At 51.4% G+C, this 57671-nt stretch carries 47 protein-coding genes and 1 tRNA gene; 24 read left to right on the top strand and 24 right to left on the bottom strand.

Annotated elements, in window-relative coordinates; translation table 11 throughout:
• Positions 1-90 precede the first annotated feature (90 nt).
• Together C8N40_RS18585 and C8N40_RS18580 are read left to right on the top strand one after the other, a co-directional pair.
• Positions 91-3210: a SusC/RagA family TonB-linked outer membrane protein gene (locus C8N40_RS18585; protein WP_108213315.1), complete on the top strand. Its 3120-nt coding sequence runs from the start codon at positions 91-93 to the stop codon at positions 3208-3210.
• A gap of 11 nt (positions 3211-3221) precedes the next feature.
• Complete coding sequence (locus C8N40_RS18580) at positions 3222-4640, top strand: SusD/RagB family nutrient-binding outer membrane lipoprotein (RefSeq protein ID WP_108213314.1); 1419 nt, start codon at positions 3222-3224, stop codon at positions 4638-4640.
• 333 nt (positions 4641-4973) lie between these two features.
• Here C8N40_RS18580 and ftsH read toward each other — a convergent pair whose 3' ends face one another.
• On the bottom strand, positions 4974-6968 hold the full coding sequence (gene ftsH / locus C8N40_RS18575; protein WP_108213313.1) for an ATP-dependent zinc metalloprotease FtsH: 1995 nt from the start codon (positions 6966-6968) through the stop codon (positions 4974-4976).
• A 266-nt stretch (positions 6969-7234) separates the two neighbouring features.
• Positions 7235-8014 (bottom strand): TIGR02757 family protein, encoded by a 780-nt coding sequence (locus C8N40_RS18570; RefSeq protein ID WP_170114148.1) that lies wholly within the window; start codon positions 8012-8014, stop codon positions 7235-7237.
• Positions 8015-8262: 248 nt separating this feature from the next.
• Here C8N40_RS18570 and C8N40_RS18565 point away from each other — a divergent pair, with 248 nt between their 5' ends.
• From C8N40_RS18565 to C8N40_RS18545, 5 genes are all read left to right on the top strand, one after another.
• Entirely contained in the window at positions 8263-9522 is a 1260-nt protein-coding gene (locus C8N40_RS18565; RefSeq protein ID WP_108213312.1) for a glycosyltransferase family 87 protein, read from the top strand.
• A gap of 133 nt (positions 9523-9655) precedes the next feature.
• Positions 9656-10219, top strand: a complete 564-nt coding sequence (efp, locus tag C8N40_RS18560) for an elongation factor P (protein ID WP_108213311.1) — start codon at positions 9656-9658, stop codon at positions 10217-10219.
• A gap of 5 nt (positions 10220-10224) precedes the next feature.
• Entirely contained in the window at positions 10225-10719 is a 495-nt protein-coding gene (gene accB, locus C8N40_RS18555) for an acetyl-CoA carboxylase biotin carboxyl carrier protein (RefSeq protein WP_108213310.1), read from the top strand.
• A gap of 129 nt (positions 10720-10848) precedes the next feature.
• On the top strand, positions 10849-12195 hold the full coding sequence (accC, locus tag C8N40_RS18550; protein ID WP_108213309.1) for an acetyl-CoA carboxylase biotin carboxylase subunit: 1347 nt from the start codon (positions 10849-10851) through the stop codon (positions 12193-12195).
• Between the two features lie 108 nt (positions 12196-12303).
• A complete protein-coding gene (locus C8N40_RS18545) occupies positions 12304-13239 on the top strand; it encodes a DUF6340 family protein (protein WP_108213308.1) in 936 nt (311 codons plus the stop codon).
• A gap of 74 nt (positions 13240-13313) precedes the next feature.
• On the opposite strand, the gene C8N40_RS18540 is transcribed toward C8N40_RS18545, so the two are convergent.
• From C8N40_RS18540 to C8N40_RS18520, 5 genes are all read right to left on the bottom strand, one after another.
• On the bottom strand, positions 13314-14669 hold the full coding sequence (locus tag C8N40_RS18540) for a M56 family metallopeptidase (protein ID WP_108213307.1): 1356 nt from the start codon (positions 14667-14669) through the stop codon (positions 13314-13316).
• 1 nt (position 14670) lies between these two features.
• Entirely contained in the window at positions 14671-15036 is a 366-nt protein-coding gene (locus C8N40_RS18535; protein WP_108213306.1) for a BlaI/MecI/CopY family transcriptional regulator, read from the bottom strand.
• Positions 15037-15169: 133 nt separating this feature from the next.
• On the bottom strand, positions 15170-15577 hold the full coding sequence (locus C8N40_RS18530) for a hypothetical protein (RefSeq protein ID WP_108213305.1): 408 nt from the start codon (positions 15575-15577) through the stop codon (positions 15170-15172).
• Between the two features lie 82 nt (positions 15578-15659).
• The gene (locus C8N40_RS18525) at positions 15660-16238 is read right to left on the bottom strand and encodes a DUF3109 family protein (RefSeq protein WP_108213304.1); all 579 of its coding nucleotides are present in this window, start codon (positions 16236-16238) and stop codon (positions 15660-15662) included.
• Positions 16239-16409: 171 nt separating this feature from the next.
• Positions 16410-18038 (bottom strand): ankyrin repeat domain-containing protein, encoded by a 1629-nt coding sequence (locus C8N40_RS18520; protein ID WP_108213303.1) that lies wholly within the window; start codon positions 18036-18038, stop codon positions 16410-16412.
• 291 nt (positions 18039-18329) lie between these two features.
• On the opposite strand from C8N40_RS18520, the gene C8N40_RS18515 reads away from it, so the two are divergent.
• From C8N40_RS18515 to murA, 3 genes are all read left to right on the top strand, one after another.
• The gene (locus C8N40_RS18515) at positions 18330-20579 is read left to right on the top strand and encodes an ATP-dependent helicase (RefSeq protein ID WP_108213302.1); all 2250 of its coding nucleotides are present in this window, start codon (positions 18330-18332) and stop codon (positions 20577-20579) included.
• 180 nt (positions 20580-20759) lie between these two features.
• Positions 20760-21413, top strand: a complete 654-nt coding sequence (locus C8N40_RS18510; protein WP_108213301.1) for a DUF4290 domain-containing protein — start codon at positions 20760-20762, stop codon at positions 21411-21413.
• Positions 21414-21416: 3 nt separating this feature from the next.
• Entirely contained in the window at positions 21417-22721 is a 1305-nt protein-coding gene (gene murA, locus C8N40_RS18505; protein WP_108213300.1) for a UDP-N-acetylglucosamine 1-carboxyvinyltransferase, read from the top strand.
• Positions 22722-22785: 64 nt separating this feature from the next.
• Here the strand turns inward: murA and C8N40_RS18500 are convergent, their stop codons facing one another.
• Entirely contained in the window at positions 22786-23406 is a 621-nt protein-coding gene (locus tag C8N40_RS18500; RefSeq protein WP_108213299.1) for a hypothetical protein, read from the bottom strand.
• An 18-nt stretch (positions 23407-23424) separates the two neighbouring features.
• The gene (gene arsC / locus C8N40_RS18495; protein WP_108213298.1) at positions 23425-23766 is read right to left on the bottom strand and encodes an arsenate reductase (glutaredoxin); all 342 of its coding nucleotides are present in this window, start codon (positions 23764-23766) and stop codon (positions 23425-23427) included.
• 120 nt (positions 23767-23886) lie between these two features.
• Here arsC and C8N40_RS18490 point away from each other — a divergent pair, with 120 nt between their 5' ends.
• Both C8N40_RS18490 and C8N40_RS18485 read left to right on the top strand, forming a co-directional pair.
• Complete coding sequence (locus tag C8N40_RS18490; RefSeq protein WP_108213297.1) at positions 23887-24657, top strand: LolA-like protein; 771 nt, start codon at positions 23887-23889, stop codon at positions 24655-24657.
• Positions 24658-25059: 402 nt separating this feature from the next.
• Entirely contained in the window at positions 25060-26604 is a 1545-nt protein-coding gene (locus tag C8N40_RS18485; protein ID WP_108213296.1) for a hypothetical protein, read from the top strand.
• A 650-nt stretch (positions 26605-27254) separates the two neighbouring features.
• Here the strand turns inward: C8N40_RS18485 and ung are convergent.
• Positions 27255-27917 (bottom strand): uracil-DNA glycosylase, encoded by a 663-nt coding sequence (gene ung / locus C8N40_RS18480; RefSeq protein ID WP_092098550.1) that lies wholly within the window; start codon positions 27915-27917, stop codon positions 27255-27257.
• Between the two features lie 91 nt (positions 27918-28008).
• Here ung and apaG point away from each other — a divergent pair, with 91 nt between their 5' ends.
• Both apaG and C8N40_RS18470 read left to right on the top strand, forming a co-directional pair.
• Positions 28009-28395: a Co2+/Mg2+ efflux protein ApaG gene (gene apaG, locus C8N40_RS18475; RefSeq protein ID WP_108213295.1), complete on the top strand. Its 387-nt coding sequence runs from the start codon at positions 28009-28011 to the stop codon at positions 28393-28395.
• A 74-nt stretch (positions 28396-28469) separates the two neighbouring features.
• Positions 28470-29255, top strand: coding sequence for an O-methyltransferase (locus tag C8N40_RS18470; protein ID WP_245905185.1), 786 nt, complete (start codon positions 28470-28472; stop codon positions 29253-29255).
• A gap of 87 nt (positions 29256-29342) precedes the next feature.
• Here the strand turns inward: C8N40_RS18470 and kdsA are convergent, their stop codons facing one another.
• The gene (gene kdsA / locus C8N40_RS18465) at positions 29343-30152 is read right to left on the bottom strand and encodes a 3-deoxy-8-phosphooctulonate synthase (protein WP_211318145.1); all 810 of its coding nucleotides are present in this window, start codon (positions 30150-30152) and stop codon (positions 29343-29345) included.
• A gap of 319 nt (positions 30153-30471) precedes the next feature.
• The gene (locus C8N40_RS18460) at positions 30472-31065 is read right to left on the bottom strand and encodes a class I SAM-dependent methyltransferase (protein WP_108213292.1); all 594 of its coding nucleotides are present in this window, start codon (positions 31063-31065) and stop codon (positions 30472-30474) included.
• A gap of 107 nt (positions 31066-31172) precedes the next feature.
• On the opposite strand from C8N40_RS18460, the gene C8N40_RS18455 reads away from it, so the two are divergent.
• On the top strand, positions 31173-32114 hold the full coding sequence (locus C8N40_RS18455) for a hypothetical protein (protein ID WP_108213291.1): 942 nt from the start codon (positions 31173-31175) through the stop codon (positions 32112-32114).
• Positions 32115-32355: 241 nt separating this feature from the next.
• Here C8N40_RS18455 and cphA read toward each other — a convergent pair whose 3' ends face one another.
• The 10 genes from cphA to tsaD all read right to left on the bottom strand — a co-directional run bounded on the left by cphA (position 32356) and on the right by tsaD (position 43939).
• Positions 32356-34983, bottom strand: coding sequence for a cyanophycin synthetase (gene cphA, locus C8N40_RS18450; RefSeq protein WP_108213290.1), 2628 nt, complete (start codon positions 34981-34983; stop codon positions 32356-32358).
• Positions 34984-35357: 374 nt separating this feature from the next.
• Positions 35358-35428 (bottom strand) — tRNA-Cys (locus C8N40_RS18445).
• A 278-nt stretch (positions 35429-35706) separates the two neighbouring features.
• The gene (locus C8N40_RS18440; protein WP_108213468.1) at positions 35707-36069 is read right to left on the bottom strand and encodes a DUF2200 domain-containing protein; all 363 of its coding nucleotides are present in this window, start codon (positions 36067-36069) and stop codon (positions 35707-35709) included.
• Positions 36070-36239: 170 nt separating this feature from the next.
• Entirely contained in the window at positions 36240-36788 is a 549-nt protein-coding gene (locus tag C8N40_RS18435) for a hypothetical protein (RefSeq protein ID WP_108213289.1), read from the bottom strand.
• 422 nt (positions 36789-37210) lie between these two features.
• Positions 37211-39097, bottom strand: a complete 1887-nt coding sequence (gene rpsA, locus C8N40_RS18430; RefSeq protein ID WP_108213288.1) for a 30S ribosomal protein S1 — start codon at positions 39095-39097, stop codon at positions 37211-37213.
• 1316 nt (positions 39098-40413) lie between these two features.
• Positions 40414-40917 carry an HNH endonuclease gene (locus tag C8N40_RS18425; RefSeq protein WP_108213287.1) on the bottom strand — a complete coding sequence of 168 codons (504 nt, stop codon included), beginning with the start codon at positions 40915-40917 and terminating at the stop codon, positions 40414-40416.
• A gap of 83 nt (positions 40918-41000) precedes the next feature.
• Positions 41001-41777, bottom strand: a complete 777-nt coding sequence (locus tag C8N40_RS18420; RefSeq protein ID WP_245905184.1) for a C40 family peptidase — start codon at positions 41775-41777, stop codon at positions 41001-41003.
• A 178-nt stretch (positions 41778-41955) separates the two neighbouring features.
• On the bottom strand, positions 41956-42423 hold the full coding sequence (smpB, locus tag C8N40_RS18415; RefSeq protein ID WP_108213285.1) for an SsrA-binding protein SmpB: 468 nt from the start codon (positions 42421-42423) through the stop codon (positions 41956-41958).
• Positions 42424-42810, bottom strand: coding sequence for a thioesterase family protein (locus tag C8N40_RS18410; RefSeq protein WP_108213284.1), 387 nt, complete (start codon positions 42808-42810; stop codon positions 42424-42426).
• A gap of 121 nt (positions 42811-42931) precedes the next feature.
• Complete coding sequence (tsaD, locus tag C8N40_RS18405; protein WP_211318144.1) at positions 42932-43939, bottom strand: tRNA (adenosine(37)-N6)-threonylcarbamoyltransferase complex transferase subunit TsaD; 1008 nt, start codon at positions 43937-43939, stop codon at positions 42932-42934.
• A 131-nt stretch (positions 43940-44070) separates the two neighbouring features.
• Here tsaD and C8N40_RS18400 point away from each other — a divergent pair, with 131 nt between their 5' ends.
• From C8N40_RS18400 to C8N40_RS18355, 9 genes are all read left to right on the top strand, one after another.
• Positions 44071-48486 (top strand): translocation/assembly module TamB domain-containing protein, encoded by a 4416-nt coding sequence (locus tag C8N40_RS18400; protein WP_146173596.1) that lies wholly within the window; start codon positions 44071-44073, stop codon positions 48484-48486.
• An 88-nt stretch (positions 48487-48574) separates the two neighbouring features.
• The gene (locus tag C8N40_RS18395; protein ID WP_108213466.1) at positions 48575-49471 is read left to right on the top strand and encodes a cell division protein FtsX; all 897 of its coding nucleotides are present in this window, start codon (positions 48575-48577) and stop codon (positions 49469-49471) included.
• 4 nt (positions 49472-49475) lie between these two features.
• The gene (locus C8N40_RS18390; RefSeq protein ID WP_092098585.1) at positions 49476-49694 is read left to right on the top strand and encodes a DUF3098 domain-containing protein; all 219 of its coding nucleotides are present in this window, start codon (positions 49476-49478) and stop codon (positions 49692-49694) included.
• Positions 49695-50528 (top strand): undecaprenyl-diphosphate phosphatase, encoded by an 834-nt coding sequence (locus tag C8N40_RS18385; protein WP_108213282.1) that lies wholly within the window; start codon positions 49695-49697, stop codon positions 50526-50528. It begins immediately after the preceding gene.
• Between the two features lie 3 nt (positions 50529-50531).
• Positions 50532-51230, top strand: coding sequence for a tRNA pseudouridine(55) synthase TruB (gene truB / locus C8N40_RS18380; protein ID WP_108213281.1), 699 nt, complete (start codon positions 50532-50534; stop codon positions 51228-51230).
• Positions 51214-52146 carry a bifunctional riboflavin kinase/FAD synthetase gene (locus C8N40_RS18375; RefSeq protein WP_108213280.1) on the top strand — a complete coding sequence of 311 codons (933 nt, stop codon included), beginning with the start codon at positions 51214-51216 and terminating at the stop codon, positions 52144-52146. The genes truB and C8N40_RS18375 overlap by 17 nt, the downstream gene beginning before the upstream one ends.
• A 277-nt stretch (positions 52147-52423) precedes the next feature.
• A complete protein-coding gene (locus C8N40_RS18365) occupies positions 52424-53122 on the top strand; it encodes a CoA transferase subunit A (protein WP_108213278.1) in 699 nt (232 codons plus the stop codon).
• A gap of 11 nt (positions 53123-53133) precedes the next feature.
• Positions 53134-53790 (top strand): CoA transferase subunit B, encoded by a 657-nt coding sequence (locus tag C8N40_RS18360; protein ID WP_108213277.1) that lies wholly within the window; start codon positions 53134-53136, stop codon positions 53788-53790.
• Between the two features lie 163 nt (positions 53791-53953).
• Entirely contained in the window at positions 53954-55510 is a 1557-nt protein-coding gene (locus C8N40_RS18355; protein WP_108213276.1) for a bifunctional GNAT family N-acetyltransferase/carbon-nitrogen hydrolase family protein, read from the top strand.
• Positions 55511-55580: 70 nt separating this feature from the next.
• On the opposite strand, the gene C8N40_RS18350 is transcribed toward C8N40_RS18355, so the two are convergent.
• Complete coding sequence (locus C8N40_RS18350) at positions 55581-56489, bottom strand: YveK family protein (protein WP_108213275.1); 909 nt, start codon at positions 56487-56489, stop codon at positions 55581-55583.
• 244 nt (positions 56490-56733) lie between these two features.
• Positions 56734-57465, bottom strand: a complete 732-nt coding sequence (locus tag C8N40_RS18345) for a glycosyltransferase family 2 protein (RefSeq protein WP_108213274.1) — start codon at positions 57463-57465, stop codon at positions 56734-56736.
• Positions 57466-57671 lie beyond the last annotated feature (206 nt).

Genomic DNA, 57671 nt, shown 5'->3' with positions numbered 1-57671 from the left:
ACCACCTACTCATGGCCAGGTGATTTTTCCTTCCATGGGACCTTCACAGCTTCTGTGTCTGCTTTATAAATCACACTAATAAATATTCCTATGAGAAACAGTTTTACCCTTCTTGTATTGCTGCTGATGTGTTGCTGGGTACCCGCCTTGGCCCAGGAAAACACCGTGAGCGGCAGGGTTACAGGAGCCGATGAGGGCATGCCCTTGCCCGGCGTTAGCGTAACCGTGAAAGGCACCACCATCGGCACTACCACCGACGCTGATGGCAGGTTCACGCTTAATGTGCCCAGTGATGAGTCCATCCTGGAGTTCCGTTTTCTTGGCTACAGGATTCAGGAAGTCCGTGTGGGGAACCAGCGCCAGGTTAACGTGGTCATGGCCACCGATACCCAGCAACTGGATGAGGTGGTGGTAACGGCGCTGGGCATTACGCGCGAGAAAAAAGCCCTGGGCTATGCCGCGCAAGAAGTGCGGACAGAGGAACTGGTACAAAACCGCCAGCCCAACGTGCTCAATGCCATGCAGGGCAAAGTAGCGGGGGTTACCATCTCCAGCACCGGGGGCGCGCCGGGCCAGGGTGCCAACATCCAGATACGTGGTATCAACTCCATCGACCCTAACCGGCCTAACCAGCCGCTCTTTGTAATTGATGGAATTCAGGTAAACAACTCCACCTCCACTTTTGGCGAGGGCGCCGAACTGCGCGGCATGAGTAACCGCCTCGCCGACCTCAACCCCGATGACATTGAAAGTATAAACATCCTGCGTGGCGGCGCGGCTACCGCGCTTTACGGGCTTCGGGGCGCCAACGGCGTAGTCGTTATCACCACCAAATCCGGGCAGAAGGGAGAAATGCGCGTGAACTTTACAAGCACCGCCGGCTGGGAGGAAGTAAACAAATTCCCGAAGATACAGGATACTTATACCCAGGGCTATACCGGCGAGTACGATCCTACCAGCTTCTGGCCCTCCTGGGGCCCCACCTGGCAAGAGGCGCGGCAAATTGACCCAACCCACCCGGAGGGAATCTACAACCACTTTGAGGATGCCTATGAAACGGGAAACCAGTTCCGTAACACGCTCACCTTCTCGGGAGGAACCGATGCCATCACCTTCTCGTCCTCCCTTTCCCGCCTGGACCATGAGGGGGTATTGCCCTTCACCGATTACCAGAACACCTCAGCCCGCCTGAACACAGAAGTCAAACTCAGTGAAAAGTTCAGCACCGGCGGTAACTTCAACTATATCCGCTCCGGAGGCAAGCGCTACAACGCCGACCGCTTCAACGAAATGCTGAGCTACTGGTCACCGCGCTGGGACGTGCGGGACTACGTGAAGCCCGATGGCACCATGCAATCCTACGGCAACGACAACCCGATCTACGCCGCCTCCACCAACCAGTTCGAAGACGACGTAAGCCGTTTTATAGGAGGGTTAAACTTTAGCTATAAGCCACTTAGCTGGCTCGACTTTAACTACCGCATCGGCCTGGATACCTATACCGATGACCGCACCCGCACCGCTCCGGGCCCCAGAAATGTTCCGGACGAGCGGCTGCTGGATGAAAATGGCCAGGGCTTCGTGCACGAGTACACCACCAAGTTCAGGTCCATTAACTCCACCTTCATTGCCTCCTTAAACAAATCGTTTGGCGACCAGTTTAATGCCACGGTACGCGTGGGCCACGAACTGTACGACGAGTACATCAAGAGCTTTGGCGTGCAGGGTGAGGAACTGTCCGTGTTCGACTTTTTCAAGCTCTCCAATGCCAGGTTCCTCTCCTCTTCAGAGAATGAGAGCGAGTACCGGCTGATGGGCATCTTCGGGGAGGCCTCCTTTGACTATGGTGACTTCCTGTTCCTGACGCTGACCGGCAGAAACGACATTACCTCCTCCTTGGCCAAGGCCAAGCGTTCTTTCTTTTACCCTTCGGCAAGTATAAGTTACATTGCCTCCGAGCACCTGGAGCTGCCCGAATTCATCAACCAGACCAAGGTAAGGCTCTCGTACGCCCAAATCGGCAAGGACGCCTCCCCTTACTCTATTTCCTCAGGCTATGCCCCCTACACCAGCCTGCCGACAGGCTATACCGGGGCGACGCGCGCTGCCTTGCTGGGCAACCGGGAGTTAAAGCCCGAATTCACCAATACTTATGAGGCGGGCCTGGAGATGTCGTTCCTGGATAACCGCATCGGCTTTGACTTTACCTATTACTACTCCCTGAGCAAGGACCAAATCCTCAACATAGATGTGGCCAGCACCACGGGCTATGTGCGGGCGGCCATCAACGCCGGAAAGATGCGCAACAAAGGCGTTGAGATTGTCCTGAACGCCACCCCGGTGCGCACCACTAACTTTAACTGGGACACCAAACTTATCTTCTCGGCCAACCGAAACAAGATCTTGAGCCTGCCGGAAGGGCTGGAGGAAGTAACCTATGCCTCACAGTTTGGCTATGTGGGATCCACCGTGACCATGAAACTGATTGAAGGGCAGCCGTACGGCAATATCTACGGCTCGCACTGGCAGCGCTACTACGGTCCGGGAGAGGAGGAAGACCCGCTCTTTATCGACGAGTCGCGCCCGATTGTGATTGGGGCGAACGGCTTCCCGGTACGGGCGCCACTGTCGAGCCAGAAACTGCTGGGCAACTCGCAACCCGACTGGATCGGCGGCTTCACGAACACCTTTACCTACAAGGGGCTCAGCCTGACTGCCTTGCTGGACGCCCGCGTGGGCCTGGAGAAGTATAACCAGATGGACAACTTCTTCGCCGCCTTTGGTATAGCCGAGTATACCGAAGACCGCAACCAAACACGTGTATTTGACGGGGTACTCTCTGACGGCACACCGAACACCAAGGAAGTATGGCTGGGCCAAGGCGTAGGCCCCGATGGCGTGGACTACGGCAACGGTTACTACAGAAACCATTACCGGGGCGTATCCGAAAACTTTGTGGAGGATGCCTCCTGGGTGCGCCTGCGCTCCCTGACGCTGCGCTACAGCCTGCCGCAGCAGTGGTTCGACAGCATCTTCATCCGCAACGCCGCCTTATCCTTTACCGGCAATAACCTCTGGCTGTCCACCGACTACAAAGGCTTTGACCCGGAAACGAGCTTCTCGCCTAGCGGCAGCAACGTGGATGGCTTCTCAGGCTTTACCTATCCTGCCGTGCGCAGCTACCTGTTCACCTTAAACATTGGCCTTTAACTAATACAGATATGAGAAAGATCTTCCGATATATACTTGCCTTCGCCATTATGGGGGCAGTAGCAGGCCTGCAGGGCTGCGAAGATTATTTTGACAAGGAGGATAACCCGAACCTGGTTCCCAATCCGCCTTTGCCCACCCTGCTGACCACCACCACGCACAAAACCGGCATCAACAGCTACCTGGTCAGCAACATCACCTCCTACTTTGTGCAGTACCTGGCCAGTCCCTCGGCGGGCGGTTCTTCAGACACTTACCAGATCACCGATTATACCGGCACCTGGGATGCGCTTTACTGGGCCATGGCTGATATTTACGATATGCGCCAGCTGGCCATCGAGCAGGGGGCTACAGAGTATGTAGGCGTGGCCAATGTCCTGATGGCCTACCACCTGTCCCTGGTCAACGATATGTGGGGGGATGCGCCCTACTCCGAAGCCTTTGCCAACATCACCTTGACGCCTGCTTTTGATGATGAGGCGAACCTGTACGATGTGACCACCCAGCTGCTGGACGAGGCGATTGTGGAACTGCAGAAACCCGAGTCCACCGTGCGGCTGATTGCTACCAGCGATGTAATACACGAGGGCAACGTGGCGAACTGGGTAAAAACTGCCTATGCCCTAAAGGCAAGGCAGCTGAACAAGCTCAGCGGCACCTCTTTCTATAACCCGCAGGCGGTGCTGGAGGCAGTGGACAATTCCTATACTTCTAACGCGGACAACGCTGAGATGGGAGTTTTCCAGACGCGTAACCCATGGGCAGCCGTGGCGCTGAGCAACGCGGGCAACCTATTGGGTGGCTGGCTTTCCGAGCAACTGATACAGCACCTGGACGGCACCTCGTACGGCGTGTTTGACCCGCGCCTGGAGCAAATCACGGACCCAACCGTAAATGGCGACTTTGTAGGCACCCCTAACGGAACCGGCAACGTTGGACCGGCCAATAACACCGTTAAGGATGAAAACTATATCTCCCGCAATTCCCCGCTTACCGGAGACGAATCACCGCTGATTATCGTGTCCTACCCAGAGGTGAAGCTGATTGAGGCAGAGGCCGCCTTCCGGGCTGGCCAGCTGGACAGGGCCTTCGAAGCATACCGCGAAGCTATCCGGGCAAGTATGGAGCTGCTGGAAGTAGCACAAGCGGACGCTGATGCATATTTGAGCAGTTCTGCCGTAGCCCAAAGCGCGTCCGAGCTAACGCTCGACAGGATTTTCCAGGAGAAGTATGTGGTAACCTACCTGAACCCGGAAGCCTGGAACGACGCCCGCCGCTACGATTACCAGTATGCCAACTTCACCCTGCCAGCGGGTGCTGCTTTGCCAACCTTTATCCGGCGGGTGGCTTACCCTTCCGGTGAGGCATCCAAGAACCCGAACACGCCAGACGTAACCGACCTTTCCTTACCGCTTTGGTGGGATCAGTAGGAAGGTGAAAGTATAAAGTATAAAAGGCAGGCCGCTGTAACAAATTCAGCGGCCTGCCTTTTATACTTAGTAAACTCAGTTGCAATTAAATCATCCCTACTCCTTCCAACGAAGCAGCTCAGTTAAGTTCTACAGATAACTGTCCCCTTGAGGACAAGTGAGACGAGAGTCGAAACTTGCGACTAAGAGTCTATAGGGGTGTAAAGCCAACGGCAAAAGTCATCTGCAAGATCCTAACACCTCACCCTTGAACTGCGTTCGTAAATTACGTACTCCCGTGCTTGTTTGTCATCAAAGGGAGAATCTAGCTTTTACTATTTTCAACAGCACCTGTCAGGAGTTGGCCTCGATAACCTTCCGGCTTAGCAGCGGCGGGGCCGGAGGAAGTCCGGCAACCTGTAAGATCTCCTGCTCATCCAGCGTTTCGCGTTCCAGCAAGGCATGCGCCAGCGCATCCAGCTCTTTCCGGTATTTTACCAGCAGGCGCTGCGCTTCTTTGTGGGCCTCGTTGATAATACGCAGTACCTCTTCATCTACCGCCTGGGCTGTTGCCTCGCTGAATGGTTTAGCGCCTGCATACCCGCTGCTGCCGCCCAGGAACTGGTTCTGGCGCGGGGCCAGTTGTACCATGCCCAGCTTGTCGTTCATGCCCCAACGGGTAACCATTGAGCGGGCCAGGTTGGTCGCCTGCTCAATATCGTTCTCAGCGCCGGTGGTACGGTTGCCGTACACAATCTCCTCCGCCGACCGGCCTCCCAATATACCGATGATTTTGCCGTGCAGGTACTCTTCAGAATAGTTGTATCGATCACTGTCAGGACGCTGGTAGGTGACACCGAGCGCCTGGCCACGCGGCACAATGGTTACGCGGTTTACGGGGTCGGCGCCAGGAACCACTAGGCCCAGAATCGCGTGGCCGCCTTCGTGATAGGCAATCCGTTCCCGGTCATCGAAGCTCAGGAGCAGCGGGCGTTCCGGTCCCAGCACAATCTTTTCCAGGGCATCAAAAAAATCTTTAAGGGTCACTACATCCTGATTTCGGCGGGCTGCCAGCAGGGCTGCTTCATTCACCAGGTTGCGTATATCCGCCCCGGAAAAGCCGGGCGTGGCGGCGGCTACTTCATGCAGCTGCACCTCCGGCGCCAGCGGAACGTTACGCGTATGCACTTTTAATATCGCCTCCCGTCCGGTCTTGTCCGGCAGGTTCACGACCACGCGCCTGTCGAAGCGCCCCGGCCGGAGCAAGGCCTTGTCGAGCACATCGGGCTGGTTGGTGGCCGCCAGCACAATAACCCCTTCCTTGCTGTCGAAGCCGTCCATTTCGGTGAGTATCTGGTTCAGGGTTTGCTCCTGTTCGCTGGCTCCGCCAACGGCCTGTTGTCCGCGGGCACGACCAATGGAGTCCAGCTCATCTATAAAAATAATGGCCGGTGCATGCTCGCGCGCCTGTTTAAAGAGGTCGCGCACCCTGGCGGCACCCACGCCCACAATCATCTCCACAAACTCCGAGGCGCTCATAGAGAAGAAAGGCACGCCCGCCTCCCCTGCCACGGCACGGGCCAGCAGGGTTTTTCCAGTGCCGGGCGAGCCAATCAGCAAAACGCCCTTTGGTGCGGCACCACCCAGGCGGGTATACTTTTTAGGGTTCTTCAGAAAATCCACGATTTCCACCAGCTCGTTTTCCGCCTCATCAATGCCGGCCACATCATCGAACGTTACCCGTTTCTGTGTTTCCTTGTCGAAGCGCTTGGCGCCGCTTTTCCCGATACCCATAAAACCGCCCATCCCCATGCCGGCCTGGCTTTTCGCCCGCCTGTACATCCAGATGTAAAAACCGATGATGATCAAGGCCGGGCCGAAGAGGGAGAGAAAAGATAACAATGGGTTGGGCGCTTCCTGGATTGGCTCCGCCCGAATCTCGACACCGTGCTCAATCAACAATTCTTCAAGGCCGGGATCGACAAAGGAAGGCACAATGGTAGCGAAGTGGGTGACCGGCACCGCCTCAATTTTCGCGGTACTGTCCGCATCCTGCGGCCTGTAGCTTACCTCCTGAATAAACTGTCCTGATATGAGTTCGCCCTTGGTGTAAATGGCCTTTACATTGTCCTTGGCTACTTCTTCCTTAAAAAGGGTGTAAGGAACCTTAACCGGCTCCGATGCACCGGGGAAAAAAGACTTCGCGATAAAATAATTGAGCAAGAGCAGGCCTAAAAACCAGAGCCAGGTTCTGCTGGGAGGCATGGGATTTTTTTTGTTGGCATTGACTGGCGCATTGCCGGTGGATGATGGCGCTTTACTCCCTGTCTGTTGTGTAGGTGTGTTCATACTTCAATTCTTAAGCTCTTGCCATATTACTGCTGTGCCTCCAGGCTCTTGGAGTAGCGGAGTTTATACTTCAAAAGATGTACTTTGCCACAAGCTTTTCATGTTGCACAGCTAGCCTATGTAGTTATAGACCAACACAATAGGCATACTTGCATGTACGGCCCTCCCCCCATCCGGTTTGTGTATACCGTATCCAAAGCTTGGGTATAAATGGCCCTGGGGACTACCTGACACTGATCAGACTCAGCCTATGTTCTTGCGAAACATCAGAACTTCTCCTCTACTCCCAGCCCAAAGAGCGCATAGTCATACTTTACCGGGTCAGCAGGGTCGAAAGCGCGCAGGTGGGCCGTCAGTTCCTCGGCCGTATCCCAGTCCATGCCTTTGCGCGTGATGAGCCCCAGGCGGCGGGCTACCCGCTCCACGTGCACATCACAAGGACAAACCAAGTCGCCCATGGGAATGTTCTTCCAGATGCCAAAATCCACGCCGCCCTTATCCTGCCGCACCATCCAGCGCAGGTACATGTTCAGCCGCTTGCAGGCCGATTTGCGGGCGGGGGTGGCGATGTGCTTGCGGGTACGCTGCGGGGCATCCTCCAGGCTGAACACCAGGTTATGAAAGTATACCAGCCTGTCCCGTTGGGTCGTTAGCTCATTTTGATCCCCCGTAAAGGCGCTCTCCAGGCTCTCGTGCCGGCTGTAGTACCACCGGAAAAAGTGCAGCAAGTATAGCAGGTCGGTATCGTTAAAGGTGCGGTGCTTGAAACCGAGCAGCCGCTGCAAATCCTGCTCCTGGTGATGGAGTATAAAATCGTGCGGCGCGTTGTCCATCAGTTCCATCAGCTTGATGCAATTATTGATGATGGTCTTGCGCTGGCCCCAGGCAAGTATGGCTGCAAAAAAACCGCTAATCTCAATGTCCTGCTTTTTAGAGAAACGGTGCGGAATCGAAACCGGGTCGTTGGGGATAAAGTCGGGCTTGTTATACTTCTCCACCCGATCATCGAGCAGCGCTTTAACGGAGGCAAGATCTGGGTGTATCATAGCAGATTTATACTTTAAAGAATGTACTTAAGGTTAAGTATACAAAGCTACAGGAATCAAACCGACGCGGCAAAACTTCCCATCCCCAAGCCCAGGTATACATCCTCTCCATTTTAGCGCTTTTATACCACCGGTTATAGAAACATTGCCAAAATACCGCTATTATTGTAGTTCCGACTAGGTTTACTACCAATAACAACAACAGAATAAGCGTCGGCAAGTATAGCCGGCCTGCAAACAAACTTAACATGCCAGCCAAAAAACTCCTCGCTGCCCAAAACGCTTGGGCCATTGCCATTGTACTTGCCGGTATCATACTTCTGATTGGAGAGATCATCAACGAGCGCTTCTGGATGCACGACCTAGAAGTATACTACAGAACCGCTGCCCGGATGCTGCAGGGTGAAGAAATCTACCGCATCGAGGCGGACGGGCACTATGTCTACAAATACTCCCCCACTGCGGGCCTATACTTTATCCCGCTGACGCTTTTGCCCTTTTCAGCCGCTAAGATCTTCTTCTGGCTTTTATTGCTGTTCCTTACAGTAGCCGTGCTGCAGGTGCTGTTTCAAATGGCAGCCCATGATGATACCACAACTCGGGCAAAACAGAAGAACACCGTGCTGCTGCTGGCTTTTCTGGCAGTGGGCGCGCATGTGCACCGCGAGTGGCACCTGGGGCAGGTTAACTTTGTGCTGCTGGCCCTCTACATACTCCTGCTGGTATGCTGGCGAAGAGAGCAGCATGTGGCAGTAGGCGCCATACTGGCCGCCAGTTTGTTTATCAAGCCCTTCGGACTCATTTTCCTGCCTTACCTGGTGCTCAGGAAAAATTTCAGTGCCCTGCTGGCAACAGCTATAACAGTAGTGTTGCTGGGCTTGCTGCCGTTTGTGCTGTACCCTTCCGCAGAGGCATTTGCCGGTTTATATAATGGCTGGTTTCAGGAGCTGCTCATCGAACTGGGCGCCAAGCAGGACCTGCTGCAGAGCGGCAACCATACCATTTTCTCTGTCCTGGCGCGTTATACGCCGCTGCAGTTTATACTTACCAGCGAGGCTACCATTAAAGTATACCAACTCAGCTTGCTGGCGCTTATCGCCCTCTATATCCTATACTTTGTAAGAGCCGGCGCCGGGCTACGGCAGCGCACCGTCTACGATGTGGCGGTACTCGTCGCTTTTATCCCGCTGTTTGCCGTCACCAGCCTGAATGCTTTCCTGTTCACCCTTCCCTGCATGGTGCTCCTGCTCTACCACTTTGCCGGGCTCCCTAAGGTGGCAAAGGTACTGACGGTGGCAGGCTGCGTGCTCGTAGGAATTAACATCAGGGACCTGATGGGCGGAGAGCTGTACCGTTTTCTGGAGTCCATTTCCATTTATACGTTTGGGACCATGGCGCTGCTGGCTGCTTTAACCATGCTGCGTCTGAAGCAGGCACGGCAGCAAAACCAGACACCACACGAGCTACAACGTAACAAGATCTTGCAAGAGCAGGTTAGCGAAGTGTAACAGAGGTGATTAGCATTTGGACGAATATCTTTTTTAGCGATGTTTTCAGCAGAATGCGTAATTTTGTTTTGCAAGACAGCAAAATCAGATATAGTTTTACCCTCTTATTAAGAAGACATTAAGTTAAATTCATATGGCAACCACAGCTGATATTAAGAACGGTCTCGTGATTGAATATAACAACGACCTGTACCAGGTCGTTGATTTTCAGCACGTAAAGCCAGGCAAAGGCCCTGCGTTTGTAAGAACAAGACTTAGAAACGTAAGATCGGGCAAAATGCTTGACAACACCTTCTCTGCCGGTCATAAAATAACGACGGCCCGTGTAGAACAACGCCCGCACCAGTTCATTTACAAGGACGACATGGGCTACAACTTTATGGACCTGAACACATTTGAGCAGGTGGCCCTGCCAGAGGAAATGGTGCCTTTCGCCGACCTGATGAAGGAAGGCCAGGAGGTAACTATCCTGTTCCATGCGGAGACAGAGACGCCGCTTACCTGCGAGATTCCGCCGTTTGTGGAGCTGACCATTACCTATACGGAGCCAGGCCTTAAGGGCGACACGGCCACCAACGCTTCTAAACCAGCAATCGTGGAGACAGGTGCCACCATCCAGGTGCCGCTGTTTATTGGCCAGGATGAAAAAATTAAAGTAGACACTCGTACGTACTCATACGCTGAAAGAGTTAAATAACTAAGATGAAAGCTAAAGAAATCCAGGACCTTATTGACTTTATCGCCAAATCCGGCCTGAATAAAGTTAACATTGAAACAGAAGAATTTAAGATCTCGGTTAAGCGCGATCCAGACCAGAAGGTAACGTACGTGAAGGGTGCTGAGCCTGCCGCACATGCTGCGCCAGCTCCGGCTGCTGCCCCTCAGGCTGCTCCGGCCGCCGCTCCTGCTGCCGCCCCGGCTCCTGCCGCTGCCCCAGCCGCCTCCGACGACAGCAAGTATGTCGCCATCAAGGCCCCTATGATCGGAACGTTCTACCGCGCCTCCAGCCCTGAAACGCCGGTGTTTGTGAACGTAGGCGACGAGATCAAAAAAGGCCAGGTGATCTGCATCATCGAGGCCATGAAACTGTTCAACGAGATCGAGTCTGAGGTATCAGGCAAAGTTGTGAAGGTGCTGGTAGACAACGCCTCTCCTGTAGAGTACGACCAGCCGCTGTTCCTGGTAGATCCTAGCTAAACTATCAATTTGAAAGTTTGAAGATGTGACCGTGAGGAAGTGGAGACGCTTGTAAAAAGGCTCCGCTTCCTCATTTTAACACGTAGAATTTCCACATTTCCAAATCTTCAAATCCCCTAATCTGGACTTATGTTTAAAAAGATACTCATCGCCAACCGTGGCGAAATTGCCCTACGTATTATCCGTACCTGTAAGGAAATGGGCGTGAAAACGGTGGCCGTATACTCTACTGCCGATAAGGAAAGCCTGCACGTGCGATTTGCTGATGAGGCAGTATGCATTGGCCCTCCCCCCAGCGCGCAGTCATACCTGAACATCCCGAACATCATTGCCGCCGCAGAAATAACCAATGCCGACGCCATTCACCCGGGTTACGGCTTCCTTTCTGAGAATGCGGAGTTCTCGCGTATCTGCGCTGAGAACGGCATCAAGTTTATCGGTGCCACGCCGGATATGATCAACGCCATGGGCGACAAGTCCTCTGCCAAAGACACCATGAAGAAGGCGGGCGTGCCGACCATACCTGGGTCAGAGGGCCTACTGAAAAACGTAGAGGAAGGCATCAAGCTTGCCAAAAAGATAAAGTATCCGGTTATCATCAAAGCAACTGCCGGTGGTGGTGGCCGCGGCATGCGCATCATTAAGAACGAGTCTGAGTTCGAGAAAGCCTGGAACGACGCCCGCACGGAAGCCAAGGCAGCCTTCGGCAACGACGGCCTGTACCTGGAAAAGTTCGTGGAAGAGCCGCGTCATATCGAGATTCAGCTCATCGGCGACCAGTACGGCAACGTAGCGCACCTCTCGGAGCGCGATTGCTCCATTCAGCGCCGCCACCAGAAGCTTGTAGAGGAAACTCCTTCCCCATTTATCACCGACGAACTGCGCGAGGCCATGGGCCAGGCAGCTATTGCCGGTGCCAAAGCCATCAATTACGAGGGAGTGGGCACGATCGAGTTCCTGGTAGACAAGAACCGCGACTTCTACTTCATGGAGATGAACACGCGTATTCAGGTGGAGCACCCGATTACCGAGGAGGTAATTGACTACGACCTGATTAAGGAGCAGATAAAGGTAGCGGCCGGTGAGAAGATTACCGGTAAAAACTACTACCCGAAAATGCACGCCATCGAGTGCCGTATCAATGCCGAGGATCCGAAGAACGGATTCCGCCCGAGCCCGGGCAAGATCACGACGCTGCACATGCCCGGCGGCCACGGCGTTCGTATCGACTCGCACGTATACTCCGGCTACACCATCCCACCAAACTACGACTCCATGATCGCCAAGCTGATCGTGAGCGCACAGACACGTGAGGAGGCCCTGGTGAAAATGAAGCGCGCCCTGAGCGAGTTCGTGATCGAAGGCATCAAAACCACCATTCCATTCCACCTCAAACTGATGGATGACAAGGGCTTCAAGGAAGGCGACTTCACGACCAAGTACCTGGAGGACTTTGACTTCAATTCGCTGGATTAGTTATCCCGCTCCAAGTATAAAAAATACAGAGACCCCGGCTTTCGAGCTGGGGTTTTTTATTATACCTTCCGCTCCTGAAAGTCAGTTTATACTTCCCAAAAACATTCTATGAAAAAGGCGATACGCTTGCTGTACGTTGTGCTGGCTGCCGTGCAGGTGAGCTGCACTTCGGTGCTGTTTGTAGACACCACCATGCCCGCCGCCGTTCCGGTGGCGCAGGAGCAATGGAAGGTGGCAGTCATCAACCGGAATAACCCGCAGCTGCAGGAGTTTAACCAGGCAAAAAAGACGGCAGTTTTTGAGGCCGGCGCTAACCATGCCTTTCTGGGGGCCATTGATGCCATTCTGGAAGACGATACCTACGACCTGGTGTTTACCGACTCCCTCAACTACAGAACCCCGGTTATGAACGGCAAGTTGAGCCCGGAGCAGGTGCAGGATGTATACTTCCGGCAACCCCACCACCTGCTGCTCGCCCTGGAGCATTTTGATACCTACTTTCACCAGGAAACCGTGCGGGAGCAGGACGAGGACGGCGATGTGTCTAAAACGGCTTATTATACCTTGGCAGTTGCCTCCACCTGGGCATTGTACGACAGCACCGGCCAGCAGCTGGACAGGTTTATACTTATACAGGAGGCACCCTACCAGTCGCGGGGGGTGATAAGCGGCCTGCTGGCCATTGGCCCCGCGATGGCAAACGCAGGCCCGGCTGTAAACGATTTGGCCTGGCACACGGGCAACCGCTACTGGAGCCGCCTTTCGCCGCAGCCGGTTGCCTTTGCCCGCCCCTATTACTCGGCCAAAGGCTTTGGGGCAGCGGCTGGCGCCATGGCTGTCCAAGACTGGCAAAAGGCTATCAGTCTGCTGGAGCCCTTAGCAGAAAGCAGTAACCGCAAGGAAGCTGCCCGTGCCGCCTACAACCTGGCGGTGGTGTATGAGGCCATGGGCAATGTGGAGCAGGCCCGGCATTGGGCATCCGAAGCCAGGGCGCGCAAAGAGAAATTTTCCCTTGTCCTGCTGCCTGAGCTTGGGAAGTATTAGCAAGTCCGCCGTACATAAAAAAGCCTGCCGGTTATACTTCCACCGGCAGGCTTTTTATACTTTCAGACGTTTCCTTACTTGGTGTAGATCATCACAACACCATTCTTCGCCTTTGCTCCATACTTCTGCACCATCTTGTCGCTGTCTTTTACCACACTCACGGCCTTTATACTTTCCGGCGAAAGCTTTCTTATCTCCTGCAGGCTGGCCTCTTTGTCATTGAGCAAGTACACCGCATCCTGCGGAAGGTTCTCGGCAGCTTTTACCATATCCCCAGCCGACACTGAAGCATCCACCCGGGTACCCTTACCCGTAGAGCGAGCTCCATCGTTTTTCTTCAGGGTAATGTTTATCACTCCTTTCACTCCTACCTCGTTCACCTTTTCCAGAGCCTTCTCCCCTTTCAGCACATCCACTTTATCAATCTGGTTCGGGTCGATGTTTTTTATACTTTCCGCCGGGGTACGCTTGCCGTCCACAAAGTATACGATGCTGTCGGGCAATACTTTGGAAGCAGGCTGTTCTAGAGTGACGGAGCTACTAACTGCTGCAGGCAGGGGCACTTCGGCTTTGGAAGTGGTCACTACCAAGGCCAGCACAAGGAGGCCCGGGAAAAGCAGCAGGTACTTTAACTTCTGCAGCGAACTGGATTCTTGCTTGTTCATCATCATAATTCTGGTTTTTATATGGTTGAAGTTAAAACTCATGACCAGGCCGCTGCCCTGAGGCTGACGCCCCACCTGCACCAGGCTATATTGGTACGCTCTTCGGTCGAGCCCCTGCCGCAACACCTGCCCATCGGCCAGGAACTCCAGGTTCTGGCGCATGTCGCGCTGCAGCCACCAGGCCACCGGGTTAAACCAGCAAAGTATAGTAGCCAGCTGCCCCAGCAGCACATCCAAGGTATGGAACTGCCCCACGTGCGCCTGCTCGTGCAGCAGCAAGGCCCGCAGCTCTTCTGCCGAATGCAGCCTCGGGTTAAGGTAAATCGTGCGCCAAAACGAGAACGGCCCCGCCTCCTCGCGCAACTCCCGGTACGCCTGCCCCTGCCACGCTGCCGCCACCGACGAAGTATGGACGCTCCAGAGCGAGCACAGCTGAAGTATAAATTTGGACGCCAGCACAGCTACCACAGACAGGTAGGTTACCAAAACCCAATACCAGTAGTTCGGTGCCGCCTCCTGCACGGGAGCAGCATCCGCAGGCCAGTCAGGCAGCGGGATGGTAAAGCCGCTGCTCAGTGGCGGCGCTTCTGCATAAAACCATGACATGTCGAGCAGTGGTAACGTGGCTGAAAAGGCCAGGGCAGCCAGCAGGAAAAAGCGGTTGTAGGTATAGAAGGTCAGTTGGCGCAGCCACAGGCGGTAGGCCATAAAGAACAGCAGCAGCACCAGGTTGGCCTTGAGCAGGTAAAGTATAAGCGGCGGCATATCAGTCCTCCTTCCCTTTCTCGATCATGTTGATGATCTCCTTCAGTTCCTCGGCGCTGATCTGCTGCTCCTTGGCAAAGAAGGACACCACCTCCTTGTAAGAGTTGCGGAAGTAGCTGCCCACAAAACTGCGCATAAACTCCTTGCTGTAGTCTTCTGCCTTCACCAGGGGGGTGTAGCGGTAAGAGTTGCCTAATTTTTCGCCCAGCACAAATCCCTTGCGCTCCAGGTTCTTTACCGTAGAGGCCAGCGTAGTATAAGGCGGCTTGGGTTCGGGCAGTTGCTCCAGCACATCCTTTATAAAACCGCCACCTAAATGCCACAGCACCTGCATGGCCTCTTCTTCGGGTTGAGTTAATCGCTCCATATTTATTACGAACTTTTCGTAAGTATACGATAACTTCGTAATAAGATGCAAAAAAAACTTATACTTTTGTTTAAAATAAAAAAACTGCCATCGGGAAACGGCAGTTTGTAAAATCGGATAAATAGTGGATTTACTATTTCAGAAGCCATTCCAGCGCCTCCTGCGGGTCTGTAAAGTTCTTCACCTCAAACCTGGTCACGCCCAGCGCCTCCGCCCTGGTCACAACCGACTCCAGCGCCAGCCTGGGGAACAGGTTCTGGGGCAGCACCCTGGCAATTTTTTTAAGGCTTGTCTGAGAGAGCAGCCCATAGAATTTAGCGGACATCCACTCTTTGGCCTCAGGAGAGAGGGTGCCCAAGAGGCGGGCATCGGCAATAACCTTTTCTGCCTGCGTGTCGCGCAGCGCTTCGTAGAGCCTGGTGCCGCCGGCAATCAGTTCCTCCGTCGTGACAGGCCTTTGCCATACGGAGCTTAGCAGGCTCTTACTATTATCAACCTCTATCTTGTAGAAGCTGAGTCCATACGCTGTTATAAGTGCCATAGTATATCGAAGAGGAAGATGAAAGTATAAACAATGGTCACTTCAAAGGCAGTACGGTGCCGGATGGCGGCGCTGCCCAAAGTTATTTTACAGATGGGGATTCCGTCTCCATCAGCTGCTCCAGCTCCGCATACCACGACTCGCCATACTTGCGAATCAGCGGCTCCTTGAGGAACTGGTAAACCCGCACGCCCAAATCCTGACCAAAGCTGCAGGCGGCACTGCAGATGCCCCAGCGGTCGTAGTTCAGGGCTTCAAACCCGTCATACTTCGTAATCCGGATGGGGTACAAGTGGCACGATATCGGTTTTTTCCAGCTGATCTTACCATCGTAGTAAGCTTGTTCGATGGCGCACTTCAGCGTGTTGTTCTCATCGTAGATGGCATAGGCGCACTCGCGGTTACCGATGGTTGGAGTAGAGAAGTCTCCCTCCCAGTCCTTGATGTACAGCCCCTGTTCTTCTACCGCCTTCACGCCCGCCTCCGACATGTAAGGCTTCACGTGCTCGTAGCTTTCCTTCAGAATTTCCAGCTCGGCTTCCTCCAGGGGAGCGCCCAGGTCGCCTTCCACGCAGCAGGCCCCTTTACACTTCTCCAGGTTGCACACAAAAAACTGGTCGCGCACGTCGTCGCTGATAACGGTATTCTGAAGGACTATCATTTTCTATACGGTGAATAAAGGCGGATGAAGCGCTAAGCGCACCACCTGATAATGGAAAGACAAAGGTAACTATAAATAAGTTTAAACGGGAGGCCAAATAAGGCTGGCGGAAACAAAAAGGAGGCGCATGTAATGCGCCTCCCATACTTTATACTTATACTTTGAAACGCGTTATTTCTGCAGCTTCTGGCGCGAGCCGGCAGCCAGCAGGATGTTCTCCACGTTCTGGTGCTTGGTGTAGTCGATGGCGGCCATGCCTGCGTTGTCGGTAATGGTTACATCGGCGCCGGCCTGCAGCAGGGCAAGTATAATCTCAAAATTGGCATCTATCTTACAGGCCATCATCAGCGGAGTTTTGCCCTCGTTGTTGGTCACGTTCGGGTCAGCGCCGGACTGCAGGAGCTTCTCCAGTTCCATGATGCCAATGTGTTGCCCGATGGTGGCGGTAAGCGCCTGTGCCAGGGCCGTGTTGCCTTCCTTGTCCTTGATGTTGGGGTTGGCCCCGTTAGCCAGCAACGTGTCGAGCAACTGCACCTGCTCCAACTCATAGTACTCGGCCCGGATGCGCGAGCTGCCTACCACATAATGCAGCGCAGTTTTCCCGTTCAAATCCTGGGCGTTGATATCGGCGCCTTTGCGGAGCAGCAGGCTGGCTGCCTTCAGGCGCGCGCCTGTCTCGTACTCTGCCCCATAGTCCTCCAGCAGCATCGGCAGGTAGAGGGCGTGCATCAGGGGCGTGCGCCGCTGCAGGTTGGTTTCGTAGTCGTCGGGCTGGGCCTGGGTATCCGGGTTGCCGCCAGCGGCCAGCGCCCGCTCCAGCATCTGCGGGTCACGGTTGATGGCCGCAATCACCACCTTCTGGTCAGGCGTCTGGTTGATGTAGAGCAATTGGTCGTAAGCGTTCACGCTGCCCTTTTCCACGGCTTCGCGGTACAGGGTGCGGGCCTTGTCTATTTCCACCTGACCCAGGGTGCCTTCCTCCAGCAAAAGCGCCATGGTATACATTGCCTCGCGTTCGCCAGCCTCTACGCCCTTCTGCAACCAGTACACGGCCTTCTCATTATCCTTGGCAACACCCTCCCCGTTCAGGTAAAGGTTGGCCAGCGAAGTATAAGCTACCACATCGCCTCCCTGTGCCGCGCGGAGCAGGTAATTGGCCGCTAGCGAATGGTTCCGCATTTCGCCGTAGCCGGTGTAATACATGCTGCCCAGGATGCGGTTACAGAACGCGTCGCCGTCCACCGCCTTCTCCCGGATAACGATGGCAGCCGTGCGCATGCGCTGCAGGAACTGCTGCTTGTCGTCATCGCTGCGCAGGGTCATTAGTTCCGCCTTGCCCAGGTTGGCCAGCACGCTCCCGCTGTCCAGCGCCATGGTATAATAATAGTCCGCCGAGTCGCGGTTGGCTGCAAAATACTTCTCCGGGTCGTGAATCTGCTTCACGGTGTCAATCTCCACGGAATCATACTTCAGCTCGCGGTACTGGTGCATACGGCCCAAAAAGTAGTTGGCATCATGCTCGCCCTGTGCAGCGGCGGCCCTGAACTTTTCCTGGGCTTTCTGGAAGTTAAGCGAAGTATAATAATGCATGGCCTCGTCCATGGCCGGGGTGCGCCACACGCGCCGGATAACCGGAGGAGGCGTAGCCGTTATAGCCGCTACCGCCGTTTTGCCCTGGACTGAGGCAGGCTTGGAGGCAGTAGTGGTGGGCTTGGATGTGCCCGTACCGGCAGGTTTTGTCTGCGCTAGCCCCGGGTGGCTGAGGCTAGCCAACAGGCCCAGCATCAATAGCTTTTTCATGGCTGGCAAACGGTATGTATTTTTGGAAAGGTCTATCAAAGTATGTCTAATTACAGCTTATGCGCTACACAAAAGTATAACGCTACAGGCTCTTTATCAAAAATGCTACCAAATCTCCCGCGGGTTTGGCTTTATACTTGCCCCACCCCTAAACGCTTTCGCTCCAAAAGGTGTTCCTATTACAGCCACTCTATACTTTCCCTGAGGGCGGCTATAAGTTACAGGGTGCGGTTCTGAAAAAGGAATTGTATTCGTAACTTGCAAAGACTTTAAGCACGCGGAAGAGAAGAAATGGATTACATAAGCTTACTGAATGAGTCGCAGCGCGCGGCCGTATTACACACCGAAGGCCCTGCCATGATCATCGCGGGTGCCGGCTCCGGTAAAACACGGGTACTGACCTACCGGATTGCCCACCTGATAAGCATCGGCGTGGACCCGTTCAACATTCTGGCCCTGACCTTTACTAACAAGGCAGCCAAGGAAATGCGCCACCGTATTGAGAAGGTAATCGGCAACGAGGCCAAAAACATCTGGATGGGCACATTTCACTCGGTGTTCTCGCGCATACTTCGTGCCGAGGCCGATAAAATTGGCTATCCTAAAAGCTTCACGATTTACGATACTGACGACTCCCGGACGCTCATTCGCAATATTGTGAAGGAGATGAACCTGGACGACAAGCTTTACAAGCCCAACGTGGTGCTGGGGCGTATCTCCTCCGCCAAAAACAAGCTGATCTCGCACAAGCAGTACCTCAACGACCCGGTTATCCAGGCCGACGACGAGGCTGCCATGCGCCCTAAAATCGGCAAGATCTACGAGCAGTACCAGAACCGCTGCTTTAAGGCCGGTGCCATGGACTTCGACGACCTGCTTTTCCAGACCAACGTGCTTTTCCGCGACCACCCGGATGCGCTGAACAAGTACCAGCACATCTTTAAGTTTGTGATGGTGGACGAGTATCAGGACACGAACTACTCGCAGTACCTGATCACGCGCAAGCTGGCCGCTCAGAACCGCAACATCGTGGTGGTAGGCGACGATGCGCAGTCCATCTACGCTTTCCGTGGGGCCGATATCCAGAACATCCTCAACTTTGAGCGCGACTACCCCGAGCTGGAAGTATTTAAGCTGGAGCAGAACTATCGTTCCACCAAGAACATCGTGCATGCGGCCAACTCTGTTATCAAAAACAACACGGCACAGTTGCGCAAGGATGTATTCACCGATAACGAGCAGGGTCCGCTGATTGAGGTGATGAAGGCCAACTCCGATAACGAGGAGGGCAAGCTGGTGGCCACCAGCATCTTTGAGGAGAAGATGAACAACCACCTCTCCTACAACGACTTCGCCATACTTTACCGCACCAATGCCCAGTCGCGTGCCATGGAAGAGGCGCTGCGCCGCATGAACATCAAGTATAAAATTGTGGGCGGCCTCTCCTTCTATCAGCGCAAGGAGATTAAGGACATGATTGCCTACCTGCGCCTGACGGTAAACCCGAACGATGAGCAGGCACTGCGCCGCGTGATCAACTACCCGAAGCGCGGCATTGGCGAGACAACCGAGCAGAAGCTGTTTGTGGTAGCCAACGACACCAACCACAGCGTGTGGGAGGTGGTGCAGAATGCCACCGAGTTCCTGGGCAACCGCGTGGGCACGGCTATCGAGAACTTCTCCATCATGATCCGCGACTTTGCCCGTATTGCCGAGAACACAGATGCCTTTGAGGTAGCCAAGCACATCGCCAAGCACTCGGGCATCGTGGATGAACTCTACCAGGATAAAACCGTGGAGGGCCTGGCCCGTTATGAGAATATACAGGAGCTGCTCAACGCGATAAAAGAGTATGTGGACGACCCGGAGAAGGAAGACAAAAGCCTCTCCGCCTTCCTGCAGGACATTGCCCTGGTAACCGATGCGGACACAAAAGACACCGATGACGGAGAGTTTGTGACCCTGATGACCATCCACTCAGCCAAAGGTCTGGAGTTTAAGCATGTGTTTATCGTGGGCATGGAGGAGAACCTTTTCCCGAGCCAGATGATGCTTAATTCCCGCGCCGACCTGGAGGAGGAGCGCCGCCTGTTTTACGTGGCCATCACCCGCGCCGAGAAAAAATTATACTTAACGTACGCCACCAGCCGTTACCAATGGGGCAACCTGAGGGCCTGCGAGAAGAGCCGCTTCCTGGACGAGATTGACCCGAAGTACCTCAACTTTAAGTATGGGGAGACCCACACAGGCACCGGCAATGTATTTGACCGGGTGCTGGAGCGCAAGAGCAGCATCAGCAGCCTGGTGCAGCCGCAGGTGCGCAAGCAGGCCGCCAGCAACTATACCGCACCAGCCGATTTTAAACCCAGCGACACCTCCAACCTGGCCGCAGGCATGAAAGTAGAGCACCCTAAATTCGGTTTAGGCGTAGTAACCAAAATGGACACGCAAGGCAACAGCACCAAGGCCATCATCAACTTTGAGGAAGTGGGCGAAAAAACCCTGCTCCTGAGCTTTGCCAAGCTACGCATACATGGGTAATTGTGAATGAGTGAATGAGGGCGTATTATTTCCGTGTACTGCAATCAAGGTTTACTGAAAGCTGCGATTTATCTTTTTTGCTGTCGGGCGAGCTAAGCAGAAGAGAATTCACGCAGTCACGCAATCACTCATTCAAAACTTGATATTATTCCCTATTTTTGAATTTATATATAGAGATAAATGGAAGCGAGTACCTCTTTTAAACAAGACCTATTGCTGCGGGAGTACGGCCGCAACGTACAGGACCTGGTAAACTACATTACCAGGCTGGAAGATCGTCAAGAGCGTACGCGCCTGTCGCAGCTGCTCATTAACCTGATGGCTAAGTTAAACCCACAGCTGCGCGATACGCAGGACTACCAGCAGAAACTCTGGAACCACCTGTATGTGATGTCCGGCTCTACCCTGGATGTGGACTCCCCTTACCCGCTGAGCGCGATGGAGTATCTGAACGATAAGCCGCAGCCCATGGACTACCCGCTCGACACGCCAAGGTATAAGCACTACGGCCAGAATGTGGAGCTGCTGATAAAGCGCGCCACTGAGCTGACGGACCCGCGCGAGCGTGATGCGGCTATCATCTCCATCGGCAAACTGATGAAGACGCTTTACAAGTCTTACAACAAGGACAATATCACCGATGACGTCATCCTGGGCGATATCCGTGAGATCTCCAACGGCAAGCTGGACATGGACCTGGCCTACATCGAGAGCAACAACCTGTTCGAGTCTAACCCCAAGCAGCAGGACAGCAGCCACCAGCAGCAGCGCTCGCAGAACCAGGGCCAAAGAAACAAGAAAACCAACCGTTCCTCTAATCAAAGAAATAAATAATACATGGCTTCTTTTGAAGTAATTGGCGGCAACAAACTCCGAGGCGAAATCTATCCGCAGGGCGCGAAAAACGAGGCGCTGCAGATACTTTGCGCCGTGTTGCTTACCGCAGAACCTGTTGTCATTTCGAATGTGCCCGATATACGGGACGTAAATAAACTCATCGAGCTGCTGCGCGACCTGGGCGTGAAGGTGGAGCGCAACTCCCCCGACACTTATACTTTCCAGGCTGACGACATTAACCTTGACTACCTGAACACAGACCAGTTTGTAGACCAGGGACGTGCCATACGCGGTTCGGTAATGATTGTGGGCCCGCTGCTGGCCCGTTTCGGTGAGGCTAAAATGCCCAAGCCAGGTGGCGATAAAATTGGTCGCCGCCGGCTGGACACGCATTTTGTTGGCCTGGAGAAGCTGGGTGCAAAATTTAACTACGACACGCCGGACGTCTTCTACAGCGCCAAAGCCGATCGCCTGAAAGGGGCCTACATGCTGCTGGACGAGGCATCTGTGACGGGCACTGCCAACATCTTGATGGCTGCCGTGCTGGCCGAAGGAACCACCACCATTTACAACGCCGCCTGCGAGCCTTACGTGCAGCAGCTGAGCCGCATGCTCAACCGCATGGGTGCCAAGATCAGCGGCATCGGGTCTAACCTGCTGGTTGTGGAGGGCGTGGAGAAGCTGGGTGGCACCGAGCACCGCATGCTGCCGGACATGATCGAGATAGGCTCGTTTATAGGCATGGCCGCCATGACAGGTTCCGAAATTACCATCAAAGACTGCCAGATTCCAGAGTTGGGCCTGATACCGGACACCTTCATGCGGCTGGGTATCAAGATGGAATTCCGGGGCGATGACATCTTTATTCCTGAGCAGGACCGCTATGAGGTGGATACCTACATCGACGGAAGCATTCTGAACATATCGGACCATACCTGGCCAGGCCTGACACCGGACCTGCTGAGTGTGGCGCTGGTGGTGGCCACGCAAGCTAAAGGCACGGTGCTGATTCACCAGAAGATGTTTGAGAGCCGCCTGTTCTTCGTGGACAAGCTCATCGACATGGGCGCGCAGATTATACTTTGCGACCCGCACCGCGCAACCATTATCGGTCAGAACAAGCAAATTCCGCTGCGTGGCATCCGAATGACGTCGCCTGACATCCGTGCCGGTGTGGCTCTGCTCATCGCTGCGCTCTCAGCCGAAGGCACCAGCATCATCGACAACGTAGAGCAAATCGACCGCGGCTACCAGAACATCGACGGCCGTTTGAACACCCTTGGCGCGCAGATAAGAAGAATTTAAAGTATCGCTTTATACCTTATATACATAAAGAGCAGCTCCAATGGGCTGCTCTTTATGTTTTACTTCAGATTTCTTCTGCACCTCTTAAAGTATAAAACTGTTGCCACCTCCCGTCTGTTACTTTATAGATTTGGGTTTCATCCTCTCCACAAATATTACCGCAGACCATACCTTTTCTAACAATGGCATAAGAAAACTTTTTTGAGAAGATTGGCAATGTGATATAACAAAACCCTTCGCCTCCATACCTATCCCTAAAAGCCTTAAACTTAGTCTTCCCTTTAGCTTCCGAAACAATGGTGTCTAAGGACACTAACATTCTGTCTCCGATTAAAGCTGGATTCAGTCTAAACTTCTCTCCTCCTGCAACTTGCTTGTATAGAAACTCCACATCTTCTTCTGAAAACACACTATCCATCCGGATAAGTAGCAGCGAATCTTCAGCTGCTAGAGTTGCAGTAAAAGGCCTATCTAGGACAAAGTCGCATGTAAAATCAGAATTGCTAAATTTCTGTAAGAGCGCATCATTTATAAAAGTATAAGTAATACTATCCGGCACGAAGGGGTTAGATGTTATACCTGATAATTCAACAGTATTAACTTTAATATCTGTACAGCTAACAACAGCTTGCAGAACCAGACCAAGAGCCAGGTTTCTTAGTACAAAATATCTGTACAGGAGCATACACACGTTCAGCAAAACCTACAGCAACTCCTGCACCTTCTCCGGTGGGCGGCCCAGCACAGCTTTGCTGTCCTTCACTACTATAGGTCGCTCGATCAGCACCGGGTTTTCTACCATCGCCTGTATCCACTCCTCATCTGTTAGCTCCTGCCCCTTATACTTTTCCTTATAGATGGCTTCGCCCTTGCGCAGCAGCTGTTCAGGTTTCATGTTCAGTTTCTGCAAAATTTCGCGTAGTTCATTGGCCGTAGGCGGTGTCTTGAGGTATTCGACTACCTCTACCTCCTGCCCCGCCTGGTTAATCAGGTCCAGAGTTTGGCGGCTTTTGCTGCAACGGGTGTTATGGTAAATCTTCAGCATGACATTTAGAATTTGGAAGTATGAAGATACAATTTCTAAAGTATAGCCGCCACTAAAGTATAGCGCAACATCACAAGAAATTAGTAATTTGGCGCGAAATTTTTACACAACCTATAAACTATGAAAAAACACCTGATTACCGGCGGCGGCATCCTGCTGCTTTGCCTCACCCTTTTCCCCAGCCTGGGCTTTGCCCTGGCGCCCAAGCCAATGTATAAAAACGGCACCGAAGTAGTAAAGGCTATGTATAAGCGCTGGCAGGGCAAGTGGTACCCCAACTTCCAGTTTGAGCAGCGCGCCATCTTTTACGAAAATGGCCAGGTCAGCAAAGAGGAAGTATGGCAGGAGATCTACAGCCAGCCCGGGCTGCTGCATATCCGCTTTGATGGTTTTGAGAGCGGCAACGGAGTCATCTTTGCCCAGGATACGGTCTACCGCTTCCAGGAGAACCAACTGGCCGGCAAAATGCCGCAGATACACCCGCTCGTGCTGCTCTCCTTTGATGTATACTTCCTGAAACCGGAGAAAACCGTATCGAAGCTGAACCAGCTAAAAATAGACCTGAGCAAAGTATACGAAACCGACTGGCAGGGCCGCAAAGCCATTGTGGTGGGCGCAAACAGCCCCGCCGATAGCAGCAGCAGCCAGTTTTGGGTAGACAAGGAGCGGCTGTATGTGCTGCGGGTGCTTACCAACAGCAACGGCAACACGCGCGACGTGGAGATGAACAACTACCAGTTGCTGGAGAATTACTGGGTAGCAACCGAAATCATTTTCAAGACGAACGGAGAAACCACACTGCGCGAGGAGTACTTTAACATAAGCTTCCCGAAGAGCACCGACAAAAGCTGGTTTGACCCCAGGACCTTTAGCAGCACCCGCTGGCAATAAAAAAAGAAGCCGCTGAAACCCATATCAGCGGCTTTATTAGTGCAACAGAGGTTACACTTTGTCAGAAAACTGCACTCCAGAAGTTTGCAGCTTAATCAATCTGGAATTAAAAACTAATCAAAACTATTTCCTTTATTTTGATGCCTGATGCTATTGAATCAGGACATAAACATCTGGTTTTCAAATTTTAACAGGCCGAGCAAAGTATAAAGTATACTTCCCTGCTGCGTGAAAGGTGCCGGTTACCTCTTTCCAGGTTAACTTTGCCTAACATTCAATTGCTAAATAGCGCCATATTTTCCTGCTACAAAAACTATTTTAAGGTATATATACTATTTCTAAATATAGTTTAACACTCCACATGTAATTGATAACCAACACTTTCCATATATTTGTATTACAATGGCAAACGCTTCACAGGATGCAGTATTTCAGTTAATTAAATCACTGGCTCGCTCAGAGAAGCGTCATTTCAGGCTTTTTGCCACCCGCCAGGGCTCCAACAGCGACATTAAGTTCCTGCAGCTCTTCGATGCGCTGGAAAGCATGTCGGTGTATGACGAGGAACGGGTGCTGCGCCTGGTGCCGGGGATAAAAAAGGTGCAGCTTGCTAACCAGAAAGCCAACCTGTACAAGCAGCTGCTGGCCAGCCTCAGGCTGTACCATGCCAACCAGAATGCCGATATACAACTGCACGAGCAACTGGACTACGCCCGGGTGCTTTATAACAAAGGCCTCTACCAGCAAAGCCTGAAAATGCTGGAAAAGGTAAAGGCCATGGCCAGGCAAAGCGCGCACCTGCACGTGGCCCTCACGGCCCATACTTTTGAGAAGCAGATTGAGCAGCAGTACATTACCCGCAGCCTGGAGGGGCGCGCCGAAGCGCTTACCCAGGAAACAGGCGACCTGCTCGGGCACTTGGGCAGGCTGCACCACAATTCCGACCTGGCCCTGCGCCTCTACGGACTGTACATCAAAATGGGCCACGCCCGCACCCCGGAGGAATGTCACGAGCTAACGACGTTCTTCAAGGCAAATGTGCCTGCGCTTGAGTTGAAACAAGCCAGTTTCGCTGAAAAGCTCAGCTACTACCAGTCGCATGTGTGGTACTATTACATCCTGCAGGATTTTAAAGCCTGTTACCGCTATGCACAAAAGTGGGTGGATCTGTTTGAGGAGGAGCCGTTAATGAAGCAGCAGCAAACCACCAATTACATCAAAGGCATCCACAACTTACTGCTGGCGCTGTACAACACCCTCTATTACAGCAAGTTTATGGAGGCCCTGGAAAAACTGGAAGACTTTGCGGCTGACAGTAACCGGCGCAGCAACCCGAACATCGAGATGCTGCTTTTCCTCTACATCTACACTAACCGGATAAACGCCAGCTTCATGGAGGGCCGCTTCACGGAGGGGCTCAGGATTGTTCCGGAGATCAGGCGTAACCTGAACGTGTTTCAGCAGCAACTGGACCCGCACCGCCAGCTGGTATTTTACTACAAAATTGCCTGCCTGTACTTTGGCAGCGGCGACTACACCAGTTGCATTTTATACTTGCAGAAGATCATCAAGTATAAAGATGTTGCCCTCAGGGAGGACATCCAGTGTTTTGCCCGCATCCTGAACCTGGTAGCGCATTATGAGGCGGGCAAAGACGAGCTATTGGATTACCAGGTAAAGTCTGTTTTCCATTTCCTGGGCAAAATGAACGACCGCCAGCCGATGCAGGTAGTCATCTTCGACTTCCTGCGCACCCTGCCCGACATCGAGCCGCACGGGCTAAAAGCGGCCTTTGCAGACTTGAAGGAGAAACTGCTGCGTATCTCGGGCAACCCGCTCTACCGCCGCCACTTCCTATACTTTGACATCATCTCATGGCTCGACAGCAAGATTAAAAATCAGTCGGTGCAGGCAGTGATGCAGCAGAAGTTTAAGACGATGAAGTAATTCAAGTTTAGTGATATTAGAAGCTAAAGTGCCGGGTCCAACCACCCCTGGCCCCTCCTTAGCCAAGGAGGGGAGTTCTGTAGTTACTTTGGCTGAAGTATAAGTTTTATGGTCAAAGTATAAACACCCCTGTGGTCCCCTCAAGGGGACACTTAGGTTCAAGTTGTATGGCAGCAGCTTTCGAACCTGTTCCCAGCCTTTGGGTTGAGCGCCTCGAGAGGTTCCGGTGCCGAGCGACAGCGATGCAGCCCGAGGCACAAGGGCAGGAAGCGAAAGCAGCGCGATGCCCGAAGGCGAGCCCTCCCGGCCTAGGAGGGCAGAAAGTATAAATGCAACGGTAGGTTTGTGGGAACTAGAGAATGAACGGTGGCTAGTAAGGGTAGCTTGTATCCAATTGCAGGAAGCCGAGGCTATGAAAGTATAGTCAAGGTATAAGTCAGCAAGTATAGAAGTATAGCCAAAGTATAAAGTATGGCCTACGCGGACTTTGAAGTCCGCAGCAGAGGAAGTTCCAGACAAGGATGTCCGGAACAGCTATCTACGTATGTAGCCGAAGTATATAAAGGCACGAGCTACAAGCTCGCGCCAGCGGCAATACCTCAACCCAGCCTCAGGAAAGTATAGTTATGGTAACGCTATGTATATCCCCTCTACCAATCAATCGGCTTTTTACCGTGTTGCTCCAGATAAGCATTTGCCTTGCTGAAATGGCGGCTGCCGAAAAAACCACGGTCAGCGGCAAAAGGCGATGGATGCGCTGCCTTTAGCACCAGGTGCTTACGCTCATCAATAAAAGCCCCCTTCTTTTGCGCATAGGCTCCCCACAGCATAAACACCACATGCTCTTTCTGGTCGTTCACTTTCTTTACCACCGCATCCGTAAACTCCTCCCAGCCCTTGCGCTGGTGCGAGCCCGCATTGCCGGCCCGTACGGTAAGCGTCGCGTTCAGCAGCAAAACCCCTTGCTTTGCCCATCGCTCCAGGTTTCCGGTAGGCGGCAGGTCTTTTCCTAAATCACTCTTAATTTCTTTGAATATATTGAGCAGAGAAGGCGGTATGCGCACCTCGTCGCTCACGGAGAAAGCCAGCCCGTTGGCCTGTTTGGGCCCGTGGTAAGGGTCCTGCCCTAAAATTACGACCTCTACCTTATCAAAAGGGCACATTTCAAAAGCATTAAAGATCTGGTTGCCTGGCGGATAAACTTTTTGGGCGGTGTATTCGTCTTTTACAAATGAAACCAGTTCCTTAAAGTATGGTTTTTCAAATTCATCTTGTAAGACTTTTTGCCAGCTTTCTTCTATCTTTACATGCATGGGTTAGTTTGGCTTGATGGGTTAGATTAACAGAAGCTACAGCACGCGCGGCAGCCGGATTGGTTTCTAAGTATACAAAAAACTCTGGAACATGGATACAAAAACAACGGAAGGTGTAAAAATTACGGTTACCACCAACTACTTACCGGACTACTCGAGCCCGGTACAGCAGCACTTTGTTTTTGCCTACAGGATAAAAATAGAGAACCGCAGCGAATTTACCGTAAAACTGCTGCGCCGCCATTGGTATATCCATGATTCTACTGGCCAGATGCGCGAGGTGGAAGGTGAAGGCGTTGTGGGGCAGCAGCCAATCCTGGAGCCGGGGGAAATACATGAGTACGTATCGGGGTGCAACCTGAAGACCGGCATTGGCAAAATGCGCGGCACCTACCTGATGGAGCGCCTCGTGGACGGCCGCCACTTCGATGTAACGATTCCTGAGTTTACGCTGGTAGTGCCCTACAAACTAAACTAAGCCCTGCACCCAGAAGGTATTTTTATACTTTTAAAGTATAGCTTGCCTCAGCATCTTCCCTACTTTTAGCCCTTGTGACACACCTTAGACTAGCCGCTGATTACCTCTTGTACCGGATGCGCGCCTTCAAGCTGCATGGCGTCCACTCCCCTTTTATCTTCGACTTGTACCACAACGTGCTGCACCATAGCGGCCATTTCGGGGCATACGACACAGTGGAGGCCCTGCGCCACCAGCTGTTAAGCGATGAACGGGAACTGCAGGTAACCGACTTTGGCGCCGGCTCCAGAAGTATAAAGCAGAAGTCCCGTAAGGTAAAGGATATCGCCCGCACCTCGGCAAAGCCTGCCAAGTATGGGAAGCTACTTTTCCGACTCGTAAACCAGCTGCAACCCAACACCATACTCGAGTTAGGCACTTCGCTGGGCATCACCACCTCTTACCTGGCAGAGGCACGCAAAAATGGCCGGATTTATACGTTTGAGGGTTGTCCTAACATCGCCCGCGTGGCCTGGGATAATTTTAAAAAGCAGGGCTACCGCAACATCCGGATTATAGAAGGTAACCTGGACAGCACCTTAGACGAGCAACTGCAGCAGCTGGAAAGTATAGATTTCGCCTTCCTGGACGGCAACCACCGCTACGAGCCAACCCTGCGATACTTTGAAAGCTGCCTGCACAAGTGCCACGAAAACACCGTGCTGGTGCTGGATGATATTTACTGGTCGGCGGGAATGAAGCGGGCCTGGCAGGAGATAAAGCGCCACCCACAGGTGCGCCAGACAGTAGATTTATACTTTGTAGGATTGGTTTTCTTCCGGCCCCAGCAACCGAAGGAGCATTTTACTTTAAACTTTTGACAAAGGGCTTGGTGACAAAAGACAAAGGACAAAAGAGTTTTAGTTCTGTCTTTTGTCCTTTGTCTAACTATCTTTTGTCTAGAAGCTTTAGCTGATAGCCTGGCGGATGCGTACCAGTTTCTGCAGCAGCCCTTCCAGTTGGTCCAGCGGCAGCATGTTGGCTCCGTCGGACTTGGCTATACTTGGCTGCGGGTGCGTTTCGATGAAAAGGCCGTCGGCACCTACGGCAATGGCCGCCTTGGCAATCGTCTCGATCAGGGCAGGCTTACCGCCCGTTACGCCCGAGCTTTGGTTTGGCTGCTGCAGCGAGTGCGTCACGTCCATCACTACCGGGGCGCCGGATGCTTGCATAGCTGGGATGTTGCGGAAATCCACCACCAGGTCGGAGTAGCCAAAGCTGTTACCGCGGTCAGTAAGTATAACTTTCTCGTTCCCTGACTCGCGCACTTTGTCTACGGCAAAGCGCATCGCCTCGCCGGACAAAAACTGGCCTTTCTTGATGTTTACCACCTTGCCCGTGTTTGCGGCAGCTACAAGCAGGTCAGTTTGGCGGCAGAGGAAAGCCGGGATCTGCAGTACGTCCACATACTCCGCTGCCATGGCAGCCTCACCGCTTTCATGGATATCGGTAACGGTAGGCACGTCGAACTCCTTCCCTACTTTCTCCAGGATGCGCAGCGCCTTTTCATCCCCGATGCCGCAGAAGGAATCGAGGCGGGAGCGGTTGGCCTTGCGATAAGACCCCTTGAAAATCCACGGAATCTGCAGCTTGTCAGTAATCACCTTAATGCGCTCTGCAATATCCAGGGCCATTTCCTCGCCCTCAATGGCACAAGGGCCAGCCATCAGGAAGAAATTGCCACTGTCTGTATACTTTAGTTTTGGTATCTCGAACATAATAATTATACTTTTATACTTGCCTTACCGGCTCTGCAAAGGTAATTAGAAAGTTAGAGAGTTGGGGAGTTTAGGAGTTAGAGAGTTTGGGAGTTCATGAGTACATTGGTGTTTAAATTATGACACCGGAGCCTCAAAACAGATTGCATTAGGGTATGAATATACATTCCTTAGGTTTTTAACACGGCATTTAGCTTGTGAAGTATACCACACTGGTGCAATTGTAACAAGTTTATACTTTACACTTTATAAGTATGCTTAAAATAATAGAAGAAATCATAAACTCTTTAACTCTCTAACTCCTAAACTCCTCAACTCTCTAACTCTCTAACTTCCTGAGTTCTATAAACAGTTCTTTCCCCTGCCGCGGGGGGATGGAGTTGTGAGCGGTTTCGAAATGGATAAACTCGAAGTATGGCGCAAAGTATGATACATACTCTTCGCGGCTGCCACCGAAAGGCGGGCCTTCCTTCTCAAAAACAGTGTTAAACAAGAGGCCCATCAGCGTACCGTTTGGCTGGAGCAGTTCCGCGCACCTGCGGGCATAGGCGGCGCGCAGCGCTGGATCAAGGGCGCAGAAGAAGGTTTGCTCGACTATCAAGTCATAAGTGCCTCGCAGCGAGAAAAAATCCTGGTGCAGCAGGTGGCCCTCCGGAAAGGATGGATTTCCGTGCAGCAAATTCTGTAAAGGTGTGATAGCCACGTCTGCTACGTAAACTTCTGTGAAACCGTTTTTGTGCAAATATTCAGCCTCATAGGCGTTTCCGCATCCCGGAATCAAAATGCGCAGCGCTTTGTTCTCTAGCTGGTCAAAATATTGTTTCAAGGGCGGCGTTATACTCCCAACATCCCAGCCAGTCTGGTTTTGCTGGTAGCGCTGCTCCCAGTACGATGCATTAAAATCTCGGTTCATCTTGCTTCTATTATAGAATCTAATTTATATATTTGACGCTTGCACTGCTACCAAATAGTGCTAAACTTTAACACAAAGTATAACATCGGGTAACCAAAATTTTAAATATGTCTACAAACACTCCTGAGAACCGCAGTAACCGTAAACTGTTAATCAGTGGCCTCCTGGTGGTGCTTATCAGCATCAATGGCATCCTTATTTACATGAATTACCAGAAAGCGGAGAAAACCGAGGAACAGGCCGAGATCATTAAGGTAAAGGACGTTGAGCTGGAGAACCAGATTAAGATTTACGAGGCGCTGAAAGCTGATTTTGAGCGGCAGAGCCAGGAGCTGAGCGCGATGGGCCTGGCCAACGACTCACTGGAGGCGCAAATCGCCACCATCAACTCCGACCTACAGGAGCTGCGTGGTTTCAGAAAGAGAAGCTACAGCCTGGCCGACCAGCGCCGATTCCGCGACAGAGCCTCCGCCTTTGAGAAGCAACTGCAGGAGAAAGACCAGGAAATCGCCCGCCTGAAGCAGGACAACGAGGTGCTGTTCACGGAGAACACCGACCTTAAAACAACACAAACACGCCTATCGGACAGCCTGACTACGATGCGCTCCACCAACGCTGAGCTGAACCAGCAGGTGAAGCTTGCAGCCAGGCTCGAGACGCAGCGCATCAACGTAAACATTATTAACAAGCGCGGGAAAGAGAAAGATGACTCTGACAATGAATACAGAGCCAAGCAGGTTGAAAAAATCCGTATAGACTTTAAACTGGCGAAAAATGATGTAGCCAGGCAGGAGCCTAAAACGGTTTACATGCGCATGATTGAGCCAGACGGCGCCGCCCTTTATAACCTGACAACAGGCTCGGGCATGTTCCAGATTGACGGCGAAGACATGTATTACACTGCCAAACGCGACTTCGTGTTCGACAATACGCAGCAGGAACTAAGCTTTACCTACAATAAAAATGCTGAATACAAGAAAGGCCAGCACACCGTAGAGCTCTACACTGATGGCTTCCTGATCGGAAAGACAACTTTCACTTTGAAGTAAGAAAGTTGGTCTTAGCCAAAGTATAAAATATAAAGCCCCTGCTCTTCCGGCAGGGGCTCTATATTTTTAAGGCCGTCTATCGGAGCCTATACTATAAGTGCGCTATACATCATAATAGGACAATAAAAAAAGCCCTTACCTGGGGCAGGGGCTTTAGTCCATCGTTCACATTTATTTCTATATTAATATTCTTGATGCTCTTTCGCGGTACTTATACTTGATTAACGGTAGAAAGGCTGCATTATTCTACAAAAACTTTTCTATCCTGGATTACCTTGAAACTCTCCACCATTTTCACCGATTCATGCACATCCTCCGTGAAAATGGCCACGATAGAGCCAGGCTCTGCATTCTCCAGCGCAGAGGCTATGGCCCTCATCTCTTCCGGTATCTGTCGCACTGCTTTGGCGGGATCTACATCGGCTATGCCCTTTAAAAGTGGCTCCAGGATCTCCTCCGGTTTTCGGCCACGCAAATCACTGTCGAGGCGCACGATTACCTCATCAAAAATTTCGGCAGACACCCGGCCAATCTCGTAAAAATCTTCCTGCCGCCTGTCGCCTACGGCAGCAACCACGCCTACTTTTTTAGACACCTCCAATGCACTCATATACTCCCCGATGGCTTTAAGCCCGCCTACGTTGTGCGCATAATCCACCAGCACCTCAAAGGTTGGGAACTTAAACAGGTTCATGCGGCCCGGCGTTTTGTTGGGCGAAGGGATGAAAGTGCGCAGCGAAGTTTTGATATCCTCTATGTCAAAGTGCGCGATATAACCGGCTAAAACAGCTGCCAGAATGTTCTCGATGTTAAACTTTGCCTTTCCCCCAAAGGTCAGCGGCACGTCAGCCACGCGGTCTATCCGTATCTTATAGCTGTTCTTGAAAATGGAGATAAAGCCGTTCTCAAAAACTGCCGCCAGACCGCCTTGGGCAATATGCTTCAGAATGCGCGGATTGTTCTCGTCCATGCTAAAGAAGGCTACTTTGCTGCTCACTTCCGCGGCCATGGCATACACCAGGTCATCATCGGCGTTAAGTATGGCGTACCCATCTTTGCTCACGCTCTTTGGCACTACCGCCTTCAGTTGGGCCAGCTCTTCAAGGGTATGGATGTCTCCCAGGCCAAGGTGATCAGAGCTGACGTTAGTCACGATGCCGATATCGCACTGGTCAAACCCCAGGCCTGAACGTAGCAATCCGCCCCTAGCGCACTCCAGCACCGCGAAGTTCACGGTCGGATCCTTCAGCACAAACTGTGCGCTGTATGAACCTGTGGTATCACCTTTCTCCAGCAGCTTATCCTGAATATAGATACCCTCGGTGGTAGTATAACCCACCTGGAAGCCCTTATGTTTTACCATGTGCGCAATCAGGCGCGTGGTGGTGGTTTTACCATTGGTGCCCGTTACGGCGATAATCGGGATACGGGCAGGCGCATGGCGTGGGAAGAGCATATCCATAACCGGCTCCGCCACGTTTCGGGGCAGGCCGTAGGTAGGCGAAATGTGCATCCGGAAGCCAGGGGCTGCGTTCACCTCCAGCACCGCGCCACGTGCCTCGTTCAGCGGAATGGCAATGTCGGTGGTCATCACATCAATCCCGCAAATGTCTAGCCCGATTAAGCCCGCTATGCGTTCGGCCATGAGCACGTTGTACGGATCTACCAGGTCGGTAACGTCGGTGGCGGTGCCGCCTGTACTAATGTTGGCTGTGCTCTTCAGGTACAGCACCTCCCCTGCCGGCAGCACCGATTTGGTGGTGAGGTTTAGCTGCTTAAGCAAGTTCTGGGTGTGTTTGTCCAGCTTTATTCTGGTAAGTGCCTTCTCGTGCCCAATGCCGCGCCTCGGGTCCTTGTTCTCGCGTTCTACCAGCTGCTTTATAGTTGATACCCCGTCGCCGGTAACCATGGCCGGAGTGCGCTTGGCAGCGGCCACAAACTTGCCGTTTATCACTAGCAACCGGAAGTCAAAACCCTGTATATACTGCTCCACCATCACCCACTGCGAGTATTTCCTGGCTTCCTGAAAACCTTTCAGCGCATCCTTCAGATTGGTGATGTTGATGGTGGCTCCTTTCCCGTGGTTCCCATCCAGGGGTTTGGTAACAACCGGGAAGCCAAGCCAGTCGATGGCCTTCTTCAGTTCCTCAGCCGTGCTTATAGTCCGCCCTTTCGGCACCGGGATGCCTGCCTCGTCGAGGATGTCCTTGGTAGCTTTCTTGTCTCCTGCAATCTCCACGGCAAAGCAGGCCGTGCCCGAGGTCATGGTGGCCTGTATACGCTTCTGGTTTACACCGTAGCCCAGCTGAATGAGCGAGTGGCGGTTGAGGCGGATATAGGGTATGCCACGGCTTTTTGCCTCCGATACAATGGAGTAGGTACTAGGACCAAAGTACTCATCCTCGCGGATGTCGTGCAGGCGCGCGATATCCTCATTCAGGTTATACTTCTCCCCTTTTGCGAGGGCATTTGTGATGCGCACCGCAGCATAGGCCGCATACCCCCCGGCCCGCTCCTCCTGATACGAGAATACTACCGTCATTTGCCCTTCTTCCCGTGTCGGATAGCAACGCCCGTAGCCGCTTTCCATACCGGCCATTGTTTGCAGTTCCAGTGCCACATGCTGCACCACATGGCCAAAACTAGTACCATCCTCCACCGACCTGAAGAAGCCGCCCTCTACCCCTTCTGCTGCGCGGTGGCTGTGCATGTCCGGGAACATGTTTTTTAAGCGCGATAGAACTTGCGGGTAATCTTTTGTTGATCCATGGCTTAGCTCTTCCAAAGCCAGCTTGATAACAATAAGTTTAGGGTGTTTTACTGACCAATAGTTAGGTCCGCGCATGATGCGCAAATCAATGATTTTCATTCGTTTTCTCGCTGATTAAGCTATGCGTTTAGCATTGCACATGGTACGCTCCTTCGATAATTCTTCTGCCATACATTTTCCGGGCATTTGCTGGGGTTTCATGCCACTGTTTATCTGTGCAATTTTTATAATGTCAGATTATACTTTGCAGGGTGCTGAATTTAATGATTGCAGGCTTTAGCAGTTCTTCACTACCATATGCCCGTGTTAGCCTTAGCTAAGCTCATTACGGAATATGGTGCCAAAAGATTAAGCCGGCAGCCGAAAAAATATGGCTGTAATAGGGAAACGGTAAAGTATGAGCTGTGGGCGCAGCGAAGTATAATGTGAAGGGGCTGAAAACAAAAAACCCTGCCAGATTTGGCAGGGTTCTGAGGTAACGAGCGGATTCGAACCGCTGTAGCAGCTTTTGCAGAGCTGAGCCTAGCCACTCGGCCACGTTACCGTGTTGTTCGATTGGAGTGCAAATATACACAGGGAAGTATACTTGTCAAACTTTAGGAAGCTATTTTTTGTGGGCAAAAGGACTTTCCGATGTTATACTTTGATGCTCAGATTGTTGGAAAAGCAGATTCTTATAAATTGAATCAGGAAGCATGAAAACGATAAGGGGATATCCTTTGCCTTTATCGAATGTCACGTTATCCAACGGAGAAAGCTTGTCTAGGAACTGAAATCTCGCCCTCTTAAACTCAAGAATGTTCTGTTGGCAAAATAGCTTTTCTACGCCCGCAGGATCTTCTCTATCTTTTTGCCTTTAGCTAATTCGTCTACCAACTTGTCAAGATACCTTACTTGTTGCGTCAAAGGGTTTTCAATGTCTTCTACCCGGTAACCGCATATTGTTCCCGTAATGAGGTGGGCATTTGGGTTCAGTCTTGCTTCTTGGAAGAACGTTTCAAAAGTTACCTTTTCATCAATGGCATGCTGCAGCTTATTTTGATCATACCCTGTCAGCCATTCTATCACCTGATGTAGTTCCTCTTCCGTCCTACCTTTCTTCTCCACCTTTGCCAAATAGTGAGGATACACGGAGGCAAAAGTCATTTTTGCTATCCGTTCGTTGTGCTCGGGTGTTGTTATCATATTCTTAAGAGTTGTGTTTTCAAAAATGGTCATAATCAAAATTTAACATCCAACGTCCGTTGAATAATACAGTCAAGCTTCTCCATTTTATGCTGAGAAAGACAGTAGCATTATTAAAAGCTGGACACTCTAGTAACTTGATTTATTCCGCTTTTACATTCGGTTTTACATTATGATATCCAGCCTGCTATATATTCATCTATCACCCATTTCCCTTTATAAAGCTTATATGTATGAAGTTCGGAGTAAGCGCATAATGAGCCACAATACATATACCTCCAGAAAACTGCTTTCTTGAAATCTTTGGTGAAAATTGGCACTGAATACACGAAATAATTCTTTTTGTGTTTCTTCTTCAATGAGATTCTGGGGATTGCAAGATTCCAAATTGTATCATTAAAGCCATTGACTTGTGCTTTCAGGAAAGCTACATCTTCCTTAGTTAGCTCGACTTTCTCAAGGAGTTTATCAAACTTTATTTCAAATTCAGTTTCGGATGGAAGTTCTCTCAAGTCCCAGCTCGCTGTCTTAAGACTTATAGGTTTATAAAACACTTTCTTTGGTAGTTTATTAAAAGCACTCTGATAAGGCTCCTTATTGGTTAGCACATCCTGCATGAATTTTGTAATCACACTATCAGGTACTAAAGCATTGTATGTCTGTGAAAAGGCAGGAATATTAACAAATAGCAGGATTAGTACTAGTAGCAGTGCCTTCATTTCGATTTGTTCTATTGTGCCAAACTATTAATCTTTATCCTTCGCATATCCCTTTACTTTGTATCAGGCTTTGACAACAAGTAATTATTCTTTCTGACCCAACTACCTTGCCTGCGGGATTTCACATTATAAATTAACGTGAACTCGGGAATTAAATCGTATATAAAAATTTGATTATCAAGAATTTAAACCATTGTCAGCTTCTTAAACAATCTCTTTTTGTTATTTAAGTAGCAATATTTTAAGGGTAGATCTCTCAAAATAAAGAACAAAGCAATGTCTGCTAATCCCGAGGCTCTGGAAGAGAGTATTTTAAAGGTTAATTTCCGAGTTCACGTTAAATTACCAACATAAAGTATAAAAACAAAAAAGCCCCGGATTGCTCCGGGGCCTTCTTGTTGTATAACAAGCTTAAAGATTAATTAAGCATTGTTCTCCTCGTCAGAAGCCTCGCCTTCGTTAGAGTCTTTTGCTTTTTTAGCAGCAGCAGCCTCTAATTTCTTCACACCAGCTTCTTTCTCGTTCTCCAGCATCTGCTCTTTCAGGGCAGAAAGTGCATCCAGGTCGCCAAGCGTAGACTTGTTCTCGGCTTCTTTCTGTACTTTAGGAGCTTTCTCTTTCTTCTCACCTGTAGCAGGAGTAGCCTTCTTCGTAGCTCTTGCAGCTCTTGAAGACTCTACCTCTGAGTGAGTAGCTGTATGAGAAAGGATGATCTTGCGGTCGTCCTTAGAGAACTCAGTTACCTTGAACTCAAGGCTCTCGCCTGCCTCTACCTGAGAACCGTCCTCTTTCTGAAGTCCTTTCGGGAAAGAGAAACCTTCGATGCCGTAAGGCAGCTCCAGTGTAGCGCCTCTGTCTGACTTCTCAAGTACAGTAGCTTTGTGAACTGAACCTACGTTGAATACAGACTCAAACGTATCCCATGGGTTCTCCTCCAGCTGCTTGTGGCCCAGGGCAAGTCTTCTGTTAGCTACGTCCAGCTCCAGAACAACTACGTCCAGGTTCTCACCAACTTTCACGAACTCAGATGGGTGCTTGATCTTCTTCGTCCAGCTCAGGTCAGATACGTGTACTAGGCCGTCTACACCTTCTTCCAGCTCCAGGAACAGACCGAAGTTTGTCAGGTTACGAACGATGCCCGTGTGCTTGGTGCCAACGGCATACTTCGTGATAACGTCTTCTTTTGTCCATGGATCTTCAGTAAGCTGCTTAATGCCCAGAGACATCTTACGCTCTTCGCGGTCCAGTGTCAGCACAACTGCCTCCACCTCGTCGCCTTGCTTGATGAAGTCCTGTGGGTTGCGCAGGTGCTGTGACCAGCTCATTTCAGAAACGTGGATCAGACCTTCAACGCCTGGCATCAGCTCCAGGAACGCGCCGTAGTCAGCCACGTTTACGATTCTTCCTTTCACGCGTGAACCAACCTCGATCTCAGCTGGAAGGGCATCCCACGGATGTGGTGTAAGCTGCTTCATGCCCAGGGAGATACGCTTCTTGTCTTCATCAAAGTCAAGAACCACGATCTGTACTTTCTGGTCAAGCTGCAATACTTCCTCTGGGTGGTTGATACGTCCCCAAGAAATATCTGTGATGTGAAGCAGACCGTCTACGCCACCAAGGTCGATGAACACACCGAAGTTTGTCATGTTCTTGATAACGCCTTCCAGCACCTGACCTTTTTCCAGGTTGTTCAGGATAGCTGCACGCTGCTGCTCCAGGTCTTTCTCGATAAGCACTTTGTGAGATACTACCACGTTGTCGAAAGCGGCGTTGATCTTCACAACTTTTACTTCCATTTTCTTGCCTACAAACACGTCGAAGTCGCGGATTGGCTTCACGTCGATTTGTGAACCTGGCAAGAAGGCCTCCACACCATGGATATCCATGATAAGACCGCCTTTTGTTCTTCTCTTAACGATACCCTCCAGAACGTTGTCGTTCTCAAGTGCGTCGTAGATACGAGCCCAGGCGCTAACGATTTTGGCTTTCTTGCGGGACAAGATAAGCTGACCGTTTGGATCTTCCTGGTCTTCGATGAATACTTCTACCTGGTCGCCAGGCTTCAGGTCCGGCATGTCTCTGAATTCAGAAACCGGCACCAGACCGTCTGATTTGAAACCGATGTTCAGGATCACGTCACGATCAGTGATGCCTACCACGGTTCCGGTAACAACCTCCTGCTCCTGTACGGTAGTCAGGGTGTCGTCATACATTTTTTCCATTTCGGCTTTTTCTTCCTTGCTGTAGCCGGCGCCGAAACCCTGAGACTCAAACTTGTCCCAGTCGAAATTTTCTGGAGAATTACTCATATTGTTTATGCTGCTCTGGTATAGCCACCGGCGTAGAGCAATAAGCCGGTTTGGTTTAGTGTAACATACTCAGGCACAGCACCTGAGGCCATTCAACCGAATGAACGGCAAAAGTAAGTATAAAATTCGGGAAATACTACAAGAAGCCACTATTGTAATACACTTTTAGCGAGCCATTTAAGAAAATGAGCCGGCCTGCCGCAGAACTTAGTAACCGGGGAGAGACTGGTTTATACTTTCGGCTCCGGATTTTATAGTAGTCAAGATCAGGATTTACAGGATGGAGGGATGAGCAGGATTTTATACTTGGGCTATACTGTATACTTGCTGCTGTGTGCTTTTATATCTCAGCTATACTTTATACTTTATTTTCTGACGCAAGTCTTCGGGCCTTTGTACTACTCCCGGTGCCGCGAGTTTGCAACTCGTGCCTAACTACGGTGTCGGGTTTGCAACCCGGCTGGCTCAAAGAGCCATACCTATACTTTAGCTATACTTTATACTTCAGCTTATACTTTATAGTTCTGCAATACTTCTATACTTGGCGATTTATACTTCAGCTTATACTTGCCTAGCCGCTGCTTCCTTCCGCTTGAACCAAGCTATCCTTATTAGCTGCCGTTCATCCTCTAGTTCCCACCAACCTATCGTTGCATCTCTGGCTTTCTGCCCTCCCAGGCCGGGAGGCCTCGCCTTCGGGCATCGCGCGGTGTACATTTCCTTTGCTGCCCTTCGGTCGCAATGCCCTTGACGGGCACCAGAAATCCACAAGGCGCTCAACCCAAAGGCTGGGATAATATCGATAGCTGCTGCTGACGGAGCTTCAGCCGAAGTCCCCCTTCGAAGGGGGTAGGGGGATGTTATTCGGCTGCAGATGATTCTCCTCTTGTGGACTGGCTAAAAGGAGAGTTTTGAGCCAGCGGGCGCAGCTCTGGGGGTGGATTTATACTTTGTAGGGACAGGTCGCGACCTGTCCGCGCGAGAACAGCAACTATAGCACTTATACCTCAACCGAAGTAATAACAGGCTCCCCTCCTTGGCTAAGGAGGGGCTAGGGGTGGTTGGACCCGGTAGAGTAAGTATAAACTACTCTGATGTAGTTAAAAGGGTAATCTGAAAGTCAATCTAAAGCCTGTACCCGCCAGCTTAAAAGTATAAATTCAGAGCTGAATTATGCTTCCAGCGCCTGAAATGCCTGCAGCTATACTTTCCAATTAAGTACTTTAAACAAATCCTATAATTACAAGTGTAGTACAGACTGAATATTAACCTTATACATATCGTTAACTAATTACATTAGCAACCATATAATACAGTTAACAGGCCGCTCCCAGGTAGGTTTCCCAGTCGTGCTTATCGGGGCTGAGGTGCTGCTGCAGGAAGGTACGCAGCGAGGGACGGGTGGGCTTGCGGAGCAACTTCAGACCAGCCTCTTCCGGTGTGCGGTCGCCCTTGCGGGAGTTGCAGCGGGAGCAGGCTGTTACCAGGTTCTGCCACTTGGTCTCCCCTCCCCTGGAGCGCGGCAGCAGGTGGTCCAGCGTCAGGTGTTTGGATGAGCCGCAGTACTGGCAGGTAAAGTTATCGCGCCGCATGACGTTATGGCGGTTCAGGGCTATGCCAAAGTAGGGTACCCGAACGTAGCGCTGCAGCCGGATGATGGAAGGAACAGGATAGGCTACCGTTACAGTATGAAGAAAATCCCCATCTGATTTGGTGATTACCTCCGCCTTGCACAGGAAAACCAGCAAAAAGGCCCGCTGCACCGAGCATACAGCTATGGCGCTGTAGTCTTGGTTAAGGATGAGTACTTTGTCTTTCATAACCGATTTCTGCTTTTTCGCCCACTCTTTTACGGATTTCGCCGGAAACCTGTAACACGAGGCGCAAAGAAATTGGCTGCGAATTAGAAATGAATACGTTTGATGATGCGCAGGTTATGAGAGTAGCGCTTGCGGTCTGCGTTGTAGATACCGTTATGGTCGAGGGTGTCGATCCGCACTTCACCATGCGCGTGCATGATCTGCTGCCCCTCCAGCACCAGCCCCACGTGCGTAATACGGCCCTCCGGGTTTGAAAAATAGGCCAAATCTCCGGACTGTGCCTGGGTTACAAAGTGCACCTCTTCACCGTGGCTCACCTGCTGGTAGGCATCGCGGGGCAGTTTGTAGCCGCAAATACCAAACACCAGCTGCGTAAATCCCGAGCAATCAATCCCGAAAACAGACTTGCCCCCCCACAGGTAGGGGGCTTTCAGAAAACTGTTTGCCACTTTAATAAGCTGTGCGGGCGTAGCTGTCGCAGAAGGGTTGGAAGCCCTGCCTGTATACTGGTAACGCTCCTCGCCAATCCGTATGCTCATCCCGTCAAAGAAAGGCAGGTAGCAGCCAATGCCCACCGGTATGCGCACGTCCGCATTGCTCACCATCTGCACCAGGTCGAGGGCACGGGGGTGGCGGGTGTTGCACCACTCTTTGTAATAGTCCGAGGATACAGGGGTATGTTGCTTCACATCAATCCAGCCACGGTAGTCGTCGGCGGCCAGTTGCAGTTGCAGCCAGTTACCCTCGCGGGCAACCACCTCATAGCACTCCCCAAAAGTTAGTTGCGTTACAATTTCAGCTTTGTCAGATGTCTCGGTGCGCATGGGCACCACACTCAGCATACCTATTCCGTAGTCCACTTTTACTTAATTATGAATGAGTGAATGAGTGATTGGGTGAATTTTAAATGAGCAAATGAATGATTGGGGAAGTGTGTGAAAGTATAGCGGAAGTATAAACCTATACTTTTTGCCTAAATAAACTTCAGAATAAATATACATCTATTCAAACAAACACTCAATCACTCATTCAAAATTCCTAATAACCGCTGCGCTCCATGTCGCGTTTTACGTCTTTGGCTTTGATGTCTTCGCGCTTGTCGTACAGCTTCTTACCACGGGCCAGCGCAACCTCTACTTTAGCGAAGCCACGGTCGTTTATGTAGACGCGTGTCGGGATGATGGTTACCCCCTGCTCCTCGGCTCCGCGCTCCAATTTGCGAAGCTCGTTCTTGTTGAGCAGTAGCTTGCGGGCGCGCATCGGCTCGTGATTGTAGTGGGTACCCTCGGTATAGGTGGAGATGTGCACGTTGTGCAGCCACAGCTCGCCGCGGGTAAACACGCAATAGCCATCCTGCATGTTCACCTTGCCCTCTCGTATCGATTTAATCTCGGTACCCATCAGCATGATGCCGGCGGTATACTTGTCGAGAAACTGGTACTCGAAGGAGGCTTTTCGGTTAACGATGTTAACGTGCTTCTTTATTCTGTCTTTTTCTTTCGCCATTTATACTTGCTTCGGCGCTAAAATTTTCGCCAGTTTTTCTTTTTTCAAAATTTTCTGACCGGTTTTCCCATCGGCCACCAGTCTGTCCCCCACTTTTGCCGTGTAGCTGCAGACCACCTCGTTGCCTTCATACTTTTCGAGCGTGGCCACAATCACCACTTCCTCCCCCTCAAAAGCAGGCGCTTTATGATTGATAATTAAGCGTGTACCTATCCCCTCTTCATCTTCTGCTTTCAGCTCCAGCACAAACAGGCGCCCTGCCCACTCTGCAGCCTGCGCCAGCGAAAAGGTAGAACAAATCGCGTGCACCAGGCCATCCTCAAAACGGGCAAAGTCTGCCGCTGTTACATGCTTCACATACGTTCGGGTATCACCTGGCTGTATCATCGTTATTCGTTGTTCGTTATTAGTTGTTGGAATCAGGATTTACAGGATTAAAGGATTAACAGGACGCTCCCCTACTTCGCATCACTATACTTATATTTTCCGATAATCGAATAACGAATAACTAAAACTTAAGCCTTGGATCCGGGCTCACGTACTGGGTGGCGAAGTCGCCTTTAAGGTACTGGTAATGAGCCGCCATGGCAATCATGCCTGCATTGTCGGTGCAGTACTGAAACGCGGGGATATACACATTCCAGTTATGCTTGGCCGCATACTCCTGCAGCGTTTTACGCAAGCCCGAATTAGCCGAGACCCCTCCGGCAATGGCAATCTCTCGTATGCCCAAGTCCCTGGAAGCCTGCTTCAGTTTCTTGAGCAAGGTTTTAATCAGCGTTTGCTGCACACTGGCACAAATATCCACCAGGTTGTCCTGCACAAAATCAGGGTTCTCTTTCGTTTTATCTCTTAGAAAGTATAAAACCGAGGTTTTGATGCCGCTGAACGAGAAGTTATACTCGGGCATATTGCCCACCGGAAACTCAAAAGCGTTCGGGTTTCCCTGTGCCGCCATTTTGTCGAGCATCGGTCCGCCCGGGTATGGCAGGCCCAGCATCTTGGCAGTCTTGTCGAAGGCTTCACCCACGGCATCGTCGGTGGTTTGCCCGATGATTTCCATGTCCAGGTGGTCTTTTACAAGCACAATCTGGGTATGACCACCACTTACGGTCAGGCAAAGGAACGGAAACTGCGGTTTGGGATCGTCGATAAAGTGGGCCAGAATGTGCGCCTGCATGTGGTTTACCTCGATTAGGGGAATACCCAAACCCAGCGCAAACGACTTGGCAAAGGAGCAACCCACGAGCAGTGCCCCTAAAAGCCCTGGTCCGCGCGTGAAGGCAACTGCATTTAGCTCACTTTTTGCTACATTTGCCGTAAGCAAGGCCTGAGAAACCACCGGTATAATGTTCTGCTGATGGGCTCTGGAAGCCAGCTCAGGAACCACACCGCCATACTGCTCGTGCACGGCCTGTGTGTTTACGATATTCGACAACACCTTGCCCCCACGGATAACCGCGGCCGAGGTCTCGTCGCAGGAAGATTCTATCGCTAGTATTGTAGGTTCTATCATCTTTGGAAAAAGAACAGTCAATAAATTACTTCAAAGTTATAGGAAAAGCTATTCTAAAAATAGTTTTGGGGCTGTTCCTGTTCCTTTTCCTGGTTTTTGCGGCAGTTTTCGTCGCTATACGGCTCCCCGGCGTGCAAACCCGAGTGGCCAAGGAAGTGGCGGCCTACCTCTCCAAGGCCACCAAGCACGAAGTAAGCGTGGGCCGTATAGACATCGAGTTCTTCAGTAAGGTGGTGCTGGAGCAGCTGCAGGTAAAGGACAACCACCAGCAGGAGCTTTTCTACGTGGGCCGTGCCGTGGCCGTTATCGATGCCTTTTCCATCTTCAGCCCAAACAACCTGAGTATAGGCACCCTGGAACTACAGGAGCCGCGGGCCAACCTGGTAAAGTATGAGGGAGCAGATTCGCTCAACCTTAGCGCCTTTATTAGTGCCATGCAGGAGCTGTTTGTAAAAGACACCACCAAAGTATCCAAACCCTTTAATTTCGAGCTCAGCGAGCTGATTATCCGAAACGGCAGTTTCACTTACGACGACTTCAATTTTCCCCGTGCTGCGTATGGCATGGACTATCGCCACCTGGCCATCACTAACCTGAATGGCAGGTTTGATGAGATACAGCTGGAGGACACGCTAAAAGTCCGGGTAACCGGCCTACAGGCAGTGGAGAAGAACACCGGCACCAACCTGCACAACCTTGACACGCGCATGACCTACGCCTCCACCTTTTGGGAGTGGGATGCGCTGGATTTGCGGGTAAACGAGAGCAACCTTCAGAACCACGTTCGTTTCGACTACAGCGCGTTCGGCAACTTCTCGGCGTTTATAGACAGCGTGCGGATGACGGCCGATTTGGAGAACAGCAAAGTATACGCCCAGGACATTGCGGTCTTTGCGCCCCAATTGAAAGACTATCATGAGGTGCTACAGGTAAACTCACTGAATTTAAGGGGCTACGTCAGGGATTTTGCTGCTACGGACGTGGATCTGAAGTATGGCCGCAACACGCATATTATTGGCAGCATCAATGCTGACGGACTACCCAACTTTAAGGAAACATTTGCCAACCTTCGTCTCAAGCCCTCCACCATCAGCGCCGAGGACCTGAAGCAGTTTCTGCCGCAGGAGGCTTATCAGATGGCCTCGCGCCTGGGCACCGTGCGGCTGGAGGGGCGCTTCCTGGGCTTCTACAACGACTTTGTGGCCAACGGGGAGTTCGGCACAGCCCTGGGCAACCTGCGCTCCGACATCAACCTGAAAATCGATGACGCTACCCGTACCCCCTCTTACAGCGGCTTTGTCACCACCAACGGCTTTAACCTAGGCCGCTTGCTGGCCGCAGAAGACCAGATAAGCACCATCTCCATGAGCGGCCGCCTGCAGGGCTCCGGCTTTACCCTGAAAACCGCCAATGTGAAGGCCAATGTAGACATCAGGCAAATACAGCTCCTGGGCTACAACTACCAAAACATCAAGGCCGATGGCGTGCTGCAGCAACAGGTATTCACAGGAGATGTCTCCATCAACGACCCCAACCTGATGTTTACGGCCAGCGGAAAAGTGAACCTTGCTGAGCAACAGAAGGCCTTTAACATGGTGGCGGACCTGGAGCGCGTGAACCTGCAGGCACTGCAACTGACGCAGGAGCCTTTTCTGATCAGCGCCCAAGCTAACCTGAACTTTAAAGGACTAAGATTAGACGACTTTGAAGGTACCGCCCGCCTGGACAGCGCCTCCGTCCGCTACAACGGCAATAGCCTTTCCCTGGACTCTATATTCGTATCCTCCGAGATAAGTGCGGGGCAGCGCTCCCTTGATTTATACTCTAACCTGCTGGACTTAAAAGTAAACGGCAACTTTGATTATACGACCTTAATCGAGGACCTGAAAACCCTGGTGCAGGAGTATAAGCTTAACTTTGAGAGCAACGATGCAGCCACCGCCGCCTACTATAGCCGCAAACCGCGGAGCAACGTCAGCGAGTATGCGGTAAACTATAGCCTGAACCTGAAGAGGGCCAATCCCATACTAGATCTGTTCCTTCCCGCGCTAACCCTCTCCGACAGCTCTCAGGTAGAGGGCTCTTTCCGCCACGATGCGACCGCCATACTTGAACTCTATGCCGCCATCGATACGATTGTGTTTGACAGGTATACGTTCTATGGCAACAACATCGAGCTGAACACTTCTAAAATGCTGGATAACCCGGACGTGCTGGCGGCGGCACTCTTCACTTCTGAGCAGCAGGAAATTCCGGGCGCAGGGGCCACACAGAATTTCTTTGTGGAAGGCATCTGGAGCGAGCGCACCATACAGTTTGCCACCAGCCTGCGCCAGCCACAGCAGCAGAACCGCGCCCTTATCACCGGCGACCTTAATTTCCTCCAGAACCAGATTCAGATCGTTTTTGACCAGTCGGACATCACGCTGCAGCAGAACGTCTGGGCTTTTGTGCCCGGCAACACAATTTACATCGCTGAGGCCGGTAAAAAGCTGATGTTCGAGAATTTTGCCCTCACCAACCAAAACCAGGTCATCAGCGCCAACGGCGAGCTGTCGCGCAACCCGGACAGCCGTCTGGTGCTGAACATAGAGAACTTTAAGCTGGGAAACCTGAACCCGCTCCTGCCCATGAAACTGGCCGGCGTGGTATCGGCTGAACTTACGGCGGAGGACTTCTACGGTAAGGGCGCTATTAATGCAGCCATGCAGGTCGATTCTTTCTTCCTGGACAATGTGTTTATTGGCGATATGGTGGGCAGCACCGACTGGACACGCGCCAAGCAAAGGGCCTCGGTGGACGTGGGCATACAGCGCAACGCCAAAAAGGTGCTATCGCTCACAGGCTTCTATAACCCGCAGGTGGAGGAAGACCAGCTCGATCTGCTGGCCGTGCTTGACCAGGCAAACCTGAAGCTGGTAGAACCCGTGCTGACCGGCCTCTTCTCCAACCTGAACGGCGACATGGAGGGCCGCATCCGCATCCTCGGCAACCTTAACTCCCCGGTGCTGAAGGGCTCGGTGATGGTTACAGGCGGGCAGTTTACGTTCAATTACCTCAACACCACCTACCGCTTCTCCGACCGCATCTACTTCGGCCCCAACAGCATCAGCTTCCGAAACGCGCAGCTGCAGGACCTGTTCGGCAACAAAGCCACGATTACCGGGGGTATTGCCCACGACGGGTTCCGGAATATGGTGATAGACATGGACGCGCGCTACCGCAACTTTATGGTACTCAATACCACCGAGGCCCAGAACGAGCTTTTCTACGGAACCGCGTTTGCCACCGGCTCGGCCAGCGTGCTTGGCCCCACCACCAACCTGCAGGTACGCGTCAATGCCCGCAGCGACGCCAACACCCGCATCGTGCTGCCACTTGACTACCAGACCGATGTGTCCAGGAAAGACTTTATCCGCTTTGTGAACAATAACCCTGAAGCAGGCACCGGCGTGGAGGTAGAGGCCGAAACCCGCAACGTGGACCTGTCCGGCATCAACCTGGACTTCAACCTGGATGTAACCGACAACGCATACTTTGAGATCATCATTGACCGCACCACTGGGGACGTGATCCGGGGCTCGGGCAACGGCGACATTCACATGACCATCGACACGCGCGGCGACTTTAACATGTACGGCACCTTTGAAATTACCCAGGGGGCTTATAACCTCAACCTACTCGAAGGCCTGCTCACGCGCGAATTCCGGGTAGTGCCGGGCGGCACCATCACCTGGAACGGTGACCCGACTGCCGGCGTGATGGATCTTCGCGCCAATTATACCCAGATGGCATCTTTCAGCCAACTTGTACCAAACGAGGTTACGGGGCGCTATCCAGTGATCGCCCAGATAGACCTGCGCGGCCCGTTGCTCACCCCGCAGATTCAACTGGGTCTCAGCTTTGAACAGCTTCCACAGGATGTGCAGACGACTTTATACCCTCTCATCAACTCCATCAAGAGCGATGAGAGTGAACTGAACCGCCAGGTGTTTAGCTTACTGGTATTGCAGCGCCTCTCCCCGCAAGGTACCCTGGCCTTTGATGGCGGCGTGGGGGCTGGCGCTGTGGGGGGAAGTTTGGGAAGCCTCCTCTCCGGACAGCTGAACAACTTTTTCAACAACCTCGACACGAACCTGGAAGTAGACATAGGCTTGGGCAGTTTGGGAGCGGATGCTTTGGCGGCCCTACAGGTGCGCCTGAGTTATACTTTCTTCCAGGGCCGCTTGCGCGTGACCAGCGAAACCGGCTTCGGGAGCACACGCACTGATAACGCGAGGTCTTCAGGAACCTACGTGGGCGACTGGATGCTAGACTACTACATATCACAGACCGGTGAGTTGCGGGCGCGCCTGGAGTATAACTCCACTCCCAATTTCTTTACAGGACGCATTACCCAGAGCCAAAGTATAAGCCTGCTGCACACCAAACGCTTTGATAACCTGCGCGACCTGTTCCGCAGCGAGAAGAGAGCCAGGCGACAGCAACGCCTGGAGATGGAGCGCGACCGGATTATACTGGACTCTGACCCCCGGCTGGAACTATAGTATGAGATAGGCTTAATTTTAGCCGCTTTGTGCCCTACGCTGCACATTTGTGAAATATATTTCTAATTTTGTGTGCAAGGCTACAGCTATGGCAACAAAAGTAAAGCACATTAAAAAGAAGAAACTGGGTAACTACCCGCACCTGATGGTGGTGTTCAGCATTACGCTGGCGCTTTTTGTGATTGGGGTATTCGGGTTGCTGCTCATCCACGCAGAGAAGCTGTCTCAACGGGTAAAGGAAAGTATAGAAATGCAGGTATACCTGGACCGCGACCTGACGGAGGTGCAGCGGGTGAGGTTGCAGAAAGCCTTTGCTGCCAAAGAATACATCGCCTTCCAGAACGACACGGCGCAGGTGCGCTACATCTCCAAGGAAGAAGGTGCCAAGGCGTTCCTGGACGAAACCGGCGAAGACTTCATGGCCTTTCTGGGCGATAACCCCCTGCGCGACGCATACGTGCTTCGCATCGATGCCAACCACTCCAGTTCCGCCATGCTTAAAAGTATAAAATCAGACCTGGAGGAAATTGAGGGTGTGTATGAGGTGCAGTACGTGGAGAGCCTTATCGAGTCCATTAACCAGAACATCCGCAAGCTCAGCATCATATTGCTGGGTTTTGCCGCCATACTTGTGCTGGTGGTTATTATCCTGATAAACAACACCATCAAGCTGGCGCTATACTCGCAGCGTTTCCTGATACGCAGCATGCAATTGGTTGGGGCCACCTCGTTCTTTATACAGCGCCCCTTCCTGAAGCGGGCAGCCTGGCAAGGCATGGCAAGCGGCATTCTGGCTTCTGTGCTTATCTTTGGCCTGATGCACTACGCGTATAATGAGATCACCGAACTGCAGCTGCTCCGCAACGACGAGCAAACCTACATCCTGATGGGCGCAATGGTGATATTGGGCATGATCATCGGGTTTATGAGCTCTTACCGCGCGGTGCGCAAGTACCTGGGTATGTCTTTAGACGAACTATACTAATATAATGGAGGATAAGAAAAACAACCTCGCCTTTGGCAAGAAGAACTATGTGCTGATGCTGGCGGGCATCGCCGTTCTGGCACTCGGTTTCTTTATCATGACCCTGGACAAGGAGCAGTATGGCCTCGGTTTCCTGGGCATCACGCTGGGCCCGCTGGTGGTGCTGGCCGGTTTCGCTATTGAATTTTTCGCCATTATGGCAAAGGATAAAACCAAAGAATAAATGAGTGTTTGGCAGGCTATTATTTTAGCCATCGTTGAAGGACTGACCGAGTTCTTACCTATTTCCTCTACAGGACACATGATTATCGCCTCGAGCCTGATGGGCATTAACGAGTTGCCGATAACGAAAATTTTTACCGTAAACATACAGTTCGGAGCAATCCTATCGGTTGTGGTGCTTTACTGGCGCCGTTTCCTGCAGAGCACGGATTTTTACTTTAAGCTGCTGATCGCCTTTATTCCGGCGGCCTTGCTGGGCTTTCTCTTCAATGACATCATCGACAGTATGCTGGAGAGCGTGCTGATAACAGCCGTGATGCTGCTACTGGGGGGCGTGGTGCTGCTGTTTGTAGACAAGTGGTTCCGCCACTCTGTAAGCGAGAAGGTTACCTACAAAAATGCCTTTTTCATTGGCCTGGCACAATGCCTGGCCATGATTCCGGGTGTTTCCAGGTCGGCAGCCTCTATTGTGGGTGGCCTGGCCCAGGGCGTGGACAGAAAAACGGCGGCGGAGTTCTCCTTTTTCCTGGCCGTGCCCACCATGCTGGCGGCAGGCACCTACAAACTTCTGACCGACCTGCTGGGACTGGAAATCTCTGACCTTTTGAGCTTTGACCTCGTTAAGATACAGAACAGCGCCAAAGTTATCACCTCAGACGACCTGCAGCTCCTGCTGGTGGGTAATTTTGTAGCCTTTATCGTGGCCATGATCGCCATCAGGTTCTTTATCAGCTTCCTGACCAAGTATGGCTTCAAGCTTTTTGGCTACTACAGAATTGCTCTGGGGATGGTCCTGCTGGCTTTGTTAGCCATGGGCGTGGATTTAAGAGTATAAACTATGCAATACGACTTTGCCGCCGGCGAAATACTGCTCATTAACAAACCACTCGGCTGGACCTCGTTCGATGTGGTAAAAAAGGTGCGGAATACCATCCGTGAGAAGAAGGTAGGGCATGCCGGCACACTGGACCCCCTCGCTACGGGCCTGCTTATTCTTTGCACCGGCAAGTTCACCAAGCGCATCGACGAAATCCAGGGACAGGAGAAAGAATACACGGGTGTCATCCGCCTTGGGGAAACAACCCCCTCCTACGACCGGGAAACTGAGGTAATGGAGACGCGCGCGATTGACCACCTGACCGAAGAAAGTATAAAGGAGGCTGCCAAAACTTTTGTTGGTACTATAGAGCAGGTGCCGCCCATTTATTCTGCCGTACAGATAGACGGAAAGCGTGCCTATACTCTGGCCCGCAAAGGAAAAGACGTGGAACTGAAGTCGCGCACGGTAACGATACAAGCCTTCGACATCACAAGTATAAATGGACCGGAGGTGGAGTTCAGGGTAGTTTGCAGCAAGGGCACCTACATCCGCAGCCTGGCACACGACCTGGGCCAGAAATTAGGTGTGGGCGCCCACCTTTCCAAGCTCGAGCGCACCCGCATCGGGGAGTATAAACTCGAGGACGCCCTGACCATTGAAGACATCGTAGCGATAAGAAAAAAGCAGCTGGAGGAAACGGATGGAAGTAATTCGTAGCATTGCTGATTTCCCGCTTTTGAGCCACGCTGTTGTAACCAGCGGCACTTTTGACGGTGTGCACGTGGGCCACCAGAAAATTCTGCGCAGGGTAATGGAGCGTGCCCGCCAGAGCAACGGGCAGAGCGTGGTAATTACCTTCTGGCCGCATCCGCGCCTGGTGCTTTTCCCGGAGGACAATAAACTTCGGCTGCTCTCTACTATTGAAGAGCGCATCGATCAACTCCGCAGCTTCGGCATCGACTACCTGCTCATCATCCCCTTTACAAAAGAGTTCTCCCGCACCTCCTCCCGCAGTTTTATCACCGACATTCTGGTACGCGCCATCAATACCAAGGTACTGGTCATCGGCTACGACCATCGCTTCGGCAAGAACCGCGAAGGCAGCTTTGAGCACCTGAAGGCCCGCTCGGAGCAATACGGATTTGAGGTAGAGGAAATTCCGAGGCAGGATGTGGACGACGTGGGCGTTAGCTCCACCAAGATCAGAAAAGCACTCGAAGTCGGTGACATCGAGACGGCCAACAGCTATCTTGGCCGTCCGTACAGCCTGACCTCTGTGGTGGAGCAAGGCGATAAAATCGGCCGCACCATCGGCTTTCCAACCGCTAACCTGGCGCTCCCCCCTACCCACAAGCTCATACCCGGAAACGGCGTGTATGCCGTGTGGGCCAATGTAGAGGGCGAGCGTTACCCGGCCATGATGAACATTGGCCTGAGGCCCACCGTGGATGGCAGGAAGTTGAGACTGGAGGTACACCTGCTTGAATTTGAGGGCGACTTGTACGGTAAAGAGATGACGGTGCATTTTATAGAACAGCTGCGCAAGGAGCGCAAGTTTGATAGCCTTGACTCCTTAAAGCAACAGCTAGAGCAGGACAAACAGGCTACGGCACATGTGTTGGACTTCAGGTAAAACCCGGAGGTAGGACAGTTATTGAGAGCGGCTATACAGATGGCCGCTTTTTTTATGCTTGCTTATTTAAAACGCCCGGAAGATTCGGCAGCTGCGAAGCCGCTTGCACAGAATAACGCAGACCGGTATAGTCTAAGCGCCAGTTCGAAAAATTGCTCTATAAATAGAGCCATCCCTCCCGAAAAGTATAACCTAATCAGACAAAAAACGAAAAGTATATTTAGGTATTAACTTTTTTATATATAAATTAAAGCTGGGATGAAAACTACGAAAGACTATGATCAACAAGACTGTTAAAAACGCACAGGAGGCACTGCAAGGCGTTCAGGACGGCATGACCTTGATGCTCGGCGGCTTTGGGCTTTGCGGCATACCTGAAAATGCCATTCGGGAGCTGCTGCGACTGGGTGTTAAAGAACTCACCTGTATTTCCAATAACGCGGGGGTAGACGACTTTGGCATCGGCCTGCTGCTGCAGCGGCGACAGGTAAGAAAAATGATAGCAAGTTATGTAGGCGAGAACGCGGAGTTTGAGCGGCAGCTGCTTACCGGTGAACTGGAGGTGGAGTTGATTCCGCAGGGAACGCTTGCAGAACGGATACGAGCCGGCGGAGCCGGTATCCCGGCTTTTTTTACCCCTGCCGGCTTCGGTACCGAGGTTGGCGAAGGCAAGGAAAGCCGCGAGTTCAATGGCAAAATGTATTTGATGGAAGAATGGCTGAAAGCTGATTTCTCCTTTGTGAAAGCCTGGAAGGGCGACACTGCCGGAAACCTCATCTTTAAAGGAACTGCCCGCAACTTTAATCCCATGATGGCCACTGCCGGTAAGATCACGGTGGCAGAGGTAGAGGAGCTTGTGCCGGCCGGTGAACTCGACCCGAACATGATCCACACTCCCGGCATCTTTGTGCAGCGCATCTTCCAGGGCGAAGGGTATGAGAAACGAATAGAACAGCGTACTGTAAGAACAGCTTAACCCCGACTAACATGGCATTAGATAAACACGGCATAGCGAAGCGAATAGCAAAGGAACTCAGGAACGGCATGTATGTAAACCTGGGCATCGGCATCCCTACTCTCGTAGCCAACTATATACCACAGGGTATAGAGGTGGTGCTGCAGTCGGAGAACGGGTTGCTGGGCATGGGGCCCTTCCCCACCGAAGACCAGGTGGACCCGGATCTGATCAACGCCGGCAAACAAACGATAACCACGCTGCCAGGCTCCTCCATATTCAGCTCTGCTGATAGCTTCGGCATGATCCGGGGGGAGCACGTGGACCTGACCATCCTGGGCGCCATGGAAGTGTCCGAGACCGGCGATATCGCTAACTGGAAAATACCAGGCAAAATGGTGAAAGGCATGGGCGGCGCGATGGATTTGGTAGCCTCGGCAAAAAACATCATCGTAGCCATGCAGCATACGGCCCGCGACGGCTCCTCCAAACTGCTGAAGAAATGCTCCCTGCCCATCACGGGCCTGAGCTGCGTGAAAAAAATCGTGACCGACCTGGCTGTGCTCGAAGTAGTGGATGGCGGCTTTAAGCTACTGGAGCGGGCGCCCGGCGTAACCGTAGACGAAATCAAGGCAGCGACAGAGGGCAATCTGATTATTGAAGGAGATATCCCGGAGATAGAAGTATAAACTGCCCCCATCGAACGATCTAAAGCAGAGAAGCGCAGCCATAAACTGCGCTTCTCTGTTTATTTTTGTATCCTTATACTTTTATTCCTCCATGGAGCTGTCATATCAAAAGTATAACAAGCATACGTATATAGCTACAAGTATAAATAAGAAGTAAGATAGAATGAGCGAAAGAGAAGAGTTAAGCTTTGAACATAGGTTGCTGCTGCGCCAGCTGGAGCTGAAGGATTACAAGGAGGTAAAAGAGATTATGGAGATTGTGTACTCCAGCATCGACGGTGCCTGGACGCGTAAAGAATTCTCTAACCTGCTGAAGAAGTTTCCGGAAGGGCAAATATGCATTGAAGACAATGGCAAAGTAGTGGCTGCTGCCTTAAGTATCATAGTAGATTACGATGAGTATGGCGACAAGCACACCTACGATCAGATCATAGACAAGGGCTCTTTTAAGACCCACGACCCCGAGGGTGACACGCTTTATGGCATTGACGTGTTTGTGCACCCGGATTACCGTAACCTGCGCCTCGGACGCCGTTTGTATGATGCCCGCAAAGAGATCTGCGAGAAGCTGAACTTACGTGGCATTATTGCCGGCGGTCGTATTCCTGGCTATAAAGACTACGCCAATAAACTTACGCCCGCCAAGTACATTGAGATGGTGCGCAACAAGGAGCTTTCTGACCCGGTACTCTCCTTCCAACTCAGCAACGATTTTCACGTGCGCCGCATCCTGAAAGGCTACCTCCCTGATGATAAGGACTCCCGGGCCTATGCCACCCTGCTGGAATGGATTAACGTGTACTATGAGGAGCAGGAAAAGAACAAACTCATCGGCGGGAAGAAGACGGTTGTGCGCATCGGCATTGTGCAGTGGCAGATGCGGGCCATTAAGGATATTGATGATTTTATGCAGCAGGTGGAGTTCTTTGTGGATACGGTTAGTTCCTACAAGTCAGACATCGTGATGTTCCCGGAGTTCTTCAACGCGCCCCTCATGGCCCTCTCTAACGAGGACACTCCCTCTGAGGCTATCCGAAGTATGGCAGAGTATACCGAGGAAATTCGTGAGCGCATGATTCACCTGGCGCTGTCCTACAACATCAACATCATCGCGGGCAGTATGCCGGAGTATTACGACAACAAGCTCTACAATGTAAGCTACCTCTGTCGCCGCGACGGCACCTACGACTCACAGTATAAGCTACACGTCACGCCCGATGAGTCGCATTACTGGGGTATGCGCGGCGGCCACAAGCTCAAGATTTTCGACACCGATATCGGCAAAATCGGCATCCTTATCTGCTACGATGTGGAGTTCCCGGAGCTGGCCCGCATGCTGTCGGACATGGACATGAAAATCCTGTTTGTGCCCTTCTGGACCGATACCAAAAACGCCTACCTGCGTGTACGCCTCTGCGCCCAGGCCCGTGCCATCGAAAACGAGTGCTACGTGGCAATTACAGGCAGTGTCGGCAACCTGCCGAAAGTGGAGAACATGGACATCCAGTACTCCCAATCCGCAGTCTTCTCCCCTTCCGACTTCGCTTTCCCGCACGACGCGGTGGTGGCTGAAGCCACCCCAAACACGGAGATGACCTTGATTGCCGACCTGGACTTGGACTTGCTCAAAGACCTGAACACAGCCGGCAGCGTCCGCAACCTGAAAGACCGCCGCAGGGATCTGTATAACCTGAGTTGGGTGATGCGGAAGGATGAGTAGGATAGAAGTAAAAAGCCGCTGCTAAATTACTAGCAGCGGCTTTCGTATTTTAGTCGAAGAAGAGTTAGTTTCACGGCTCTCTCCTTCTCCTGCTTTCCAGGATCAATGCTATAGAAATGCTTATTAAGAATGCAATCAGCCCACCTATGAGTAGATATTTTAACAAATTGGGGCCAGTTGGTCTCAGACGAGGAGTAAAACCATTCACAATTTGAATGTTATCGAGCTGTTCGAGGTCTCCCTCAAGCTCCACCTGCTTCTGGTACATGCTTATACTTTCACGGAAAAGGTTAGCTGGATCCAAGGGCTGACCGTAAACAAAACCATTAACTGGCCCCCGAGGAGACACCACGGCCTTTTTCACACTATCCATTGCTGTAATATCTTCCTTGAGTTTGCTAATCATACGTTCCACCTCCCTTTGCTTAATAAGCTTTTGTTTAAAGAAATACCTGTTGCTCTCTAAATAATTAGCTATAGCAGGCTCCAAAGAATTAAAATAAACCGGATTATACAGAGTAAGCTGTATCTCGAATGGAGAACCCGTTAAAACGCTATCTTCAGCAATAATATCCTGATCTAGATTGGAGAATGCCATCTCTTTGATCTGTCGAGCTGTCTCACTGGAAATATCAAGCTCTTCCGCTACTGCTTGGTAGTTATCTTCTTGAATCATGATAGATAGCCTTTGCAACTGATTTTCCACAAACTGATTCCGAATCTCAGCCAGAACCAATGTCATGGAAGAAGAATAATAAGGCTTGGTTGATCGTACAACAAGATAACTGACTCCAAGGCCAACAAGTGTAAAGAGGATAATTAGGAGATATCTATTTCGTACCGATTGTATTAAAAAGCGGAATTTCCGATGTATAGCACCAAAGCCTTTCCCAATTTTATCTAACAAATAACGAAGGTCAAGCTCATCGTGCTGATAAAGATTTTTACCCTCCTGTTCTTGCTTAAGTTTATTATACATCTGCAGTGGTTTTCCTCAAAGATAAATATTTAGATGCCTCTTTAAAATAAAGGTTTTATAAAGCCAACCTCTTCTATCAGTTCAGCAAAGGGACTCATAGAGGAAAAAGTTAACGCCGCTAGTTTCATTTTTTTATGCACTCATAAGTAGCATTACCTAATGAAAATCGCATTTGAGGTTATCTTTTTATGGTAATTCACGAGAATTGGAGACTGTTTTCTGGAGCTACATCTTTATTTTAAACTTACTTATACAACTTATAAGTATCAACAAAGCTCTTTAGACCAGCCTTGGAATATTTTTCAATTTCTCGTTCTATATGACCAAATTCTTTTGCATAATAAGGTCCACATGCATGAAAGCATATTGCCTCCTTAATCAATCCTGACTTCAAGCCTAGCTTATGATAGAATAGCTTTGAAATGAGACCGTCCTCTCCCCTCTTCATGTTTAGATTAGTAAAATTGAATCTCAAGCTAATTTTACTGAAATCTTTTTTTCTAAAGCATGAACACCATCCCCCAGTAGGGCCTTTCTCTACAACCTTATTCTCCCTTATTTCTTCTACATAAGCCTCAGGTCCAGGTTTCGCACCGTTTGTAAACTCATTCTGAACCACATTCAACGCTAAGAAACCATAATCAGGAAATACATGCATATAATCCATAAATATCTTATCCAACCCTCTTGGAAAGGCAAGAACGTCATCATCGACTATAACAACATACTCGCCATTTGCTGCTTTAAACAGTTTTTTGTAAGCATTTAAACCCTGGTTGGTCTCACTCCTGATTATTCTCACATGTGCATTTTCTGTATATTTTTTTAATACAATGTCTGTAGCATCAGTTGATCCATTGTCCATTACTATAACTTCACAACTCGCTAAATCTTCAATATTATTTAGGAGTTCCTGCAAACATTTCTCTAAGAATTTATAGCGATTCCAGGTAAGAATAACAAAGCTGATTTTCATGAAAAGGATTTAATGGTTAGCAAATGTACAGGATTTACTAATTGTTTGAAAGAGTCTACTCTCGCTAGTTAACTTGAAGTTGAATTCTCTAAAATAGGGCTTTGTTTTTACTAGAAGCTATCTCAAAAATAGGAATTAGGTTTTAGATTCTCTTGTTAGTTGCTCATGGAGCTAACCAATGAGCAGTGGGAAAGGATACAGGATCT

It is taken from the genome of Pontibacter mucosus (assembly GCF_003054055.1).
GTDB lineage: Bacteria > Bacteroidota > Bacteroidia > Cytophagales > Hymenobacteraceae > Pontibacter > Pontibacter mucosus.
Note: the sequence above shows the minus strand (reverse complement) of the source record. Positions and strands in the feature narration are given on the sequence as shown.

Excerpts from the sequence above, each read along its gene's own strand:
- C8N40_RS18585 (WP_108213315.1), top strand. The coding sequence starts at position 91 with ATGAGAAACAGTTTTACCCTTCTTGTATTGCTGCTGATGTGTTGCTGG.
- C8N40_RS18580 (WP_108213314.1), top strand. The coding sequence starts at position 3,222 with ATGAGAAAGATCTTCCGATATATACTTGCCTTCGCCATTATGGGGGCA.
- ftsH (WP_108213313.1), bottom strand. The coding sequence starts at position 6,968 with ATGAACACACCTACACAACAGACAGGGAGTAAAGCGCCATCATCCACC.
- C8N40_RS18570 (WP_170114148.1), bottom strand. The coding sequence starts at position 8,014 with ATGATACACCCAGATCTTGCCTCCGTTAAAGCGCTGCTCGATGATCGG.
- C8N40_RS18565 (WP_108213312.1), top strand. The coding sequence starts at position 8,263 with ATGCCAGCCAAAAAACTCCTCGCTGCCCAAAACGCTTGGGCCATTGCC.
- efp (WP_108213311.1), top strand. The coding sequence starts at position 9,656 with ATGGCAACCACAGCTGATATTAAGAACGGTCTCGTGATTGAATATAAC.
- accB (WP_108213310.1), top strand. The coding sequence starts at position 10,225 with ATGAAAGCTAAAGAAATCCAGGACCTTATTGACTTTATCGCCAAATCC.
- accC (WP_108213309.1), top strand. The coding sequence starts at position 10,849 with ATGTTTAAAAAGATACTCATCGCCAACCGTGGCGAAATTGCCCTACGT.
- C8N40_RS18545 (WP_108213308.1), top strand. The coding sequence starts at position 12,304 with ATGAAAAAGGCGATACGCTTGCTGTACGTTGTGCTGGCTGCCGTGCAG.
- C8N40_RS18540 (WP_108213307.1), bottom strand. The coding sequence starts at position 14,669 with ATGCCGCCGCTTATACTTTACCTGCTCAAGGCCAACCTGGTGCTGCTG.
- C8N40_RS18535 (WP_108213306.1), bottom strand. The coding sequence starts at position 15,036 with ATGGAGCGATTAACTCAACCCGAAGAAGAGGCCATGCAGGTGCTGTGG.
- C8N40_RS18530 (WP_108213305.1), bottom strand. The coding sequence starts at position 15,577 with ATGGCACTTATAACAGCGTATGGACTCAGCTTCTACAAGATAGAGGTT.
- C8N40_RS18525 (WP_108213304.1), bottom strand. The coding sequence starts at position 16,238 with ATGATAGTCCTTCAGAATACCGTTATCAGCGACGACGTGCGCGACCAG.
- C8N40_RS18520 (WP_108213303.1), bottom strand. The coding sequence starts at position 18,038 with ATGAAAAAGCTATTGATGCTGGGCCTGTTGGCTAGCCTCAGCCACCCG.
- C8N40_RS18515 (WP_108213302.1), top strand. The coding sequence starts at position 18,330 with ATGGATTACATAAGCTTACTGAATGAGTCGCAGCGCGCGGCCGTATTA.
- C8N40_RS18510 (WP_108213301.1), top strand. The coding sequence starts at position 20,760 with ATGGAAGCGAGTACCTCTTTTAAACAAGACCTATTGCTGCGGGAGTAC.
- murA (WP_108213300.1), top strand. The coding sequence starts at position 21,417 with ATGGCTTCTTTTGAAGTAATTGGCGGCAACAAACTCCGAGGCGAAATC.
- C8N40_RS18500 (WP_108213299.1), bottom strand. The coding sequence starts at position 23,406 with ATGCTCCTGTACAGATATTTTGTACTAAGAAACCTGGCTCTTGGTCTG.
- arsC (WP_108213298.1), bottom strand. The coding sequence starts at position 23,766 with ATGCTGAAGATTTACCATAACACCCGTTGCAGCAAAAGCCGCCAAACT.
- C8N40_RS18490 (WP_108213297.1), top strand. The coding sequence starts at position 23,887 with ATGAAAAAACACCTGATTACCGGCGGCGGCATCCTGCTGCTTTGCCTC.
- C8N40_RS18485 (WP_108213296.1), top strand. The coding sequence starts at position 25,060 with ATGGCAAACGCTTCACAGGATGCAGTATTTCAGTTAATTAAATCACTG.
- ung (WP_092098550.1), bottom strand. The coding sequence starts at position 27,917 with ATGCATGTAAAGATAGAAGAAAGCTGGCAAAAAGTCTTACAAGATGAA.
- apaG (WP_108213295.1), top strand. The coding sequence starts at position 28,009 with ATGGATACAAAAACAACGGAAGGTGTAAAAATTACGGTTACCACCAAC.
- kdsA (WP_211318145.1), bottom strand. The coding sequence starts at position 30,152 with ATGTTCGAGATACCAAAACTAAAGTATACAGACAGTGGCAATTTCTTC.
- C8N40_RS18460 (WP_108213292.1), bottom strand. The coding sequence starts at position 31,065 with ATGAACCGAGATTTTAATGCATCGTACTGGGAGCAGCGCTACCAGCAA.
- C8N40_RS18455 (WP_108213291.1), top strand. The coding sequence starts at position 31,173 with ATGTCTACAAACACTCCTGAGAACCGCAGTAACCGTAAACTGTTAATC.
- cphA (WP_108213290.1), bottom strand. The coding sequence starts at position 34,983 with ATGAAAATCATTGATTTGCGCATCATGCGCGGACCTAACTATTGGTCA.
- C8N40_RS18440 (WP_108213468.1), bottom strand. The coding sequence starts at position 36,069 with ATGATAACAACACCCGAGCACAACGAACGGATAGCAAAAATGACTTTT.
- C8N40_RS18435 (WP_108213289.1), bottom strand. The coding sequence starts at position 36,788 with ATGAAGGCACTGCTACTAGTACTAATCCTGCTATTTGTTAATATTCCT.
- rpsA (WP_108213288.1), bottom strand. The coding sequence starts at position 39,097 with ATGAGTAATTCTCCAGAAAATTTCGACTGGGACAAGTTTGAGTCTCAG.
- C8N40_RS18425 (WP_108213287.1), bottom strand. The coding sequence starts at position 40,917 with ATGAAAGACAAAGTACTCATCCTTAACCAAGACTACAGCGCCATAGCT.
- smpB (WP_108213285.1), bottom strand. The coding sequence starts at position 42,423 with ATGGCGAAAGAAAAAGACAGAATAAAGAAGCACGTTAACATCGTTAAC.
- C8N40_RS18410 (WP_108213284.1), bottom strand. The coding sequence starts at position 42,810 with ATGATACAGCCAGGTGATACCCGAACGTATGTGAAGCATGTAACAGCG.
- tsaD (WP_211318144.1), bottom strand. The coding sequence starts at position 43,939 with ATGATAGAACCTACAATACTAGCGATAGAATCTTCCTGCGACGAGACC.
- C8N40_RS18395 (WP_108213466.1), top strand. The coding sequence starts at position 48,575 with ATGGCAACAAAAGTAAAGCACATTAAAAAGAAGAAACTGGGTAACTAC.
- C8N40_RS18390 (WP_092098585.1), top strand. The coding sequence starts at position 49,476 with ATGGAGGATAAGAAAAACAACCTCGCCTTTGGCAAGAAGAACTATGTG.
- C8N40_RS18385 (WP_108213282.1), top strand. The coding sequence starts at position 49,695 with ATGAGTGTTTGGCAGGCTATTATTTTAGCCATCGTTGAAGGACTGACC.
- truB (WP_108213281.1), top strand. The coding sequence starts at position 50,532 with ATGCAATACGACTTTGCCGCCGGCGAAATACTGCTCATTAACAAACCA.
- C8N40_RS18375 (WP_108213280.1), top strand. The coding sequence starts at position 51,214 with ATGGAAGTAATTCGTAGCATTGCTGATTTCCCGCTTTTGAGCCACGCT.
- C8N40_RS18365 (WP_108213278.1), top strand. The coding sequence starts at position 52,424 with ATGATCAACAAGACTGTTAAAAACGCACAGGAGGCACTGCAAGGCGTT.
- C8N40_RS18360 (WP_108213277.1), top strand. The coding sequence starts at position 53,134 with ATGGCATTAGATAAACACGGCATAGCGAAGCGAATAGCAAAGGAACTC.
- C8N40_RS18355 (WP_108213276.1), top strand. The coding sequence starts at position 53,954 with ATGAGCGAAAGAGAAGAGTTAAGCTTTGAACATAGGTTGCTGCTGCGC.
- C8N40_RS18350 (WP_108213275.1), bottom strand. The coding sequence starts at position 56,489 with ATGTATAATAAACTTAAGCAAGAACAGGAGGGTAAAAATCTTTATCAG.
- C8N40_RS18345 (WP_108213274.1), bottom strand. The coding sequence starts at position 57,465 with ATGAAAATCAGCTTTGTTATTCTTACCTGGAATCGCTATAAATTCTTA.